The organism is Deltaproteobacteria bacterium (genome assembly GCA_029860075.1).
Taxonomy (GTDB): Bacteria; Desulfobacterota; JADFVX01; order JADFVX01; family JADFVX01; genus JAOUBX01.
Genome location: JAOUBX010000004.1, coordinates 1 through 57,671, shown reverse-complemented (window position 1 = coordinate 57,671; position 57,671 = coordinate 1). Strand labels below are relative to the sequence as shown.

At 43.7% G+C, this 57,671-nt stretch carries 54 protein-coding genes and 2 pseudogenes (1 of these 56 running past the window's edge); 48 read left to right on the top strand and 8 right to left on the bottom strand.

Translation table 11 applies throughout. The features are described 5' to 3' along the window. Window positions 1-73 carry the final stretch of a signal peptidase I gene (lepB, locus tag OEV42_02125; GenBank protein ID MDH3973052.1) on the top strand. The gene continues 542 nt to the left of window position 1, outside the view, so 73 of the gene's 615 nt are visible here — the last part of the coding sequence; its start codon lies beyond the left edge, outside the window; the stop codon is at window positions 71-73. 141 nt (window positions 74-214) lie between these two features. Here the strand turns inward: lepB and OEV42_02120 are convergent, their stop codons facing one another. Further along, entirely contained in the window at window positions 215-1,225 is a 1,011-nt protein-coding gene (locus tag OEV42_02120; protein ID MDH3973051.1) for a PQQ-binding-like beta-propeller repeat protein, read from the bottom strand. 343 nt (window positions 1,226-1,568) lie between these two features. Between OEV42_02120 and pyrR the strand changes: the two genes are divergently transcribed. From pyrR to OEV42_02005, 23 genes and pseudogenes are all read left to right on the top strand, one after another. Beyond that, entirely contained in the window at window positions 1,569-2,102 is a 534-nt protein-coding gene (gene pyrR, locus OEV42_02115; GenBank protein MDH3973050.1) for a bifunctional pyr operon transcriptional regulator/uracil phosphoribosyltransferase PyrR, read from the top strand. 4 nt (window positions 2,103-2,106) lie between these two features. Then, complete coding sequence (locus OEV42_02110; protein MDH3973049.1) at window positions 2,107-3,042, top strand: aspartate carbamoyltransferase catalytic subunit; 936 nt, start codon at window positions 2,107-2,109, stop codon at window positions 3,040-3,042. Further along, entirely contained in the window at window positions 3,039-4,328 is a 1,290-nt protein-coding gene (locus OEV42_02105; protein MDH3973048.1) for a dihydroorotase, read from the top strand. The genes OEV42_02110 and OEV42_02105 overlap by 4 nt, the downstream gene beginning before the upstream one ends. Next, window positions 4,321-5,436 (top strand): glutamine-hydrolyzing carbamoyl-phosphate synthase small subunit, encoded by a 1,116-nt coding sequence (gene carA / locus OEV42_02100; protein ID MDH3973047.1) that lies wholly within the window; start codon window positions 4,321-4,323, stop codon window positions 5,434-5,436. Before OEV42_02105 ends, carA begins: the two co-directional genes overlap by 8 nt. Continuing rightward, window positions 5,433-6,032 (top strand): hypothetical protein, encoded by a 600-nt coding sequence (locus OEV42_02095; GenBank protein ID MDH3973046.1) that lies wholly within the window; start codon window positions 5,433-5,435, stop codon window positions 6,030-6,032. Before carA ends, OEV42_02095 begins: the two co-directional genes overlap by 4 nt. Window positions 6,033-6,071: 39 nt before the next feature. Continuing rightward, window positions 6,072-9,314 carry a carbamoyl-phosphate synthase large subunit gene (carB, locus tag OEV42_02090; protein MDH3973045.1) on the top strand — a complete coding sequence of 1,081 codons (3,243 nt, stop codon included), beginning with the start codon at window positions 6,072-6,074 and terminating at the stop codon, window positions 9,312-9,314. Between the two features lie 2 nt (window positions 9,315-9,316). Continuing rightward, window positions 9,317-9,793 carry a transcription elongation factor GreA gene (gene greA, locus OEV42_02085; protein ID MDH3973044.1) on the top strand — a complete coding sequence of 159 codons (477 nt, stop codon included), beginning with the start codon at window positions 9,317-9,319 and terminating at the stop codon, window positions 9,791-9,793. Continuing rightward, the gene (locus OEV42_02080; protein MDH3973043.1) at window positions 9,774-11,267 is read left to right on the top strand and encodes a transglutaminase-like domain-containing protein; all 1,494 of its coding nucleotides are present in this window, start codon (window positions 9,774-9,776) and stop codon (window positions 11,265-11,267) included. Before greA ends, OEV42_02080 begins: the two co-directional genes overlap by 20 nt. Before the next feature lie 15 nt (window positions 11,268-11,282). After that, complete coding sequence (locus OEV42_02075; protein MDH3973042.1) at window positions 11,283-11,486, top strand: DUF1858 domain-containing protein; 204 nt, start codon at window positions 11,283-11,285, stop codon at window positions 11,484-11,486. Window positions 11,487-11,496: 10 nt separating this feature from the next. Continuing rightward, a complete protein-coding gene (gene recG, locus OEV42_02070) occupies window positions 11,497-13,941 on the top strand; it encodes an ATP-dependent DNA helicase RecG (protein ID MDH3973041.1) in 2,445 nt (814 codons plus the stop codon). A 543-nt stretch (window positions 13,942-14,484) separates the two neighbouring features. Further along, complete coding sequence (locus tag OEV42_02065; protein MDH3973040.1) at window positions 14,485-15,552, top strand: MBL fold metallo-hydrolase; 1,068 nt, start codon at window positions 14,485-14,487, stop codon at window positions 15,550-15,552. Window positions 15,553-15,690: 138 nt separating this feature from the next. After that, entirely contained in the window at window positions 15,691-16,578 is an 888-nt protein-coding gene (locus OEV42_02060; GenBank protein MDH3973039.1) for a YihY/virulence factor BrkB family protein, read from the top strand. Window positions 16,579-16,892: 314 nt separating this feature from the next. After that, the gene (locus OEV42_02055) at window positions 16,893-18,374 is read left to right on the top strand and encodes a radical SAM protein (GenBank protein MDH3973038.1); all 1,482 of its coding nucleotides are present in this window, start codon (window positions 16,893-16,895) and stop codon (window positions 18,372-18,374) included. A 171-nt stretch (window positions 18,375-18,545) separates the two neighbouring features. Beyond that, entirely contained in the window at window positions 18,546-19,706 is a 1,161-nt protein-coding gene (locus OEV42_02050; GenBank protein MDH3973037.1) for an iron-containing alcohol dehydrogenase, read from the top strand. Then, a complete protein-coding gene (locus OEV42_02045; GenBank protein MDH3973036.1) occupies window positions 19,703-21,142 on the top strand; it encodes a glycosyltransferase in 1,440 nt (479 codons plus the stop codon). The genes OEV42_02050 and OEV42_02045 overlap by 4 nt, the downstream gene beginning before the upstream one ends. Next, window positions 21,105-22,013: a radical SAM protein gene (locus tag OEV42_02040; GenBank protein ID MDH3973035.1), complete on the top strand. Its 909-nt coding sequence runs from the start codon at window positions 21,105-21,107 to the stop codon at window positions 22,011-22,013. The genes OEV42_02045 and OEV42_02040 overlap by 38 nt, the downstream gene beginning before the upstream one ends. Next, window positions 21,997-22,755 carry a GNAT family N-acetyltransferase gene (locus tag OEV42_02035; protein MDH3973034.1) on the top strand — a complete coding sequence of 253 codons (759 nt, stop codon included), beginning with the start codon at window positions 21,997-21,999 and terminating at the stop codon, window positions 22,753-22,755. Before OEV42_02040 ends, OEV42_02035 begins: the two co-directional genes overlap by 17 nt. Then, window positions 22,752-23,537, top strand: coding sequence for a 1-acyl-sn-glycerol-3-phosphate acyltransferase (locus OEV42_02030; protein MDH3973033.1), 786 nt, complete (start codon window positions 22,752-22,754; stop codon window positions 23,535-23,537). Before OEV42_02035 ends, OEV42_02030 begins: the two co-directional genes overlap by 4 nt. 16 nt (window positions 23,538-23,553) lie before the next feature. After that, window positions 23,554-25,275 (top strand): hypothetical protein, encoded by a 1,722-nt coding sequence (locus OEV42_02025; GenBank protein ID MDH3973032.1) that lies wholly within the window; start codon window positions 23,554-23,556, stop codon window positions 25,273-25,275. Window positions 25,276-25,460: 185 nt separating this feature from the next. Further along, window positions 25,461-25,778: pseudogene (locus OEV42_02020) on the top strand (type II toxin-antitoxin system RelE/ParE family toxin). Beyond that, window positions 25,772-26,095, top strand: a complete 324-nt coding sequence (locus OEV42_02015) for a helix-turn-helix domain-containing protein (GenBank protein ID MDH3973031.1) — start codon at window positions 25,772-25,774, stop codon at window positions 26,093-26,095. Before OEV42_02020 ends, OEV42_02015 begins: the two are co-directional and overlap by 7 nt. A 70-nt stretch (window positions 26,096-26,165) precedes the next feature. Beyond that, window positions 26,166-26,957 carry a hypothetical protein gene (locus OEV42_02010; GenBank protein MDH3973030.1) on the top strand — a complete coding sequence of 264 codons (792 nt, stop codon included), beginning with the start codon at window positions 26,166-26,168 and terminating at the stop codon, window positions 26,955-26,957. Window positions 26,958-27,436: 479 nt separating this feature from the next. Next, entirely contained in the window at window positions 27,437-28,090 is a 654-nt protein-coding gene (locus OEV42_02005) for a hypothetical protein (GenBank protein ID MDH3973029.1), read from the top strand. A gap of 228 nt (window positions 28,091-28,318) precedes the next feature. Here OEV42_02005 and OEV42_02000 read toward each other — a convergent pair whose 3' ends face one another. Together OEV42_02000 and OEV42_01995 are read right to left on the bottom strand one after the other, a co-directional pair. Further along, window positions 28,319-28,717, bottom strand: a complete 399-nt coding sequence (locus tag OEV42_02000) for a hypothetical protein (protein ID MDH3973028.1) — start codon at window positions 28,715-28,717, stop codon at window positions 28,319-28,321. A gap of 69 nt (window positions 28,718-28,786) precedes the next feature. After that, entirely contained in the window at window positions 28,787-29,098 is a 312-nt protein-coding gene (locus OEV42_01995) for a helix-turn-helix domain-containing protein (GenBank protein ID MDH3973027.1), read from the bottom strand. A 37-nt stretch (window positions 29,099-29,135) separates the two neighbouring features. Here OEV42_01995 and OEV42_01990 point away from each other — a divergent pair, with 37 nt between their 5' ends. Beyond that, on the top strand, window positions 29,136-29,282 hold the full coding sequence (locus OEV42_01990; protein MDH3973026.1) for a hypothetical protein: 147 nt from the start codon (window positions 29,136-29,138) through the stop codon (window positions 29,280-29,282). 41 nt (window positions 29,283-29,323) lie between these two features. On the opposite strand, the gene OEV42_01985 is transcribed toward OEV42_01990, so the two are convergent. Both OEV42_01985 and OEV42_01980 read right to left on the bottom strand, forming a co-directional pair. After that, window positions 29,324-29,734: a type II toxin-antitoxin system VapC family toxin gene (locus OEV42_01985; GenBank protein ID MDH3973025.1), complete on the bottom strand. Its 411-nt coding sequence runs from the start codon at window positions 29,732-29,734 to the stop codon at window positions 29,324-29,326. After that, window positions 29,731-29,973 carry an Arc family DNA-binding protein gene (locus OEV42_01980; protein MDH3973024.1) on the bottom strand — a complete coding sequence of 81 codons (243 nt, stop codon included), beginning with the start codon at window positions 29,971-29,973 and terminating at the stop codon, window positions 29,731-29,733. Before OEV42_01980 ends, OEV42_01985 begins: the two co-directional genes overlap by 4 nt. 485 nt (window positions 29,974-30,458) lie before the next feature. On the opposite strand from OEV42_01980, the gene OEV42_01975 reads away from it, so the two are divergent. From OEV42_01975 to OEV42_01950, 6 genes and pseudogenes are all read left to right on the top strand, one after another. Then, window positions 30,459-31,868, top strand: a complete 1,410-nt coding sequence (locus tag OEV42_01975) for an MFS transporter (GenBank protein ID MDH3973023.1) — start codon at window positions 30,459-30,461, stop codon at window positions 31,866-31,868. Between the two features lie 138 nt (window positions 31,869-32,006). Beyond that, window positions 32,007-32,291, top strand: coding sequence for a type II toxin-antitoxin system RelE/ParE family toxin (locus OEV42_01970; protein MDH3973022.1), 285 nt, complete (start codon window positions 32,007-32,009; stop codon window positions 32,289-32,291). 9 nt (window positions 32,292-32,300) lie between these two features. Then, window positions 32,301-32,594, top strand: coding sequence for a HigA family addiction module antitoxin (locus OEV42_01965; GenBank protein ID MDH3973021.1), 294 nt, complete (start codon window positions 32,301-32,303; stop codon window positions 32,592-32,594). A gap of 113 nt (window positions 32,595-32,707) precedes the next feature. Next, window positions 32,708-32,962 (top strand): type II toxin-antitoxin system prevent-host-death family antitoxin, encoded by a 255-nt coding sequence (locus OEV42_01960; protein ID MDH3973020.1) that lies wholly within the window; start codon window positions 32,708-32,710, stop codon window positions 32,960-32,962. A gap of 17 nt (window positions 32,963-32,979) precedes the next feature. Further along, window positions 32,980-33,171 (top strand): annotated as a pseudogene (locus OEV42_01955) (Txe/YoeB family addiction module toxin). A gap of 199 nt (window positions 33,172-33,370) precedes the next feature. Continuing rightward, window positions 33,371-35,614 (top strand): U32 family peptidase, encoded by a 2,244-nt coding sequence (locus OEV42_01950; protein ID MDH3973019.1) that lies wholly within the window; start codon window positions 33,371-33,373, stop codon window positions 35,612-35,614. Between the two features lie 132 nt (window positions 35,615-35,746). Here OEV42_01950 and leuA read toward each other — a convergent pair whose 3' ends face one another. Next, the gene (gene leuA, locus OEV42_01945) at window positions 35,747-37,411 is read right to left on the bottom strand and encodes a 2-isopropylmalate synthase (GenBank protein MDH3973018.1); all 1,665 of its coding nucleotides are present in this window, start codon (window positions 37,409-37,411) and stop codon (window positions 35,747-35,749) included. Window positions 37,412-37,824: 413 nt separating this feature from the next. Here leuA and OEV42_01940 point away from each other — a divergent pair, with 413 nt between their 5' ends. From OEV42_01940 to OEV42_01910, 7 genes are all read left to right on the top strand, one after another. After that, window positions 37,825-38,292, top strand: coding sequence for a hypothetical protein (locus OEV42_01940; GenBank protein MDH3973017.1), 468 nt, complete (start codon window positions 37,825-37,827; stop codon window positions 38,290-38,292). Between the two features lie 178 nt (window positions 38,293-38,470). After that, the gene (locus OEV42_01935; protein ID MDH3973016.1) at window positions 38,471-40,252 is read left to right on the top strand and encodes an ATP-binding cassette domain-containing protein; all 1,782 of its coding nucleotides are present in this window, start codon (window positions 38,471-38,473) and stop codon (window positions 40,250-40,252) included. Between the two features lie 192 nt (window positions 40,253-40,444). Further along, window positions 40,445-40,804: a phosphotyrosine protein phosphatase gene (locus OEV42_01930; protein MDH3973015.1), complete on the top strand. Its 360-nt coding sequence runs from the start codon at window positions 40,445-40,447 to the stop codon at window positions 40,802-40,804. Window positions 40,805-40,969: 165 nt separating this feature from the next. After that, window positions 40,970-42,361 (top strand): DUF2779 domain-containing protein, encoded by a 1,392-nt coding sequence (locus tag OEV42_01925; protein ID MDH3973014.1) that lies wholly within the window; start codon window positions 40,970-40,972, stop codon window positions 42,359-42,361. A gap of 142 nt (window positions 42,362-42,503) precedes the next feature. After that, window positions 42,504-44,492, top strand: a complete 1,989-nt coding sequence (locus tag OEV42_01920; protein ID MDH3973013.1) for a CBS domain-containing protein — start codon at window positions 42,504-42,506, stop codon at window positions 44,490-44,492. After that, window positions 44,492-45,124, top strand: coding sequence for a response regulator transcription factor (locus OEV42_01915; GenBank protein ID MDH3973012.1), 633 nt, complete (start codon window positions 44,492-44,494; stop codon window positions 45,122-45,124). The genes OEV42_01920 and OEV42_01915 overlap by 1 nt, the downstream gene beginning before the upstream one ends. Window positions 45,125-45,253: 129 nt before the next feature. Continuing rightward, window positions 45,254-45,640 (top strand): response regulator, encoded by a 387-nt coding sequence (locus OEV42_01910; protein ID MDH3973011.1) that lies wholly within the window; start codon window positions 45,254-45,256, stop codon window positions 45,638-45,640. Between the two features lie 50 nt (window positions 45,641-45,690). Here the strand turns inward: OEV42_01910 and OEV42_01905 are convergent, their stop codons facing one another. Beyond that, window positions 45,691-45,954, bottom strand: a complete 264-nt coding sequence (locus OEV42_01905) for a hypothetical protein (protein MDH3973010.1) — start codon at window positions 45,952-45,954, stop codon at window positions 45,691-45,693. A gap of 159 nt (window positions 45,955-46,113) precedes the next feature. Between OEV42_01905 and OEV42_01900 the strand changes: the two genes are divergently transcribed. From OEV42_01900 to OEV42_01890, 3 genes are all read left to right on the top strand, one after another. Continuing rightward, window positions 46,114-47,967 carry an ATP-binding cassette domain-containing protein gene (locus tag OEV42_01900; GenBank protein ID MDH3973009.1) on the top strand — a complete coding sequence of 618 codons (1,854 nt, stop codon included), beginning with the start codon at window positions 46,114-46,116 and terminating at the stop codon, window positions 47,965-47,967. Window positions 47,968-48,075: 108 nt separating this feature from the next. After that, window positions 48,076-49,446, top strand: coding sequence for an MATE family efflux transporter (locus OEV42_01895; GenBank protein MDH3973008.1), 1,371 nt, complete (start codon window positions 48,076-48,078; stop codon window positions 49,444-49,446). Window positions 49,447-49,583: 137 nt separating this feature from the next. Beyond that, complete coding sequence (locus OEV42_01890) at window positions 49,584-50,543, top strand: aldolase catalytic domain-containing protein (GenBank protein MDH3973007.1); 960 nt, start codon at window positions 49,584-49,586, stop codon at window positions 50,541-50,543. 174 nt (window positions 50,544-50,717) lie between these two features. Here the strand turns inward: OEV42_01890 and OEV42_01885 are convergent, their stop codons facing one another. After that, entirely contained in the window at window positions 50,718-52,193 is a 1,476-nt protein-coding gene (locus OEV42_01885; protein MDH3973006.1) for an HD domain-containing protein, read from the bottom strand. Window positions 52,194-52,381: 188 nt separating this feature from the next. Between OEV42_01885 and OEV42_01880 the strand changes: the two genes are divergently transcribed. The 7 genes from OEV42_01880 to OEV42_01850 all read left to right on the top strand — a co-directional run. Next, a complete protein-coding gene (locus OEV42_01880) occupies window positions 52,382-53,023 on the top strand; it encodes a DUF3047 domain-containing protein (protein MDH3973005.1) in 642 nt (213 codons plus the stop codon). A gap of 306 nt (window positions 53,024-53,329) precedes the next feature. Then, window positions 53,330-53,728 (top strand): secondary thiamine-phosphate synthase enzyme YjbQ, encoded by a 399-nt coding sequence (locus OEV42_01875; protein ID MDH3973004.1) that lies wholly within the window; start codon window positions 53,330-53,332, stop codon window positions 53,726-53,728. Between the two features lie 176 nt (window positions 53,729-53,904). Continuing rightward, on the top strand, window positions 53,905-54,204 hold the full coding sequence (locus tag OEV42_01870; protein ID MDH3973003.1) for a YggT family protein: 300 nt from the start codon (window positions 53,905-53,907) through the stop codon (window positions 54,202-54,204). A 179-nt stretch (window positions 54,205-54,383) separates the two neighbouring features. Further along, complete coding sequence (locus OEV42_01865) at window positions 54,384-55,226, top strand: M28 family peptidase (GenBank protein MDH3973002.1); 843 nt, start codon at window positions 54,384-54,386, stop codon at window positions 55,224-55,226. Window positions 55,227-55,337: 111 nt separating this feature from the next. Beyond that, window positions 55,338-55,811 carry a hypothetical protein gene (locus OEV42_01860; protein ID MDH3973001.1) on the top strand — a complete coding sequence of 158 codons (474 nt, stop codon included), beginning with the start codon at window positions 55,338-55,340 and terminating at the stop codon, window positions 55,809-55,811. A 373-nt stretch (window positions 55,812-56,184) separates the two neighbouring features. Next, a complete protein-coding gene (locus OEV42_01855; GenBank protein ID MDH3973000.1) occupies window positions 56,185-57,228 on the top strand; it encodes a substrate-binding domain-containing protein in 1,044 nt (347 codons plus the stop codon). Window positions 57,229-57,379: 151 nt separating this feature from the next. Beyond that, window positions 57,380-57,671, top strand: a 292-nt coding sequence (locus tag OEV42_01850; protein ID MDH3972999.1) for a hypothetical protein, incomplete at its 3' end; no start/stop codon positions are given.

Below are 57,671 nucleotides of genomic sequence, written 5' to 3'. Positions count from 1 at the left end.
TATTCTTTACTGGTCGTGGGATAGGGATAATAAGGGGATACGCTTTAGCAGGATTGGTAATTTGATTCGCTGATAACAAGATTTTTAGACAGAGGAACTGTCAAGAATCAAATCCCTCCTAACCTCCCTTTGCTAAAGGGAGGGACTATATTTCCCCCTTTGAAAAAGGGGGGGGGTAATGAACGTAAGCTTTTGGACTCACCATAATAATCTTTCACCCAAAAGCATGTATCTTCTCATCCCAACTTCCAAAATAAATCATCCCGTCGGCAATAACCGCTTCTGATTCGATCAGTTCTCCTACCTTGATTGTCCAGAGGGTTTCCCCATTTTCAATATTAAGGGCATATACAGTGCCGTTTTCACTCCCGATGTAAACCATTTTTCCTGCAATTGAAGCACAGGAGTAAAGGGTATGGCCTGACATAAATCTCCAGAGAGCTTCTCCAGTCTTTCCGTCAAGGCAGTGTATAATCCCGTCAACAGAACCGATGATGGCATAATCTTTATTTACAGCGGCAGAGGATATGATCTTGGCCCTGCAGTCGGACTTCCAGAACTCTTCTCCCGATGTACCATGAAGAGCATAAAATACAGCATCATTACTTCCAAAATAGACAATTCCTTCATAGACTGCCGGTGTGGACATAACGTATCCATCTGTCGGGAAACGCCATTTTTCTGTACCCTTATTGCAGTCGATGGCATAGAGATTCCCATCCCAACTGCCGAAGTACAATGTATGATTATCGAGAGCCGGCGATGAATCGATCTCTCCATTGCTCTCGAATCGCCACAGCTCACTTCCGTCATTGGCGTTAAGGGCGTAGAAATTACCGTCCAGGCTGCCGAAATAGACTTTCCCATCATGGACAAGAGGAGATGATTTAATCGCGCCGTCAGTCTTGAATTTCCACTTTTCAGAACCGTCCGCCAGATTAATGGCGTAAAGATATTCATCGAGGCTGCCCACAAAGAGAATGCCATCGCTGATTGCAGGAGTAGATTTAATCCTCTCCCCCGTTTCAAAAGCCCAGAGCTTTTCCCCCGTCTTACCGTTAAGGGCGTAAATATGGTAGTCATTGCTGCCGCAATAGACAATACCCTCTTTTACGATAGGAGATGTCTGTATGATGCCGTCAGCCGTAAAAGACCATTTTTCTTCAGGTGGCGCTGTGAGTGTTGAATCATATACTCCCGATCTCTTTAGGTTGTTTCTGAACATGTTTTATCCTCGTTTCTTTATTTGGGCAGCTTATTATAGCACATGATTCCCAATAGGGAAGGGGGATTGGTAATCGCAGGAAACCAATAATAATTCAAACGTAGGGGCAGACCCCCGTGTCTGCCCTTATTCAAAAAAGTACAAAACCAACGGGATTTACTATTGACTGGAAGCGCCTGCTCATATAGAATTAGTTCTCAAAAAAACAGAACATAAATGACGAACCTTTAAGTTAATCCAGAGAGATTAATAAGGTAAAAAAGATGGTATTTTTTCAAAAGAAAATTTCAGGGAACCTCTCTATCCAACCGATAGAGAGGTTTTTTTTAGGGGCTAATCTGTGATGACAAAACGATTGAACATTCAAGATAGTGCCGGTGTTAACAGGGCGATTACCAGAATATCTCACGAGATTATTGAGGCCAACAAAGGGGTTCATAATCTGGCTCTTGTCGGTATCAGGAGTGGAGGAGTGATTCTCTCTCAGCTTATCGCCGAAAAGATTAAAGAGATCGAAGGTATTGAAATACCGGTCGGAATTATCGATATAACGCTTTATCGTGATGATCTCTCCGTCGGTACACATCACCCTACTCTTAGAAGTACGGAAATCGACTTCTCCATTGATGACAGGATTATCGTTCTTGTTGATGATGTTTTGTATACGGGGAGAACGGTGAGGGCGGCCATGGATGAACTCATCGATTTCGGCAGACCCAAGATGATAAAGCTTGCCGTACTCGTCGACAGGGGGCACAGGGAGCTTCCTATTAAGGCTGATTTTGTAGGTAAGAATATTCCCACATCAAGAAACGACGTTATAAAAGCAAGGCTCGATGGTGAGCTGGCTGTAGACATTATTAAATCCATAGGGTGATTCTTTGCAACTGAAAAGAAAAGATATTCTCGCTATTAGCGATCTTGATAAGGAAGAAATCGAGTTTATTCTCGATACGGCCCAGTCACTGGTTGAGGTTTCTGAAAGGGATATCAAGAAAGTACCTGCTCTGAGAGGTAAAACGGTAATCAATCTCTTCTTTGAACCGAGTACGAGAACAAGAACCTCCTTTGAAATAGCCGGAAAGAGGATGAGCGCCGATGTTATCAATATTTCCGGTTCCACGAGCAGCACAACAAAGGGAGAGACACTCGTTGATACGGCCAAAAACCTGGAGTCCATGGCCCCCGATATTATTGTGGTCAGGCACGCTTCGTCAGGGGCTCCCGCCAAGATAGCAGAGGTAGTCAAATCATCGGTTATCAACGCAGGCGATGGCTGCCATGAGCATCCGAGCCAGTCTCTCCTGGATATGCTCACAATCAGGCAGAAGAAGGGAAAGATAGAAGGGCTTCGCGTTGCCATTATTGGTGATATATCGCACAGCAGGGTAGCGAGATCCAATATTTACGGTCTAAGGAAGATGGGTGCCAGTGTCGTTGTTGCAGGTTTTCCCACCATGATTCCCGTCGGTATTGAAAAGATGGGTGTTGATGTGGCTTATACCATTGAAGAGGCAATGGATGGTGCTGATGTTATCATGATGCTTAGAATTCAGAAAGAGAGAATGGATGGAGCCCTTTTTCCCACAGATCGGGAGTATTCCATTATGTTCGGGCTTAATCTCAAAAGGCTTGAAAGGGCGAAAAAGGACGTCCTAATCATGCATCCCGGCCCTATCAACCGGGGTGTTGAGATTGCACCTGAAGTGGCTGACGGCCCCTATTCGGTTATTCTTAATCAGGTTTCCAACGGCGTTGCCCTAAGGATGGCTCTTTTGTACCTTCTTTCAGGCTCTCAGCAGGGAGGGAACATATGAAGAGGCTCATACGCGGCGGCAGAGTGATCGATCCTTCGCAGAACCTGGATGGTGATTTTGATGTTCTTATTAAAGATGGAACGATTGAGGATATCGTCCCTGGCGGCTCGGTAAAAGATAATGCTTATGAAGTGATCGATGCTAAAGGCCTTACCGTCATCGCCGGCATTATCGATATACATACTCACCTGAGGGACCCGGGATACGAATATAAAGAGGACATTGAAAGCGGGACACTGGCTGCTGCTGCCGGTGGTGTAACGGCCATTGCCTGCATGGCGAATACTCTTCCCGTCAATGATAATGCCTCCGTCACGGAATCGATCATGAAGAAGGTAAAAGAGGTGGGTCATGTTAAAGTCTATCCCATCGGCGCTTTATCGAAGGGTCTCAAAGGGGAATCCCTTGCTGAGATTGCTTCCATGCAAAAAGCGGGCATTGTAGCTATCTCCGATGATGGACTGACGGTGCGCAATGCGGAGGTCATGCGAAATGGACTTGAGTATGCACGGGGGCTTGATCTGACCGTCATATCCCATGCCGAAGATCCTGATCTTGCCTGTCATGGTTCCATGAATGAAGGTTACACTTCGACTATAATGGGGCTTAAGGGAATACCCAATGCCTGTGAAGACGTTATCGTCATGCGTGATATTGCATTGGCCGAACTGACAGGGGCGAAGCTCCATATTGCCCATATCAGTACGGAAGGGGCCGTTTCTCTTGTCAGGGAGGCCCGGAAGCGGGGTGTCAAGGTAACGGCGGAAGCGGCGCCTCACCACTTCACATTAAATGAAGAGTCGGTAAAGGGATACAATACAGACGCTAAAATGAATCCACCGCTGAGAAACAGTAAAGATGTTGACGCCATCAGAAAGGGTCTGAAGGATGGCACTATCGATACAATAGCTACGGATCATGCGCCTCATTCGACGATAGAAAAGGATGTCGAGTTTGAGTATGCTGCTAACGGTATTATCGGTCTCGAAACGCTTCTGCCGCTCACACTGCGACTGGTTGATGAAGGGGTACTGACTCTTAGCGAAGCCGTGTGCAAGATGACAGTAAATCCTTCAAAGGTCATTGGCGTCGATGGGGGAACCCTGCAAAAGGGAGCTGCAGCCGATGTAACCATATTCGACCCTAATGTGGAATTTGAAGTAGAAAGAGAAAAAATGAAATCAAAAAGTAAGAATACGCCCTTTCATGGCTGGACCTTGAAAGGAAGGGCCGTATATACAATCGTTAACGGAAAAACTGTTTATAAAGGTGAAGGCTATGAATAAGGCCATATTGGCTCTTGCAGATGGAACGATTTTTAAGGGGGAATCCTTTGGTGCCGGCGGTGAGGCTGCCGGTGAAGTATGTTTTAATACATCCATGACGGGCTACCAGGAGATTATTACAGACCCCTCCTACCGGGGACAGCTTGTAAATATGACCTACACCCAGATGGGAAACTACGGCATAAATGAAGAGGATTATGAGTCTCGAAAACCCTATCTAAGCGGTTTTATTGTAAAGGAATATTTTGAGGTGCCCAGCAACTGGCGTTCGCAAAAAAGCCTCGGCCGGTTTCTTGCTGATCATAATATCGTGGCCATTGAAGGAATTGATACAAGGGCTCTTACAAGGCATATCAGGGATAAAGGGGCACAGCAGGGTATTATATCCACCGTCGATAGCGATATTGAAAGTCTCAAAAAGAAGGCTGCCGCACTTCCTTCCATCGTAGGCAAGGATCTGGTTAAAGAAGTAAGCTGCACTGAACCCTACAGCAGGGATGAAGGGGAGTGGAAGATAGCGACAGCTTACGACAAGGTGAGTGACTTCAAATATGATGTTGTCGCCTATGATTTTGGTATCAAGTTTAATATCATCCGATGCCTTACTGCCGCAGGCTGCCGCGTCAATGTTGTTCCTGCATCGACACCCTGGCAGGAAGTACTTGATATGAACCCTGACGGAATTTTTCTTTCCAACGGTCCCGGTGATCCCGAGCCAATTGGTTATGGAATCGAAAATGTTAAAAACCTGCTGGGCAAAAAGCCTATATTCGGTATCTGCCTGGGACATCAGATCCTTTCTCTTGCCCTTGGCGGTAAAACATATAAACTCAAGTTTGGTCACAGGGGCGGCAACCAGCCTGTTATGGACCTCTCAACAGGCAAGGTGGAAATCACATCCCAGAACCACGGCTTTGCTGTTGATTATGAGTCTCTGAAAGAAAAAGCCGAGCTTACTCATGTTAACCTTAATGATAAAACGGTAGAAGGAATTGCCTCAAAGGAGTTTCCTGCCTTTTCGGTGCAGTACCACCCCGAATCATCTCCCGGGCCCCATGATGCTTCTTATCTCTTCAAAAGGTTTACAAATATGATGGACAAAAAATGATTCAGGAACTTATAGATGAAGTTATAGACTATATCTCTGTCAGTGGCCGTGAAGAGGACGTAGCCGGCGCAAAGAAAGATTACTTCAGCCAGAGTGGAGGTATTTTCGGCGAAGAAGTAACCTATGACATGAGGATAGGTACTTTCCTCGAGTGGTATGCGCTTGACAGACGGAAGGGAGGCCAGTCGGTTGTTGATGAGTATGTGGAAAAAAATGATGATGCAGCGAAACGTGCAGAAATTATTAAGCTCAAAGAAGGTGTGAGGAGTATTTTTGAGATTTTGCGTGTATCAGGTGACAAGATCAGGCTTAAGGATTTATATAGCCGAAAGAAATATACCATCATGGTTCCCGAAGGGGGGAATCACTTCCAGGCTAAAAGCCTTCTTGAAACAAGGGTTTTTCCTAAAGACAAAAAGTATATAATATCACGATATTATATAATGCATCCGGCAAAAGTGAAAAAATTCATAATTTCAAAACTTAAGGAAGGCGCTGCAAAGGATGATCTTGAAAGCTCCATTAACATACTGGCAAATATGAGTCTCAGGTGGGAGAGATTTACTAAATATAGAATTGAAGAGATTTATAAATAAAACCTAAATTCTACTTTTAGGTTAAAAGGAGAACTGATCTTGCCGAAAAGGACTGATATAAAGAAAATTCTTATTATAGGAGCAGGCCCTATCGTTATCGGGCAGGCCTGTGAGTTTGATTATTCAGGGACACAGGCCTGTAAGGCCCTCAAAGAGGAGGGCTACGAGGTAATACTGCTCAACTCTAATCCGGCGACTATAATGACGGATCCTGATTTTGCCGACAGGACCTATATTGAGCCTGTTACGCCGGAAGTGGTGGAGATGATTATCGAAAGGGAGCGGCCTCATGCGCTTTTGCCGACTCTTGGAGGCCAGACGGCGCTTAATGTCTCCGTCAAGGTGGCTGAAAAAGGGGTTCTCGAAAAGTATGGTGTCGAACTGATCGGTGCAAGCCTCAAATCGATCAAGATGGCTGAGGACAGGGAAGAATTCAAGGAGGCCATGAAGAGAATCGGTCTTGAAATTCCCAAAAGCGGTTTTGCCCATTCCATTGATGAAGCCATGCTCATTGCAGCGGATATCGGATTTCCTGTTATTATCAGACCCTCTTTTACGCTCGGTGGAAGCGGTGGAAGTATTGCCTATAACAGCGAAGAGTATGAAGAGAAGGTGAAAGCCGGTCTTGAAGCAAGTCCTGTGACGGAAGTGCTGCTCGAAGAATCGATTATCGGTTGGAAAGAGTACGAACTGGAGGTCATGAGAGACAGTAAGGATAATGTTGTTATCATCTGTTCTATTGAAAACCTGGATCCAATGGGCGTTCATACCGGTGACAGTATTACCGTAGCGCCCGCCCAAACGCTGACCGATAAGGAGTATCAGGAACTAAGAGACGCCTCTATCAAGATCATCAGGGAAATCGGCGTTGCTACCGGTGGATCAAATGTTCAGTTTGCCGTCAATCCCGATAACGGCCGTATCTCCGTCATTGAAATGAATCCCAGGGTTTCGAGAAGTTCAGCGCTTGCCTCCAAGGCAACGGGCTTTCCTATTGCCAAGATAGCAGCAAAGCTTGCTGTCGGTTATACGCTCGATGAAATCCCCAACGATATTACGAAAGAAACACCGGCTTCATTCGAACCGACCATTGACTATGTGGTGGTTAAGTTCCCTCGTTTTGCCTTCGAAAAGTTCCCACAGGCAGACCAGACGCTCACCACACAGATGAAGTCTGTCGGTGAAGTCATGTCCATTGGAAGAACCTTCAAGGAGGCCCTGCAAAAATCATTGCGTTCCCTTGAAATAGATAGCTTTGGCTTTGAAAGCCAGCTCTTTTCGGAAGAAGAATTCAGGTCCGCTAATTTTAAGGTAAATAAGGAAATAATCACAAAAATCCGGGAAAAGCTCATCGTTCCCGGTTGTGAAAGGCTCTGGTTTGTGGCTGATGCCATGCGTGCCTGTATGGATATGGAAGAGATCTTTCATATGACGAAGATTGACCGCTGGTTTCTCTACAACATCAAGGAAATTGTCGATTTTGAAAGGGTGATCCTTGACAAGGGGCTCGAAACCGATATTCTTAAAAAAGGGAAGACTTTAGGCTTTTCCGATAAGAGGATAGGCTGGCTCACCAAAACCTGTGAAAAGGATGTGAGGGAGGCCAGGAAAAAGGCAGGCATCAGTGTTACCTATAAGACGGTCGATACCTGCGGCGCTGAATTCGAGGCCTACACGCCTTACCTTTATTCTACTTATGAGCAGGAAGATGAATCGAATGTAAGCGACAAAAAGAAGATCATCATCCTCGGTGGCGGACCCAACAGGATAGGGCAGGGGATAGAGTTTGATTACTGCTGTGTTCATGGTTCCTTTGCACTTGCCGAAGAAGGATTTGAGACCATTATGGTCAACTGTAATCCCGAAACAGTCAGTACCGACTATGATACATCGGACAGGCTCTATTTTGAGCCCCTCACTTATGAAGACGTCATGAATATAGTAGAGACGGAAAAGCCCGATGGTGTTATCGTTCAGTTTGGCGGACAGACACCTCTCAAACTGGCTCTGCCTTTATGGGAAAAGGGCGTACCTATTATAGGAACTTCACCCGATAGCATTGACAGGGCTGAAGACAGGGAGCGATTTAAGGACCTGCTCCATAAACTCGGTCTTAAGCAGCCTGATAACGGGACGGCGAGATCTGTTGCGGAAGCTGAAAAAATTGCCCGGGATATCGGTTATCCCGTAGTGGTAAGACCCTCTTACGTTCTTGGCGGCAGGGCTATGGAGATCGTTTATGACCTGGAGGGTTTGCAGAATTACATGCACACGGCCGTTATGGCCTCACCGGAGCACCCCGTACTGATAGACAAGTTCCTCAATGATGCAGTAGAGCTCGATGTTGATGCTCTTTGTGATGGCAGGGACGTTGTCATCGGAGGGATTATGGAGCATATTGAAGAAGCGGGCATTCATTCCGGTGACAGTGCCTGCTCTTTGCCTCCCTATACGGTTGATGATACAATTATTGATGAAATAAGGCGCCAGACAAAAGCGCTCGCCCTGGAACTTCAGGTTAAAGGACTCATGAATATCCAGTATGCCGTCAAGGAGTCCGATATTTACATTATTGAGGTTAATCCCAGGGCTTCCAGAACGGTTCCCTTTGTGAGTAAGGCCATCGGTGTGCCGCTTGCCAAGATCAGCGCCAAAGTTATGGCAGGAATGACACTCAAAGAACTGGGATTTACTGAAGAGGTGAAAACCGATTTTGTTTCTGTAAAAGAGGCCGTCTTCCCCTTTACAAAGTTCCCCGGTGTTGATACCATTTTAGGGCCGGAGATGCGTTCTACGGGTGAAGTAATGGGTATCGATAAGGAGTTCGGCAGGGCCTTTGCCAAGGCCCAAAAGGGAGCTGGTGTTCATCTGCCGACAAAAGGAAGGGTATTTGTCAGTGTAAAAAATAGTGATAAAGAATCCATTCTTGCCCTTGCTAAAGATCTTCATGAAAAAGATTTCGAAGTTGTTGCTACCAGGGGAACAGCCAGGTATCTTGAAAATGAAGGTATTCCCGTAACCTTCGTCAACAAGGTCAGTGAGGGGAGGCCTGACATTGTAGACAGGCTGAAAAGCTCTGAAATTGATATGGTTATTAATACGACTGTCGGCAAGGAATCGATTGCGGCGTCTTTTTCCATCAGGAGGACGGCGCTCTTAAAAAATATACCCTACTTTACGACTGTTGCCGGTGCAAAGTCGGCTGTTCGCGGCATTGTTGCCGCAGCTGAAGGGGGACTGGATGTTAAGACAATACAGGAATTTCACGAAAAGAGGAGTTAAACATGAGTGGCAGGGAGCCTATTACAGTAGAGGGGCATAAATCTCTACAGGAGGAACTCAAAAGATTAAAAAGTATCGAAAGACCCAAGGTAATTGAAGCTATTGCCGTTGCGAGAGAACATGGTGATCTTTCAGAAAATGCTGAGTATGATGCGGCTAAGGAAAAGCAGGGTTTTATTGAGGGAAGAATCAAGGAAATTGAAACCAAGCTACCGGCCTGTGATATTATCGATATCTCAAAACTGAGTGGCGACAAGGTCGTTTTCGGCGCGACCGTTACCCTTAGTGACGTTGATACCGATAAAGAGGTAACCTACAAGATTGTCGGGGTCGATGAAGCCGATGTAAAGACGGGAAAAATATCTATTCTATCGCCTATTGCAAGAGGGCTTATCGGTAAAAGCGTAGATGATGAAGTAAGTATTGCGACACCTTCGGGGAACAAAGAGTTTGAAATAATTGAAGTCTCCTTTATCTAGAAAGACTGCCCTTTTACTCTGCATTATAATCCTTCTCTCAGGGGCCTGCACAAAGAAAGAGCCTGAAAGGGCTCTGAGAGAAAAGAAGTTTATCTCTTCTGATAACATTTCCCATGAATGGCTGGGCGCATATTTCGAAGGTAAAAAAATCGGCCATGTACATACGGTGACCAGCGAGGGAAGCCTCGATGGAAGACCATCTGTTTCAGTAAAGAGCTACGCTGCCGTCGAAATTGATGTGGCAGGCGAAAAAAGCCGTACCGAGCTCGATCAGACAGGTTATGTCGATAATGAAGGACTGCTTGATTCTTTTGTTTACAGGCAGAACATCATGGGCCATGAGATGGTTATCAGGGGGGAGAGAGTAGATGATGAGCTTCTTGTAGAGATTGATTCGGGAAGTGAAAAGAGGAGAAAACGCTTTCCTTTCAGGGATGGGCTCTATACGGCGGGTCTTCTTAAAAGAGCCATACTTGAAAGGAAATTCGTAGAAGGGGACGAATTTGAGATAAAGGTCTTCCTTGAACCGCTTCTTTCAGTCCAGACCGTCAAGATAAAGGTCCTTTCTATAGAAAAGGGCTATGTTGGTGGTAAAGAGACGACTATTTACACCTTTGAAGAAAGTTTTAAGGGAATAAGAGGCAATATTACCCTCACTGCTGATGGCTTGACATTGGAAGAAGTTTCTCCAAACGGTTTCAAGCTTATCATGGAGGATGAAAAGGAGGCCAAAGCGGGAATTCAATCGCTTTCATTGACTGATCTCCTCCTGGCTTCAAGAATTGTAATCAAAAAACCTCTCAGTGATCCAAGGGGATTAAGAGCCATGTCCATCAGGCTTTCCAACATTCCTGAGAAGTTTCCCGTCATGAATGATGCTTATCAGGAGGTGAGCCTTTCAGGGAAGTCAGGTGACGGCCTTGAATACCTTTTTAAAATCAATGTAAAAGAGCCAAAAGATAAAGGTGTTGAGATTCCTGTCAAAGACAGACGATTTACTCTTTATCTCGCATCCGATCATGTAGTAAACTCTGACAATAAAAAAATTGCAAGAAAAGCTAAGGAGATTGTAGGGAAGGAAAAGTCAGCGCTGAGAGCGGGCAAACTCATCTATGACTGGGTTAATACTCATATAGACAAGAAGCTGATTGATACCGTTTCGGCCCTCGATACGCTTGAAAGCGGGGAAGGTGAGTGCCAGGCCCATTCCAATCTCTTTGCAGCCCTGGCGAGGGCCGCAGGTATACCGACAAGGATCATTTCAGGTCTCGTTTATTCAAAAGAGTTTGAAGGCTTCATGTATCATGCCTGGAATGAATTCTATGCAGGTGAGTGGATTGCCGTCGATACGACTCTTGGGGGCTTTCCTGCTGATGCAACGCATATTAAACTGGCCGAAGGAGGCCTGGAAGAGCAGTTAAAGATCATGGCACTGGTAGGTAAGGTGAGAGCAGAAGTTATAAATCAGAAATGAAGGTGATTAAGGATTATGGCTAAGATTACAGAAGCAACGAAAATCAATGAAATGATAAAGAAATACCCTGAAACGAGGGATGTCTTGAAGAAATATCAACTTGACTGTTTCGGTTGCATGGGTGCTGAACAGGAGAGTGTTAGAAATGCCGCCTGGTCTCATGGCCTTGATGTAGATGGTTTTGTTGAAGAACTTAATAAGGCTTTAGGCAAGAAATAAAGGTGCTTTTTTGGAGCAGGAGCTTTTAAATGGCCTACTGGCAATCGAAAAGCCTCTCCAGTATGCTGCAAAGCACGATTTTGCAAATCTTTCCAAAATAAAAGGTCTGGAAAGTCTGGTTCCACCGGCACTTTTGCAGATCACTCCCGGAGTACCCCCCTCTCTAAAGACACAACTGAAGGATCTTGCCGCCGCTTTCAGCGATTTTGATTCACTGGAAAGCCGTGAAAAAGAAAAGATCATCACTGAAGCACTTCAAATTATCAAAGGCCTCACCAATCCCCCGTCGGGGGAAAAGAAAAATGCTAACAAGTCAGCACAGGAAAACCACATTGACAGGGCCAAAGCAGAAAAATCACTTCATACCCCTATGCAGTTTATCAAGGGGGTGGGACCGAGAATATCATCACTTCTCTCCAAAAAGGGGATCAATACGGTAGAAGACGCCCTCTATCTCTTTCCCAATCGCTATGACGACAGGCGTCATTTGAAAAAAATTGCTCAGCTGAAAGCCGGCCAGGTCCAGCAGGCAGTGGGCGAGGTGCTTGCTTCCGGCGTGGTTCCTCTGGCGAGAGGGAGAAAGATCTTCGAAGTCGTTCTTGGTGACGGTACGGGTACGCTTACACTCAAGTGGTTTCACTACAGCAAGAAGTACATGAAGAAACTCTATGAAGAGGGAAATCGCTATCTTGCTTCGGGAGAAGTGAAGCTCTACGGCGGCGGCAGAGAGATTATTCATCCTGAAGTGGAAAGGATTGAGGCCGGTGAAGAGGAGGGGGAAGATTTTAAAAAAATCCTGCCTGTTTATCCCCTTACAGAGGGACTGGGACAGCGAAATATGAGGAAGATCATGGAGCGTGTCGTCCGGGAATATGCAAGTACTTTGATTGATGGAATCCCTCAACCTATAAGATCGAGGCGGGGTCTATTACCCCTTTCTGAGTCGCTTCATCACGTTCACCTGCCGGCAAATGATTCTGATATTAATAAATTAAACGAAAAAAGGACCCCTTTCCATAGAAGCCTTGTCTATGATGAGTTTTTCTTTTTACAGCTAGGTATTGCCATGCGAAGCCATGGTCTGGAGTTGGAAGAGGGGACTGTAATAAAATCGAAGGGTGCACTCAAGACTAAACTTATTGGTCATCTCCCTTTTGAACTGACAGGGGCACAAAAGAAAGTTTTGAAGGAAATTGAAGCCGATCTTCCGGCCAAACATCCCATGCACCGCCTTATCCAGGGAGATGTGGGTTGCGGAAAGACCATGGTTGCCCTCATATCTGCCCTTCATGCCGTCGAGGCCGGTTATCAGGCGGCTATCATGGCACCTACGGAAATTTTAGCCGAGCAGCATTACCTCAACATTCACAGGCTCTCAGAAAAGCTGGGCCTTTCGGTCCTCCTTATCAAGGGAAGTACCAAGGGGAAGGAAAAGCGGGAAATTATAGAACGAATAGCCGAAGGAGACGTGCATATTATTATCGGCACCCATGCTCTCATCCAGGAGGGGGTCTCTTTTCATAATCTCGGTCTCGGCATCATCGATGAACAGCATCGCTTCGGCGTTGTACAGCGGGGGAAGCTAAAAAGTATGGGACAGGCTGATATTACGCCCAATATCCTCGTCATGACGGCTACGCCCATACCACGTTCACTGGCTATGACCGTCTATGGTGATCTTGAACTCTCCGTCATTGATGAGCTCCCGCCGGGGCGGCAGAAGATTGATACGAAGGTTTACCACGAAAAGGAGAGGCTTAGAGTCTACGAAATTATAAGGAAAGAGCTTAAGAAGGGAAGACAAGCCTATGTTGTTTACCCTCTTGTTGAAGAGTCGGAAAAAATGGAACTTCTCGATGCGACGAAAATGGCTGATGAACTAAGCCTCCACTTTCCTGATTTCAAAGTAGGACTCATTCATGGCCGTATGAAGGTTGATGAAAAGGAAGCCGTCATGACCGCCTTTAAGGAAGGAAACATTCATCTGCTTGTCTCTACAACGGTCATCGAGGTCGGTATAGATGTCCCTAACGCCGCGATCATGGTTATCGAACATGCCGAAAGGTTCGGTCTATCACAACTTCACCAGTTAAGAGGCAGGGTAGGGCGGGGGAGTGAAAAGTCGCTTTGTATCCTTCTGGCTCAATACCAGAAATCGGATGAAGCAAGAGAGCGGCTCCATGTAATGGAGAAATCATCGAGCGGATTCGATATTTCCGAAGCGGACCTTAAAATAAGAGGCCCCGGTGACTTTCTCGGTACACGCCAGTCGGGAATGCCTGATTTTCGTATAGGCAATATCCTGAAAGACGAAAGGATTTTGAAAGAAGCAAGGGAAGATGCCTTTCAGATTATCAGCACTGATCCTGAACTGAAACTATCGGAGCATGAGTTTTTGAGGGATATTCTCAAGGAGAGGTGGCAGGGGCGGCTTGGGTTGGCGGGGATAGGGTAAGCTCCCAATATTTCCTCTCCCATCAGGGGGAGAGGATTAAGGTGAGGGGTGGTTTAAATATTTTTAAAATCACCCATACTTTTCTTTACCCTCAAGGGGCATAAATTCTGGCAAAGAAAAGTATGCAAAAGAAAGCCGCCCTACAACTTGGTCCCACCTTCGGCGGGACTACCCTCGCTCCCGCAATTGATTGTGGCGAGTATAAAAACTCGCTGCGCTCAGACAGTTTATACCCTTACTCCACAATCAATTGCTCCGCTCGGCTGCGTTTGACGGGATTTAAAAATCGAGCAAACCTTTTTTTCAAAAACCTTTAACTACTTCGACAAGCTCAGCACGACAGGATAGTTGTTAAATTTAGTAGAAATAAACCAGTCACCCTGAGCTTGTCGAAGGGTCTCTTTTGCTATAGTACCTATATTAAATAGGCTATAATATAATCAGCGGATAAAAGAAAACTTTTGCCTTTCCTCCATGGTCTCTGTGAACTTTTATGCCCTGAGGGTGCTGTGGTAAAAAAGTCTTTGATTTTGGTTCCAGACTATGAATATTTTATCTCTCAAATCTCTTCTTTTATGCATAATTTTTATTCTCCTCTCACCCTTAAATATCTACGCTGACAGGGACCATAAGAATGAAATGCCCATAGAAGAAATGGCAAAGAAAAAGCTTCATCACGGCAAGAACGGCAGGTTTGAAAATCCCTGGTGTGATGACTGCCGAAAGAGCTTTTTAGACTTCCTTAAATGGCAGTTTTCAAGTAATAAATACAGTGCCCAAAAAGATAAACACACTCATGTCCCTTTTGAAAAGCCTGATATAAAGGCTCTGGAGGCAACAGGCAAGGACTGGTTTGTCTGGCTGGGCCATTCTACTCTGCTTATGAGGGTTGGCGGCAAGTACCTTATAACGGACCCTATTTTTGAAGGCGCCACAATCTTTTTTGACAGGATGACACCCTTGTCGATTGATATTGATGATCTGCCAAAGATAGATTACATCCTTATTTCTCACGGTCATTACGACCATCTGGACACAGATACATTGCAATTGCTCAATAAGAAATTTAAACCTCAGGTCATTTCCGGGCCAGGGTACGAGGAATACTTCTCAGGTATTGATATCAAAAATACCATTCTCCTTGACTGGTGGGAGAGTTACAACGATGGAGAGCTTAAGATTACCTCTCTCCCTGCCCAGCACTGGTCAAAGCGGACCTTATTCGACTCCTACAGCATGCTCTGGTGCAGTTTTATTATTGAAAAAGAGGAAAAGCGCTACTACTGGCTGGGAGATGGCGGCTATTTTCGCGGCTTTGCCGAAATAGGTGAAAAGTTCGGGCCCTTTGACATTGCCTTTCTGCCCATCGGTGCCTATGAGCCGAGATGGTTCATGAAGAGTCATCATATGAATCCCGACGAGGCCCTCATGGCGGCATGGGAACTGAAAGCAAAGATGATGATACCGATCCATTGGGGAACCTTTGATCTGACTGATGAACCGCTTGATCTTCCGCCTGAACTGGTTGAACAAAAGCATTATGGCTTCAGGAAGGATTTTGAATTGAAAATGCTGCCTGTCGGGGGTTCTTATATGAATTCACGTGAGTAATCCTTATCCTGTAATTTCCGGATGAATACTATTTATCAATTATCGTCCCCCTTCCTTTTCCTTTAACCTTTCAGCGGTTATAATCTCATTATAAGTCTATGCACTATAAAAAGCTTTTAACTTAAATGGTGTGATCATATGACACCCTTTCGCACACCTAAGCCCTTTAAGCACCCATACCGCTTTATAAGACAGATTTTGAGTGATTTCCGCTCCAACCAGGGGATAGTTCTTTCGGGGGCCGTCGCCTACTATGTGCTCCTCTCCGTCATACCGCTCTTTACGCTGGTACTGGTTGTAAGCTCACGCTTCTTCCACGATGAAGAACTATTGGCGCTGCTGCGTGAAAACATGAACCTCGTCCTTGTCGTGCCGGGCCTGACCGAGACTTTGTTGGGTCAGGTTGTGAAATTCCTCCAACACCGCGAGGTGATAGGGTGGGTGGGCATCGTTGTTATGCTCTTTTTCAGTTCCATTGCCTTTACAGTCCTTGAAAACACAATGGTCATAATCTTCTATCACCGCGTTGCCATAAAGCGCCGCCACTTCCTCGTTTCGGCCATCCTCCCCTATATATTCGTCCTTTTTCTTGGTATGGGGCTTTTGGCCATAACCCTAACAGCCGGGGCTTTGCAGGCCATGGAGGGGAGTTCAATCACCCTCTTTACCTGGATGATCAAACTGGAAGGAATAACGGTCCTCATCATATACCTGCTTGGCGTTACCGGCCTGGTCATGCTCCTCACGGCAATCTACATGGTCATGCCCATAGGCAAAATTGCGGCCAGCCATGCCCTGCTTGGCGGCGTGGCGGCGGCTATCCTCTGGGAGATAGCCAGGCATGTGCTCATCTGGTATTTCGCCACCCTGTCGCTGGTGAACGTGGTCTACGGATCGCTGGCTACCTCTATTGTTACACTCATAACCCTCGAAGTCGCCGGCATGATCCTCCTCCTCGGCGCCCAGGTGATAGCCACCTACGAACGCCTTTTAGAAGAGACTGATGTCAAGGGCCCGCCGGGGTGAGGGAGATAATGTTTCTTCCCTGTTCCATTCTTTTAACTGCCTTTCTTATATGATTTTCATAAATTAAAAATCCATTATCAAAGGTTAGCAATGTTGAAAAAAAAGTTTTCATTGCCTTATAATGCAAAAAAAGTGTTTGAAAATGTAAAGAATGTGGGGTAGAGTTGACCTCGTAAAATGTAGTTCAATCTGCCGGGAGCCTGTCGGACTTAGACCGAATCTGCTGCGGGAATGCCTGACTCTAAAGGGGGAATTTTAAGGGTTATGATTAGGAAAAACAAAGGAGAAATGACTGTTAATGCAGGGGAAACCTTATGATTTTCCCTTCCATAGCAATTGATTCTCCTGTAAATAGCCTTTCTCCTCTTGAATCGTTACTCTCATTAGACAGGGCCTACCCCACACCTTCAATCATCGGTCTCCTGCAAAAATCTGAAAACGAAGACCTGCTCCAATATATCGTCGAAGATCCTTTTGGTTCCCATGTTTTTCCGGGCAACATTCGCTCTTACGAGGTTTCCCGGTTTCTGGAAGATGCCAATGAAGAGCTTAGTGAAAAAAAACCTTTTCATTTCTGGATCAATTTTCCTCTCTGTGAAAAACGTTGCGCTTTCTGCCAGTATGCCATTGTGGCAGGGGGGAGTAAAAGCGAGAGAATCAAATCCCTTTCAAAGCAGTGGATTGAGGCCATCATGAGGGAAGCTGAATTGTGGCTTGCCGCTTTGCCCAATCTCAACGACGCCCCCGTTGGTGAGTTTAACCTCTTTGGCGGCACACCCTCCTTGATTCCCCGGGAGGAGATGGGACGGCTCATGGATTTCCTTTACAAGCACTTCAACTTTACCGGTGACTCCACCCTGCGGATCGAAGGGAATGCCGACAGCTTTTCCAGGGAGCGTTTACTTTTCCTTAAAAAAATGGGTTTTAGCAAGGTTTCTATCGGTATCCAATCTTTCGATGATGAGGTTCTCAAGTTGTGTAATGTGAGCCACACAGGAGAACAGGCGATAGACTTCATCAAGATGGCCCAGGACCTCGGTTTCGACCGGATAAACGGAGATTTGATTTACGGTCTGCTCAACCAGACTGTGGCCAGTGTGGAAAAGGATATGGAGCTTACCGTTGATCTCAGGCTCTACAGCCTGGACTGTTCCAAGCTTCATCTGAAAGATTACAAAGAGACAGGCACAGGGATTGCGGGAAATATTCCCGCTGCCTGGCAAAAAGAAGGGTGGCGTTTTAAGGAAGAGAAAAAAGGCCGCCACTGGCCTGCCCTTGGTGAACAGTTGCAAATGCGGGAGATAATCAACGATACTCTCACGGCGAATGGCTACAGGGAGCATCCCACCATGTACTTTTCAAAAGAAGGGTATGGTCCTGAACGATGGAAGTCCATGATGGTGGACCAGGATAAACAGTGTGTGGAGATCGCCATGGGCTTGGGAGGCAGTTCCAGTTGTGAGAAGAGCGAGGCCCATGTGACGGTAGAGCCGGATAGCTATCTAAAGCAGGTGGAGAAGGGGCAGTTGCCTCTCCATTCGGCCAGAGGGTTCAATCAGCAGGGCAAGCTTGTCCGGGCCATCAGAATGGCGCTCTCAACCTGTCAAGCTCTTTCCGACAAGGTCCACCGCGAGAGGTGGACCACGAGCTCGCTTTTTGATTCTTACTGGTTGCCCAAATTCGAAAGCCTCAGGGAAAGGGGTTTTGTTAAGATCGACAAAAAAGAGAAAACCATTGAATTGACCCATGAAGGTAAAATCATTGTGGAAGCGATTATGCACAGGGAGATCTATTAACCTGGAAACTGCTGTTGGATCATGGTTTCTAGCGCAACCTCTTGATTCCACAGCACTTTCAAAAAATGCCCGCTTAACCTATGGGTGAAACTCAGATTTTTTAAAAATACTGTGAAACCAATATGTTACACTATAAATCCACGCCCAACAGCCGTTTCCAGGATTAGAGCCATGTTGAACTTCCATTTTCATAATCCTGTTAAGATTTTTTTCGGAAAGGGTGAAGTTTCACGGATTGCCGAAGAGATCGGGAAAGAAATACGGGTGCTTGTTCTTTCAGGGAATGGCAGCGCGGAGAGGAATGGTGCCCTTCCTTCGGTACGCAGGGTACTGGCTGGTCACTCTTATTTTGAATTTTCAGGCATTGAGCCCAATCCCCGCTATGAGACCCTCATGAAAGCGCTGCCTCTTATTAAAGAGAAAGAAATCGATTACCTTCTTGCTGTGGGAGGAGGTTCTGTTATTGACGGCGCTAAATTTATTGCCGCTGCCGCTTGTTATGAAGGAGAGGGGACGCCCTGGGAGCTGGTGGCAAAGAAGAGGCCCTTCCAGAAAGCCTTGCCCCTGGCAACCCTGCTTACCTTGCCTGCCGCAGGTTCGGAGATGAACTGTTACGCAGTTATTTCCAATGAAGAGAGGAAGGAGAAGACCTCTTTTGACTCGCCCCTGCTCTATCCCCGATTTTCAGTGCTTGACCCTACATTCTCTTTAACTCTTCCTCCTATTCAAACGGCTTATGGCATCATCGACACCTTTTCCCATGTGTTGGAACAGTATCTTACCTATCCCGTAGATTCACCGGTGCAGGACCGTTTTGCCGAGGGATTACTGCTTACCCTTCTGGAAGAGGCGCCGCGGGTCTTCCAATTACCGGAAGAATACGATAGCCGCGCCAATCTGATGCTCTGCTCCATGCTGGCCCTCAATGATCTTATCTCAATAGGGACGCCCAGTGATTGGACAGCCCACGAGATTGGCCACTTTCTCACCGAACTCTATGGCATGGATCACGCCTCGACGCTGGCCGTTCTCTTTCCCGCCCTGTTGGAAGTTAAAAAAGATGAGAAGGCATCTAAACTTCTCCAGTACGGTGAGCGGGTTTGGAATATTAAGGAGAAGAGTCAAAAGGTGAAAATCGATAGGGCTATCGAAAAGACAGAGGCTTTTTTTCAATCTTTGGGAGTTAAAACGAAATTGAGAGATTACGGACTGAAGGAGAGAGATATTTCTATCCTTGTGGAGAGGATTGAGGAAAGAGAGATCACCCCTCTTGGAGAAGGGGGAGATATTCACCTGGAGACTGTCCGGCAGATCCTGGAGCGGAGTTTATGAAAATGAACGCTGAAAAAAGAGTTCTTTTCGGAATCTCTTTCGACGGTGTTCCCATGTCGGGCCTTACAGTGGAGTTTATGAAGGTGGCCCATATTTTCCACCAAAAGGGGTACCAGGTCTATTTTGATCTTGGTTACGATATTAAAGCCGACAAAAACAACTATCATAAAGACTTACCTTCCTGGGACGCCCACTGGATGACCTTGAAAAGAATTTGTGATTTGAGGGATCTAAGCGACTATAATCGGGCTTTTGTTGAAGAGGTGCTTGAGACCATTGTTCGTCATGAGGATAATGGCTCCAAAGGACGGCATATGCGGGACCGTGTCGACAGGGTGGCAGCCATCATCTCTGACCGTATTCTTAAGGTATGGAGAGAGCTGGAGGTTTCATTTGTTATCGTTGAAAATGGAACGCTGCCTGAAAATATTATTTTTACCCGCGCTCTTTATGAAGCGATCAGGATTTACGGAAAAGAGCGGAACCTTGGCAAATTCGTCATGTGGCGTGATCATGATCTTATGTGGTGGAGCGAACCGGGAAAATACGGTTCATTCCCCTATGAGGGAACACCCAAACCACAACCTTTACCTTATATTCAGCATGTCGTTATTCAGGGTTTGGCCCGTGACAGACTTTCCCGGTGGGCCCCCGGCTTGCATGTTGAGGTATTGACCAACTGTTTTAGCTTTGAACGCGCCGGGATTAATGATAATAACCGATATTTCCGCCGGGACTTTTCCATTCCCGAGAAGGCTGTTCTCATAGCACGATGCACCCGCATAATCCCGCAAAAGCGGATTGACCGTGATATCCATCTACTCTCCCAATTGACAGCCATGGCAAAGATAGGGGGTGTAAACCGGGAGTTCTGCCTTTTCATTGCCGGTGACATTAACGAAGACCGGGCCGAGTTTGAAAAACTATGCCGCCTTGCTTCACAGCTGGGTGTTGCCTCACAGGTAATCTTCGGTAAGGAACTGGGGCCTTTTGAAGAGAGGTTTCCCTCCCGCCGCAGCAGGGGCCGATATTCAGTGAAGGACTTACTTGCTCACTGTCAGATCAACTCTTTCCTTACCTCTTATGATTATGAAGGTTTCGGTAATCCCATAGGTGAGTCCATCGCTTCGGGAATACCTTATATGAGTACCTCTTATGAGCTTTATGGCAGCATCTACGGTCATATAGGATTCAAGGCTCCACTTCTCCCTATTTGCAAAAAAAGAGATGACTTTGCAGATGAAGATTTTGTGGGGAAACTCTTTTCCTTTTTAATGGATGATAAAAGTCTCAGGGAAACAGTGGATTACAATTATAGTCTGGGAGAGCAATACTTTTCCCTTGATCAGTTGGAGCAGAGAATAGTCAATATCTTTAAATTATCCGGTTTTGGAGATTATGAAGGGTGTAACCGTCAGGAACGGACGTATCCATAGCAGGACCCTGGAGATCAATGTGGTTGATCACTGCAACCTCTCCTGCCGGGGTTGCGCCCATTTCTCCCCGTTGGCTCAAAAAAAAACTTTGCCACCTGAAAGACTTTACGAGGCGCTGGCAAAGCTGGCCCAAAGTTTTTATGTGGAATATGTGGAACTCATGGGAGGTGAGCCTCTGCTCCATCCCCGACTGGTAGATCTGGCCCGAATGGTGCGCTCTTCCCGTATTACGGAAAAAATCAAGGTCTGTACCAACGGTATTTTGCTTTCCTCTATGGATGACTCTTTCTGGCAGAGTATCGATGCCCTTTCTATTTCTGAATACCCCGGTCACAAGTTGGAGGGAGAGCGCCTGGAACACTGCCTCAAGATGGCCCGCTTACATAAGGTATCATTGGAGATTCTTCATCACAGCCATTTTCGTGAAATATATTCTCATATCGGAACAGAAAATAGAAAACTTGTAGAACGCATCTATAAAAGCTGTCAGATCGCCCACCGCTGGAACTGTTATACGATCCGGCAAAACTATTTTTTCAAATGTCCGCAAACCCTTTTTACCCAGCTTCAATTCAATCCTGAAGTTCCCCTTGCCGACGGCATCGAGATAAGTGATGACTCTCAATTTCTCGACCGTCTTCTCCAATATCTCCGTTCGCCCCATCCTCTTGCCTACTGTGAATATTGCCTTGGCAGTGTAGGGCGTCTTTTCCCCTGCCAGTCTGTTCTGAGTCGAAAGCGTTGGCAGGAACAGCAGGAATATGGCGTGGAGGAACTCATTGATATGGACCACCTTCATCTTCTGGAGACAAAAAACCGGGACGAGCCAAGCTACTGTTTTACAAGGACACTTTATGAGCCTCATTGCTGATCCTGTTACCCAATTGGAGATTTCAACTAACCGTTACCTTGTGCGACTGGCCCGTAACGAGAAGGAGGTGGATGAGGCGCTCAAACTACGTTTTGAAATTTTCGGGAAGGAGTTGGGCCTGGAGCACGCCTATATCGAGGGACGTGACAGAGATATTTATGATTCACAATTTGACCATCTATTGGTCTTCGATAAAAGGTCGAACCTTGTCATCGGCACTTACCGGGCCCAAACGAGGGCCATGGCGGAAGAGGGATGTGGCTTCGCTTCGGCAACAGAGTTCGATATTTCCCGTTTTCCGGAAGCCTTTCTCGATGAGGCCATTGAGGTGGGGCGAAGTTGTATCGCCATGAAGTACCGTAAAGGATCTGTTCTCTATCTTCTATGGAAAGCGCTGGCCCGCTATTTGACTCTTCGTGGAAAACGTTATCTTTTTGGTTGCTGCTCACTAAAAAGCCAGGATGTTCATGAGGGTATGGCCATTCAACGTTACCTGGAAGCGAGGGGGCACATACACCCTACGCTTAACATACCGCCCCTCCCGGAATTTAACTGTTACCCGGAGGAGGGTGAGCTAAAACATGAGAAGGTGAAGATCCCTGAACTTATGAGGCTCTACCTTCAACTGGGTGCCAGGGTTTGCGGGGCTCCCGCCATTGATCGTTCCTATAAAACCATCGATTTTATGGTTGTTCTCGATAGGAACAAAGTGGACAAAAAGAGATATGGGGATTTCAAGTGAAAGGTGTGATGGCCGCTCTCCGCGTAGCTCTCAGGCTATTTCTCATCTGTGGCTGGACCCTTCTCTTTCTTTCCACCGCTCTTCCTGCGGCCCTTGTAGCAATGTTGAAAAGAGATAAGGGCGGCCCAACTGATCTATCGGGCAACACTCCTTTGGCCCGCATATGGGCTACGGGAATTGGCAAGATCATCGGTCTTACCATAGAGGTGAGGGGCCAAATTCCCCGCTCTCCCTTTTTTCTTGTTTCCAACCATCTTGGATACGTCGACACTATTCTGCTCATGAGCCTGGTACCTTCCGTTTTTATTTCAACAACAGAGGTGCGCTCCTGGCCGGTGATCGGTTTTTTGGCCCAACTTTCAGGCGCTCTTTTTCTTAACCGTGACTCTCCCGGTCACGTGAGGGCCATCAACAGCCAGATCAAGACTGCCCTGGAGAGAGGAAGGGGCATTACCCTTTTTCCCGAAGGAACATCGACAAGAGGCGATCGTATCCTCCCTTTTCACTCTTCCCTTTTGGAACCTGCCCTTGCCGGCTCCCGTAAGATTAGCTGGGCCTGTCTTACTTATGAAACCCCTCCCGGGGAAGGGCCTCCCGGTGATGTGGTCTGCTGGTGGGATAAAGAGCAGACTTTTGAAAATCATCTCTTTCGCCTGCTCTCTCTTCCCTCATTTAAGGGGCATGTTGTTTTCGGCGCTTTCCATCCCTGTGGATTGAATCGAAAAGAGGTGGCCCGTCAACTTACGGAAGAGGTGCGAAAGCATTTTGTTCCTTTAACCTAAAAACAACAGTTGGAATATGAAAAATTATATCGGTTTGGGAACGAGTCCTCACGATTCCAGCATTGCCATCGTTAATCAAGAGGGGGAACTGGTTTATGCTGAAGGGCTGGAGCGGCCTTTTCAGTCAAAACGGGCCTGGGGCATTGTCCCTGATCACTGCATGGTCATCGATTCCATAGTCGACAAGTACGTTGATAAGGAGATCGATACGGTAGCTTCCATAAGCTGGTCCAGACATATCGATTTATACCACCGTTTTCTCATTCCCTTTTTCCATATCCTTTTAAAAACAGGATTTGAAACCCATAGAAAATCGACCCTGTTCATCAAGTATACCCTGCTTAACCATAGCTCCCTCTTGCGGCAGGTAACCACCGGTCTTGAAAGAGCGCTTTCCGGCAGCGGTTCGAAACTATCACGAAGATACTATAACCACCATCTTTCCCACGTGGCTGCCGCCGCTTACGGGAGTCCTTATGAAGAGGCCCTATGCGCTGTTATGGACGGTTTTGGAGAAGGGGGAGCCATGAGCGCCTTCCACTACTGCCATGGTCAATTGAAGCCTCTGGAACATTCCAAAGGCAGGGCGAGCCTTGGACTTTTTTACTCCTGGATGTGTGAGATATGCGGTTTTAGTCCCATGAAAGGGGAGGAGTGGAAGGTGATGGGCCTGGCGGCCTACGGCCGGTTTGACGAAGAGCTTTACGACCTTATGCGTCCTATGATTGTTCTTGAGGGCTTGAAACTACGCCTTGGAAAAGATCCTGTAAGAGAAAGAAAACTGAATGGTATGGTGAGAAAGAGGGAAATACCGGCCCTGGAGTATGCTAATTTCGCCTGCACCGCTCAACAGGTTTTCAATGAAATCTATCTTGAATATTGCCGTCAGTTATACGATCTGGGGCTTTCCAATAATCTCGCTCTTGGTGGAGGCTGTGCCCTCAATTCTTCGGCCAATGGTCTCCTTATCGATAATACTCCCTTTGAAAATCTCTATATCAACTCAGCACCGGGAGATGACGGTGCTGCCGTTGGCGCGGCCTACCTGGCCTATTATGAAGATCATCGTCAGGCCTGGCGACCCAAGGACATTCAATCTCCCTACCTGGGATCGGAGATCTCCCGGGAGTCGGTGGAGAGATTGGCTCAATTCAGCGGATTAAGCTCAACGTTTCTTGATGATGATACCCTCTATGAAACGGTGGCGAAGAAATTATCTGAAGGAGCCATTATCGGTTGGATTCAGGGGAGGGCCGAGTTTGGGCCTCGTGCTTTGGGCAACCGATCGATTCTTGCCGATCCTCGCCGAAGGGACATTAAAGAGGTGATCAACGAGCGGATTAAATTCCGGGAGGAGTTTCGGCCTTTCGCCCCTGCCATACTCGATGAAGAAGGGCACAGCTATTTTGAGAATTATCAGACCAGTCCTTATATGGAGCGTACCTTGAAGTTCAGGGAGTCGGTGAAAAATAAAGTTCCCGGCGTGGTCCATGAAGATGGTACAGGCAGGCTGCAAAGTGTGACAAAATCCCTCAATCCCTCTTTCTATGACTTAATTCAAAGTTTTAAGAAACTGACCGGAATTCCTCTGCTCCTCAATACAAGTTTCAATGTGATGGGTAAACCGATGGCCCACAGTGCGGAAGATGCCGTGGCCCTTTTCATGACCACCGGTCTCGACTACCTCGTTATAGGGAAGAGGATTTTTGCCAAAGGGAAGGGGAAGTTAATAGATTGATGCCTGCCCCGTCAGAGATTGCTTTAATCTCAATCGGGGCGGTTAAAAAGGTCTTTCTCCTGTTATTGAAGGGCAAAAAATGTTTGAAAAATATAGAGGATGTGGGGTAGAGTTCTTTATCTCCTTTATAGAGGGCTCAAGCATCAATCACTTTTTTCTTTGCTAATATACGCTATTAGGGTATAATTTAAATGGTATTTATAGAATCTAAGATATTTACTCGGCTTCTGCATAATTATCTTACAGATGAAGAGTATAGAATATTTCAAGGCCATCTTTCTGTTGCTCCTGAATCAGGTGACATTATTAGAGGGACAGGAGGGATACGCAAACTGAGATGGGGCAGAGGAGGCAAAGGCAAACGTGGAGGAGTCAGGATCATATATTATTAGCAGACTTCAGAAAGTGAGATTTATCTGCTTACCCTTTATTCCAAGGGCGAAATGAGTGATCTGACGGCGGAAGAGAAGAAAATACTGAAAAGGATGGTGGAATCATGGTAAAAAAAAGAAACCTCTTCGAGGAACTCTCCGGAGCCATAGAGGACGTTAAGGCTCACAAGAATAAAAAGATAACCCTCAGACAGTATGAGGTAAAAAAGACTGAAAGTATTAAGGTGACCCCGGAAATTATAAGAGAGACAAGGGAAAACCTTAATCTGAGCCGTGCCGTCTTTGCCCATGAACTCCACATATCTCCACGGACTCTGGAAAAGTGGGAACAGGGCCGTGCAAAGCCGAATGAGCAGGCAGCAACGCTGATTCTGCTCGTGAGAAAATACCCCGACACCCTGAAAAGGCTCAGGACTCTTGCGGCATAGGTTAAAAGTAGCCTGCCCCCTTTTTTTCTGTAATAATTAATACTAAGAATGGGAATACACCTGGAATAAAATGAACATAATTACCGATGAAGAGAAGGAGGCTTTTGCAGAATTTTGTGATTTAGAGGGCTCAATTACCCCAGCCATGTTTTATTCACCAGATCCTCCAGACTTTGCAAAAAAAGATGGCACCATAGTTGTCGAAGTTACAGAATATCACCGTGATAAACACTATAAAAAAGGGGAAAATACAAAAAGGAAGACAGAAGCAAAAGTTGATGAATTCTTGTCACTAGCAAAGAAAAAGTTTGGTGATAAGTCTTCTGCCAGGATGAATGCTTATGTTCACATAAGAAATGAAGAATGGCTACATGATAAAGTAAAGTTAGAACAAAACAGTACCAGATTGGCAGAGTTGATTATTAAAAACCAAAACATGCGTATTGATTTGGACGTGTGGCGTGATCTACCAGATATAAAAGAGTATTTTAATTATATCACTATATATCCAACACCGGACTATGAACAAGAAATGCTGTGGCAAGCACCTGAGGCGACAATAATTGAGACGATACCTGAGGCTGTTGGGTCTTCGATTTGTAGCAAAGAGCCAAATATCAATGAGTATCGGAAGTTTGGAGAAAAAGTATATCTTCTGATTTACTCATCTCATTTGCCTTGTATTGGTCTTCCAAGGATAGGGAGAGCTTCTACCACAGGAATTATAACAAATGAGTTACGCAATTATGAATTTGAGTCTTCATTTGATGGCGTATTTTTTATGGATAGGTCACGTAAAGAGCTTTGTAAATTAAAGATTAGGCGTGTCGCCTGTTGGGATCGTACCAAGTCAACTACCTAATATCAAAGAATAAAACCTCAAAAAAGCCTCTTTTTTGCCTTAGAAGCCCCTTTTTAGGGTCCACTTTATTACCCGCTCAAGCCAGATAAGGTTAGATCTACAAAACCTTAATAATTAACCAATAATACCAGAACTAACCCTGTAACGTAATTAAATTTCAAATCAGCAATAAATGCCGCATATTAAGCAAAATATGTCGTGATATTTACAGATAAAGCATGTTATAAAATGACATATATATAAATTCCATCCTGTTGGAGCATAAGTTTGTCTGAAAAAAATATCATTATTTTAAGCAATATTTCAGCTTATTGTAAATACAGCATTTTCAATTTCCAATTGAGACGAAAAAAACAAATACCTAAACTCTTATCAGGTAGAAGTCCGCCAGACTACTCTCAAAGCGTCGATTAGGCAACATTTCTTTAATCGATTGTCATAATTTATTTCAACTTTAATTATCAAGAAAGGAATTATCAATGAAATTTTTTAATTTAATAATCTCTTTTATCGCTATTAGCCTTTTATCAACAAGTGCATGGGCGCTGGAATCCACTCAAACTATAAATGAGAAGGGACAAGTTGTTGAAACTTTCTACGCAAGTGCTGATCCTCATCTCATTGCATTAACAGGTGGCCCAACAGCTTTATTGGCGCCCTTTCCATCATCAGTTCAATATCTGATAGAACCGAATGTTGTTGATGGCCTCGCCGTTCTTGTGAAGGTTACTGATAGCAGTGGAGAAGTTGTTGGTTTTGCGGCAGAATTGGAACACTTCACAGTAGATGCGACAGGTAATCTAACAGCTGCAGTAGACTGGATATTTAAAGTGCCTGGAAGAGGAACTCTGATGGTAAAGGAAACTGAATCACATGCAATGTTAGTTTCAATTGTTGAAGATATGGTTGCAAATGGAGAGACTGAAAGATATATCGATCCTCCTATTAAAGTTCAAACAACGGTTCCCGGAACAGGAAAAATAGTTGGTGGTGTTGGTGATTTCGAAGGTTTAACGGGTACCTTTAAAGAATATAATGAGTTTACTTATATGAATATTGCTAATGGAACGATAGGTGTTAATCTTACACTTGAAGTAACATATGATGACAATCAGGACAATAACCAACAATAAAAACTTTCCTGTGATATTTTTACAAATTAAGGGAGAAAGCGCTTAGCTCTTTCTCCTTTTTATTAATTTCTTAAATTGTTTTTGTAATTATTGCTGATGGGGAAAATTTCCTTCCCTGTCAAGAGGAGGCTGGATAAATTATTTAAGATTACAAATAGCATTAACAAGTGCTTTGACAGTAGCCATTTCAATATTTTCATCTATGGCCGCTCCAAAAAAGGTTCGACCTTATTTATAAGTAATTCCCATATAAGCTATGGCCTTTGCTCCCGAACCTGGTGACAATTCATGTTCTTCATAGGTGGTTATGGTAAATGAAAGACCAAATTTCTCCTTTATTCCTTTTGCAAAAGCATCGATGGGGCCTTTGTCTTCTGAATCTATGGAATTATCCACACCTTCATGGCTAATTACCGCCTTGATATGAGAAACCTCACCGGTGGCGTTATGGCTCATAAATGATTTGAAACGGTAGAGACCAGCTTCTTTCATGTAGTTTTCATGAAAGGCCCTGCCTATTTCATCGGCCGTCAGTTCCGAGCCCTGAAGTTCAGTCTCTTTCTGTACCACCTTACCGAAATGTGGCTGCATATCCCGTGGCAGGCGATAGCCGAACTCGCTTTCCATGATGTAGGCTACACCTCCCTTGCCCGACTGGCTGTTGATTCGGATAATGGCCTCGTAGTTTCTAATTTTTTAAGCCGCAATGCACCTCCCCACTGTTTTCCTGGTGGAACCCAGTGTGATTAATCCTTTAATTAAAAGTTCCAGAGAGACGGACGGATCACCGGCTTCCATTTTTGCGACCTTCGATTGGCTGGTGTGAAGCAATTTTGCAACCTGCACTTGAGTCATTTTTTTTGACTTTCTAAGTTCCTGAAACTTCTTTGCCAGGGCAATTTTCATCTCAATGATAGCCATTTCTTCAGGGCTAAGCCCTAAAAGATCTGAAGCATCCCCTGAAGACCAGCCTGGTTTTTCCAGTTTTTTCTTTTTTGCACTTTTCATTTTATCCTCCATTATACCGAGTCATATTCTTTAAGTCGTGATATGCATAGGTCTACGATATATCAAATCTGATAGTCTTGGAGCCGGTGGCTACTTATGGGGATTTGCTGAAATAGGTGAAAAGTTTGGTCCCTTTGATATTGCCTTTCTACCCATCGGCGCCTATGAGCCGAGATGGTATTAATGGTCATCGAAAAATGTAGAGAAAGGCAAAGCAATTTAGGATTAATACATATTTTCTAAAAATACTTCAAGGCTCTGAGCATCATCGGGAAATTCGCGGAGAATTTTTTTATCCGCTGTGATGAGGGGGACGTTCAGGTGACGGGCGAGTGCGACAAATTCACAATCGTAGGCAGAGCAATCACTTTTGTTAACTAATTGCATTACCTGTCTGGAAGAGAGTTCGTATTCTTTGCCGGACATGAGGGCCTCTGCCTCTTCAAGAATTGTCATAACGTCATCCAGATTCAAAAGCTTTTTGCGCAGATAATGGGCTAGTACGTTTCTAAATTCACTCCGCCAGAGAATTGGAGCAGACCAGTCCGGCTCATTTAAGAGTAGTTCTTCAGCTTGTTTGGAGTGCCCACTTGAAAGATAGAGGTAGGCAATCATGTTTGTATCGACGACGATCATGGACGGCCTTTGTCTTTAGCCTTGTTTAATTCATCGTCCGTAAGGAGGTATGGAGAGGTTTTTTCTCTAAACTTTCTGGCATTTTTAATAACGCCGGGAATATCGATTTTGTTAGTACCTATGGTTTGTTCTATGCAGTAGAGAATTTCACTGTTCAAACTGCGGTGGTGAAGCCGTGCCGTTTCTTTTAACTGCTCGTAGAGATCATGAGGGATATTTTTTATTGTTAATGCAGGCATCCTTAACTCTCCTTTCTTGAAACCATTATGGTATTATTATGGTGTCTGGTGTGAGTTAAGTCAAGAAGAGTTTGGATAGCCTCCCATGGAAAAGGGGGCAATGCTTTGACCTCCCCTTACTAAGGGGCGCCCAGTCGGGGGCAGTCGGGATCGAACCGAGTCAACCTATTGATTCTAAAGAATAAATCCCTCAAAAAGTCCCCTTTTTTCGCCTTAAAACCCTCTTTTCAGAGGTGAAATGAGGGTTTTAAGGAAATTTTAACATGTCGCAATAAATAAAAATGGTATGCTCCCCCTCCCAACCTTCAACGAATACCTTTTACAATGCTTCCCATAATCCCCCTAAACATTCCTCATCATAACAGTGCGTTCGTTCGCAGCTGGTGGACAAAGGCAATAAAAAGGTTTAAGGTGCTTATGTTCAACTACTCCTTATTTTTCAAAGGGGCATTGAAAAAAACAGCTTATTGGGATTAAAAATATATATGACAAAGAATAAACCATCCATTCCACCACTGGTTTACGTTCTGGCCCTGGCCCAATTTGCGGCGCCCTTTATGTTCTCAGGCGTTGGCGTTTCCCTGCCTGCAATGGGAAAAGAACTGCACGCCGGTGCTGTTGAACTCGGCTTGATTGAAACCATCTATCTCGGGGCAGCCAGCGCTTTTTTGTTGCCTGTGGGGCGTTTTGCAGACCTGACTGATAAGAATTTTATCTTAAAGGTGGGGATATTCACCTATGCTCTTTCTACCTTGATCATAGGCCTCCTCTCTTCCATACCGGCCATCATCGTTTTTAGATTTATTCAAGGCCTCTCGGGAGCGCTGGTAATGGCAACAAACATGGCTATTATCACCGACATTACACCGGGGGAGAAATTGGGAAAGGCCATAGGAATGAATATCGGTGCCGTATATATGGGGCTTTCGGCCGGCCCTTTTGTCTCGGGATGGCTGACAACGAACTATGGCTGGCGCTGGGTTTACCATGGAGCCTTCATACCTCTCATATTGTCTTATATACTTATTCAAGTAAGTCTCAAATCAAAATGGAAGGCCCCCGACCGTCCATTTGACTGGCCCGGAACCGTGATGATAGTTACCTCCCTATTCCTCTTGATTTTCGGCGGCGCCATGCTGGGAGAATCTAAGCTGGGCTATCTTCTTTGTACCGCAGGTATAGTCATGGTGGGACTATTTTTTATCATAGAAAAACGCCTGTCTCATTCTCTGTTAAAATTTAGTGAAATTAAAAATAACTCAACACTTTCAATCGCGCTGGTGATCCAGTTATTTATGTATGCCGGGGCCTTTGGCATAACCTTCCTTTTTAGTCTCTATTTGCAGACAGTTAAAGGTTTTTCACCTCAGTCAGCGGGACAGATCCTTGTGGTTTCTCCCATTATTATGGCCATATTCGCCCCCATCTGCGGACGCCTTGCAGATAATTTTCCGCCGAAAATACTGACATCTTTAGGGTTGGGCTCTAATCTGGTCTGTGCATTACTGGCATCTCAAGTGTCTGACCATACGGGACTTACTTACATTGTGGGAGTCCTGGTTTTTCAGGGACTTGGATTTGCCATGTTTTCTTCTCCGAATATGACTATTATTATGAACAGCGTCACACCCAAGGAGTATGGCCTTGCTTCAGCGCTGTCTGCCAAGATGCGATCCCTGGGCATGGTATTGAGCATGATGGTAATTACCGTCTTCATCTCCATCTATATGGGTAAACATATGATTGATACTCACTCCGCTGAATACCTGAGCGTCATGCGTTCTTCCTTTATTATCTTTGCCATCTTTGCAGGGGGAGGGACCTGGCTTTCACTGATGAGATCGGGAGGCCACAGTGGGCTTGGCCTAAGTCAACGACCTAATATCAAGGAATAAAACCTCAAAAATGACCTCTTTATTTGCCCTTAGAAGGCCCTTTTTAGGGGTGAAAAGAGTATCCAGGAAAAAACTTTACCTACAAAAACTATAAACATCACTTGCACCGCTATAATGACTTCCGTTATAATGGTTGTCATGATAAAAACATTTTCCTGTAAAAAAACGCAGAAATTGTTTGAAACAGGTCGGGCAACAGGATTTCTAACCGCTATTGAAGTACAGGCAAAGCGAAAGCTTGCCATGCTGCATCTGGCCATTGCAATTGAGGATTTAAGGGTGCCGCCGGGCAACAGGCTGGAGGTGCTTAAAGGGGAAAGAAAAGGTCAGTTTAGTATTCGCATCAATGACCAGTACAGGTTATGTTTCAGGTTTGAAGACGGAAATGCGGAAGATGTTGAAATTGTAGATTATCACAGGTGAGGTGAGAATATGACAAAGATAGGCTATGAAGTTGAGCATCCCGGAGTTGTATTGTGGGAGGAATATCTGAAACCGATGGAGATCACCCAGACAAGGCTTGCGCGGGATATCGACATCAGCTACCAACGGGTTAATGAGCTTATAAACGGGAAAAGGGGAGTAACGCCTGATACGGCCCTGAGGTTATCACACTACCTCGGAACGACTGCTGAATTCTGGCTCAATTGGCAGGCCCTTTTCGATCTGCAGCAGATGGAAAAAGAGCATAAGGATGAATATGACAGGATCAGGAAGGTTGCTTGAGCTTAAGCGGAATAGGCCCGAACCTTTCCTCAACAAACTGTGAAAATCCTTCTTGCGTACAATTAATAGTACAAGTGTAATAGGGGTATATTTACTCAAAGGAGGCATTAATAATGGATTCTATTAGCTACTCTGAATTTCGAAGTCATTTGGCCGGCACACTAGACAAAGTTAACGATGATCATGTGCCTATACTGATTACCCGCAGGAATGGTAAGCCTGCCGTTGTCATTTCTTTGGAGGATTTCAAATCCTATGAAGAAACGGCCTACTTAATGGCGAGTCCTAAAAATGCGGAGCGTCTCAACGAGGCCATTGCTGAAGTTGAGGCAGGCAAAGCTATCACTAAAGATCTTATTGAAGAATGATCTTGTCTTGGGCCGAAAAGGTACTAAAACGGATCAACAGACTCATTAAAGAGATTAAAAGAAATCCATTTGAAGGGATTGGAGATCCGGAGCCTTTAAAACACAACTGGTCCGGATACTGGTCGCGCAGGATAGACCGTGAACATCGGCTTGTTTATAAAGTCAATGATGCTAACCTTATAGTCGTGCAGTGCAGATATCATTATTGACGGCTAAATTATTACCTCTTTTAACTCCATTTAAATATTCTCGCTCTCCATTTTCTGGGTCGCAAGCTAACCGTTTGGAATCACAGCCACTTAAATCCCCCTCTTTCCCCCTTTGCAAAAGGGGGAGGGTTATGAGGGTATCCATCCTTACAACAGATTATTTCATGTCACCGACTTCAATTAAGTTACAATGAACCCCATGAAGAGAAAAATTGAATTACTGGCGCCAGGCGGAGATATTGATTCCATAAAAGCTGCAATTGTTGCAGGAGCGGATGCTATCTACTGTGGTTTGGATAAATTTAATGCCAGAAACCGGGCAGAAAATATAACATTTGAAGATTTGAATGGGATTTTAAGGCTTGCTCATAAAAATAATTGCGAAGTTTTTCTCACCCTTAATATCATTATCACGGAAAGTGAAATCCCGGCCCTTATCAGGTTACTGAATAAATTAGTTAATACGTCTATCGATGGAGTCATTGTGCAGGATTTAGGGATGTTTTATCTCTTATCCAACTATTTTAAGGGGCTTAAAATTCATGCCTCTACTCAGCTTACTACCCATAATGAAGGTCAGATACATTTTTTACATAAACTCAATGCTACCCGGGTTAATCTATCAAGAGAGTTGAATATTAATGAAGTAAAAGCATTAGCGGTGGTTGGGCATAAAAGTAATATCCTGACCGAAATATTTGTCCACGGTTCCTACTGTATCTCTTTTTCAGGCCTTTGTTATATCAGTTCTCTTCATGGGGGGAATTCAGGAAATCGCGGCAGATGCAGCCAACCCTGCAGAGATGAATATATAACGACGCCACAAGGTAAAAACTTCCCTCTTAATCTTAAAGATAATTCAGCCTGGTTTGATCTAAGGGAAATATATGATGCCCGCGTTGACTCAATAAAGATTGAAGGAAGAATAAAGAGCTTTGATTACGTCTATACGGTGGTAAACAGCTGGAGAAAGCAAATCGCTAGTTTTTATAATCAATACAGACTAAAGAGCGACAATAGCGATCTTTATAAGGTCTTTAACCGGGATTTTTCAAATGCCTTTATGAAGGGAGATATTAATAAAGATATGTTTATTGATTATCCCAGGGACCATTCAATAAAGCAGTATTCTGAGCTTAATATTGATTCTTCAAATGATAAATTGATAAAAGAGAAAAAGGAATTTTATGACAAAAAAGAAGAAATTATATGGACTGTTAAAGGTAAAATTAAAGACTTAAGTATAGAAAAATCGCCTTTAATAATAAATATTTCAGGGAAAGAAGATAGGCCTTTAAAAGTCTCTGTAAAAACAACGGACAGTACCTTTGATGTGCTTTCAGAGACTCATCTTAAAAAAGCCGCTCATGAGACCTTAAATAAGGATTTTTTATTACAACGGCTTAAAGCTGTAAATGATAGCTCATATTACATTAAGGCGCTGGAATTAGAGGCACTTGAAGATGATCTTTTTATCCCTTTTAAAGAACTTACTTTAATAAAAAAAAGAATATTATACATCTTGAATGGCTCAAGAGAATTTGTTGACCCTATTGAAGTTCCCCTCATAAAAAAGCAGAATAACGTAAAGATAAAACCCACGCTTTCTGTATTAATCTCCTCCCAAAAGGATCTATATCTTTGTAATGCAAGCTCTGCAAACATCTATTTTCAACTTCCTGATTGCATTGAAAATGAAGTGCCTGAGTTTATAGAACTTTTTAGAAAAAATAAGAAATTAATTCCCTGGTTCCCCTCTGTTTTAATCGGAGAAAGCTATGCTGCTGCAGTGGAGTTTCTTAGGCAGCTGCAACCCAAACTTATTGTAACTAACAATACGGGAATTGCTTATGAAGCGGGTAAAAATGGAATCCCCTGGATAGCAGGCCCCTATCTTAATATTGTTAATTCCTTTAGCCTTTTATGTTTGAAGGAAAAATTTAACTGTCATGGTTCATTCATTTCAAATGAGCTTAAAAAAATTCAGATAAAGAACATTAAAAGGCCTGACGATTTCGAACTTTATTACAGTATCTATCACCCCATTGTATTAATGACCAGCAGGCAATGTTTTTTTCATCAGGTGACGGGATGTGAAAAAGATAGAATTGATGATAACTGTATTCCAGAGTGTAATAAATCTGCATTAATTACAAATGTAAAAAAGGTCTCTTTTCTCATTGAAAAAAGATCAGGGAGCTATAATTGTCTCTACAATGAGAAAAATTATCTCAATACGGATATTATTTCAGATTTGCCGGATCTCTTTTCCGGCTTTTTCATTGATTTACGGGATATAAAAACGGGTACTGAAATAGATATGGATAAAAGGGGAATAATAAAGCTTTTTGAAAATTGCCTGAATGGAAATTCTGAATCAATTAAGGAACTTAATCAAATTATTCACCCCACAACTAAGGCCCAATATAAAAAAGGAATCTAAGAAGAATAAATTCCTTTAGTGCCTAATGACAGTACTCAAATCCCCCTCTTTCCCCCTTTGCAAAAGGGGGAGGCCTTTGCTGCTTATGAGGGAAAAAATCCTCCCCTTTGTTAGAGGGGAGGAGCAGTTGTCTTACATGCGCATACGACAAACAGCACAAACGAGCGCCTTTACAGTCGCCATTTCAATATTCTCATCAATTGCCGCCCCGAAAAAGGTTTGGCCTCTTTTATCAGTAATTCCCATATAGGCTATAGCTTTTGCTTCCGAGCCTGGCGACAATTCATGTTCCTCGTAGATCGTTATGGTAAAAGAGAGAGCAAATTCCTCCTTCATCCCTTTTGCAAAAGCATCAATGGGGCCTTTCCCTTCCGATTTGATGGAGAAATGGACACCTTCATGGCTTATTACCGCCTCAATATGAGAAACCTCACCGGTGGCATTATGGCTCTCAAATGATTTGAGACAGTAGGGGCCACTATCCGGCATGTAGGTGTCATGAAAAGCGTTACCTATCTCCTTAGCCGCTAATTCCGATCCCTTAATTTCAGTTTCCTTTTGTACGATCTTACCGAAATGTGGCTGCATATCTCTCGGAAGGCGATAGCCGAACTCACTTTCCATGATGTAGGCGACTCCGCCTTTTCCCGACTGGCTGTTGATCCTGATGACGGCTTCGTAGTTTCTTCCCACATCTTTCGGGTCAATAGGGAGGTAGGGTACATCCCATCGTTCACTTTCAGATGCCTCATTGGCTTTGAGCCCCTTGTTGATTGCATCCTGATGTGAGCCGGAAAAAGCTGTGTAGACGAGTTCTCCTGCATAAGGGTGGCGGGGATGAATATCCATAGCCGTGCACTCTCTATAGATTTTCCTTACATGGTCAATGTCTGAAAAATCGAGTCCCGTTTCTATCCCCTGGGTATAGAGATTAAGGGCCATAGTGACTATATCCATATTTCCCGAGCGCTCACCGTTGCCGAAAAGAGCGCCTTCCACGCGGTCGGCACCTGCCATGATCGCCATTTCTGCCGCCGCTACGGCTGTTCCCCTGTCATTATGGGTATGGACGCTTAAAATGACAGATTCCCGGTATTTAATATGACGGTGAAACCATTCGATCCTGTCGGCATAGATGTTGGGTGTAAACATCTCTACCGTTGCAGGGAGATTGATAATCATCCTGTCGAGACGGGTCGGTTTCCACACATCCATAACGGCATGACAGATATGAAGGGCAAAGCTGTCCTCTGTTCCCGTATAACTTTCGGGAGAGTACTCAAATCTGATTCCGCTGTTGCCGGACTCATCTCTCAATTGCTTCATAGTAGCGGCACCCTTGACGGCAATGGCAGTTATCTCATTCTGACTCTTTTTAAAGACCGCTTCCCGCTGTACTCTCGATGTAGAGTTGTAAAGATGAACGATGGCCTTATTAACTCCCTTGATGGCCTCAAAGGTTCTCTTAATATGCTCTTCACGGGCAGTAGTGAGCACCTGTAAGGTTACATCACAGGGAATATGATCTTTCTCGATCAGTTTCCGCAGGAAATTAAATTCCACCTCCGAAGCCGCAGGAAAACCAACCTCTATCTCCTTAAAACCGATTCTTACAAGGAGGTCGAACATGGCCATCTTCTGGTCAATTCCCATAGGTGAGGCAAGGGCCTGGTTGCCGTCTCTAAGATCGACGCTACACCAAAGGGGCGCCTTTGTAATGACCTTGTCAGGCCAGCTTCTGTCTGAAAGGGCCATAGCAGGGTAGGGTTGGTACTTGTTTTTTCTTTGTTCCTTCATATCTATCCTCCTCTTGTTTGATCTCTTCAAGGACGGAGTTAATAATACCCTCCGGGTATAAGTGCCTTCACGAAATAATTTCTACAGAAAAAAATTATTTCTAAGGCACTAAAAAAGCCACCGACCTCGAAGAGGTGGTGGCTTTTAGAATGCCTGTTTAATTTTTCAGTTATTCACTAACCCTTAAATGCACCTCTTCCTGTAACCTTGCCTCAAAAGAGACAGGTTTGGTAGTAGAAGGTTGCTTAGGATTGTTGAATTAACGTTCATAATGGATACTATTATAGTCTTTTTTATGGGATTCATGTCAAGCAGAAGTTTTGGCCACAGAATTTACAGAAAAGAGTGAGAGAAAAAACACCAGGGGGCATTTCGAAGGAAGAGAGAAATCTTTCTTTCAATTCATTGAATAGATGATTAAGATTTCTCTCTTTGGTCGAAATGACATTTGCTTGCAAGGGACACTCTTTTGCGATATAAGGTTAATCATGAAGAACCTCGTCGTTGCTCATTTTGTAGATGGCAGAAGGGTTAAGGGTGAAACCAGCAGCTTTTCGCCGGAAAAGGAGTCCTTTTTTATCGATAATGATGAAATAGGTTTCTTCCATAAAGAGGTCCATATATCAGAACTCAAGGCTGTTTACTTTGTTAAAAGTTTGAAAGGAAACCCTCGTTACAGGAAGGTAGTCGATACGGGAAAAAAAGGTTTCGGCAAAAAGGTAAGGATTCATTTTCATGATGGTGAAACATTGGTAGGTTATACGGCAACCTTTTCTCTCAATAAAACCGGCTTTTTTGTAACCCCCACCGATCCCAAAAGCAATAATGAGAGGATCTTTATCGTAAGTAAGGCAAGCGACAGGATTGAGACCATTGACTAGTGAATCCTCTTTATATTCTTTTCTGTATTCCCCGCCTTCATTGAGTGGAATCATTACTTAATAATTCAAGAAAATGCTATAATGCCGGCTAGGAGTCTGTCTGACTTAGGAATTTGTAGCGAGAAAAAGCCCTAAGTCCGACAGGCTCCTGTATATTAAATGACGGAGAATAATCTTTATGGCTCTTCTGAGTATGAATGATGTCAAACTAAGTTTCGGAGGACCGCCTCTTTTTGATGGCGTTAACCTGCAGATAGAAGAAAATGAAAGGGTCTGTCTGCTCGGTAGAAATGGTGCAGGCAAATCGACACTGATGAAAGTGATCAGAGGGGATATTGCCGTTGACAGTGGAAAGATTGCCCGGCAGCAGTCGCTCCGTGTTGCCTATTTGACACAAGAGGTGCCTAACCGTCTTGATGATACCGTGTCTGACGTAGTGGAAGAAGCTCTTAGTGATGGTGCGGGCTGGGAAGGACAGCAGCAGGTAGAAAGGCTTCTCTCGCAGATGAAACTTAACGGCGCATCTCTTTTTAAAAATCTTTCAGCAGGCATGAAGCGAAGGGTACTTCTTGCAAGAGGAATTGCCACAGATCCTCATATACTCCTTCTTGATGAGCCGACTAACCATCTTGATATTGACTCTATTGCCTGGCTGGAAGATTTCCTTCTTAGATACAAAGGGAGCATTTTCTTTGTTACCCATGACCGCACTTTCCTGCAAAAGCTTGCTACACGCATAGTCGAACTTGATAGAGGCTGCCTTGGCAGCTGGAATTGCGACTACAATACTTATCTCGAAAGAAAGGAGTCGCTTTTAGAGGAGGAAGCGGCCCAAAGAGCAAAGTTTGATAAAAAACTTTCTGACGAGGAAGTATGGATCAGGAAGGGGATCAAGGCAAGGCGGACCCGTAATGAGGGGAGGGTGAGGGCGCTTGTAAAAATGCGCAGGGAGCTTCAGGATAGGCGACAGCACATGGGTGAGGTAAAGATGAGTCTGCAGCAAGGTAAACTGTCGGGAAAGCTTGTCATAGAGGCCGAAAACCTTAGCTGCGGTTATGACGGTAATGTTGTTGTAAAAGATTTCTCCACCATCATCATGCGCGGTGATAAGGTGGGCATAATCGGTCCCAATGGCGCCGGTAAAACGACACTTCTCAAGACGCTTCTTCATAAAATGGAGCCTCTTTCCGGTACTCTAAAGCTGGGAACAAAGCTGGAGGTAGCCTACTTCGACCAGTTAAGATCTCAACTCGAAGAAGAAAAAAGTGTCCAGGATAATGTGGGTGAAGGGAATGACCATGTCATTCTTAACGGTAAATCAAGACATATTATCGGATATTTGCAGGATTTTCTTTTTACGCCCGACAGGGCGAGGAGCCCCGTAAAAATTCTTTCCGGCGGTGAGAGAAATCGCCTCTTGCTGGCAAAACTTTTTACCAAGCCGTCAAACGTTATCGTCATGGATGAGCCCACAAATGATCTTGATATGGAAACCCTTGATCTTCTTGAAGAGGTCCTTTCAGAATATAAGGGCACGCTCCTTCTCGTTAGTCACGACCGCTCTTTTATAAATAACATTGTAACGAGCACTATTGTTTTTGAAGGGGTGGGAAGAGTCGAAGAGTATGTCGGTGGTTATGATGACTGGCTAAGGCAGCGTAAGGTTGAAATAAAGGAAAATCAAAAAAAAACCGGAGCAAAGCAAAAGCAGGAACGCCCCCGTAAGTTGAGTTTCAGGGAAAATAAGGAGCTGCAAGAGCTTCCTGAGAAAATAGAGAAGCTGGAAGAAAAAAAAGAGGAACTTTACCAGTTTATGACTGACCCTGAAATATACCGTAATAGTGACAGGATTTCTGAGATAAAAGCAGACATTGAAAATATAGAAAAAAGCCTGGAAGAGGATTATAAACGTTGGGAAGAACTGGAAGAACTGAGAGTTTCAATCGAGGGAGGGGCTTGAGGTACGCTCTAATAGCCAGTCGGACTTAGGGGGTAGCGAAGAAAAGTCACCTTCTGCCTTATAATTTTTTATCAATAAAATCATTATGAAATTGCCGCTTTTTTGGTATAAATGTTTGCAATTGTTCTTTTTCTATGATTAATTTAACTATATTCTTACCATAATCTATAGCGATTCAATAGTCCCTAATGTATGAAAAAGCTACTCTTTGTTTGCAGTGAAAACAGACTCCGCAGTCCCACTGCAGAGGCTGTGTTTTCCAGATTTGAAGGTGTTCAGGCTATCGGTGCCGGTACCAATGCTGATGCCTCTACACCGGTAAGTGGTGATCTGATTGAATGGGCGGACCTGATCTTTGTCATGGAAGAGAGACATAGAAGTAAAATAAGCAGGCGATATAGTAAACTGCTTAAGAACAAAAGAATGATCGTTCTCGATGTTCCTGACAGATATGGATATATGCAGCCTGAGCTTGTTGAAATTTTGAAAGCAAGAGTTCTCAATATTATTCAGATTTCAAGTATGAGAAGAAATTTACAGAGCGCCATGTAGAGTAGAGCCCTGATCAGAACCAGAGCCAGAACCGGGTATATCCGGGATTTTCCTGCAACCCTTCCAAAACACCATTGATTCATGACCCCTTTCCTCTCTAAATCACAATTTATCCGTGGTCTCCAGTGCCATAAATCACTCTGGTTATATAAAAACAGACCCCACTTGAGGGTAGAACCTTCTGCCGGTCTGCAAGCTCTTTTTGATGAAGGAAAGGCGGTGGGCAAGCTGGCCAGGGAACTCTTTCCCGGCGGGGAAGAAATCCTTTATGAAGAAGGGACACTTAAGAAAAAGATTATTCATACAAAAGACCTTATTCATAAGGGAGTTGAAACTATCTATGAGGCAAGTTTCAGCCATGATAATGTGATGGCTATTGTCGATATCCTTCATAAAGGTGATGATGGTTGGGAGCTTTATGAAGTAAAGAGTTCAACAGGAGTCAAAGATCTTCATATTTATGATATAGCCATCCAGTGCCGTGTCTTAAAGGGTTGTGGTATCAATCTTTCAAAGGCCTGCCTTGTCCATATTAATAGTGATTATGTGAGGCAGGGTGATATTGATGTTCACCAACTCTTCAGGATTGCAGACCTGACAGAGAATATTGCCTCAGCCATGGAGGTTGTTGAAAGTGAGCTGGCCCGCCAGAGAGAGATGCTTGCCTCAGGATTGACGACCTTAATCGATATCGGCCCCCATTGCAATGAACCTTATGAATGTGAATTTATCCCTCACTGCTGGGCTCACATTCCTGAAAACTCCATCTTTCAATTAAGGGGCAGGGGAATTGATAAGTTTGCTTATTACAGGCTCGGTGTTATCCGCTTTGAAGATATCGATTTAAAGGGCCTTAACAAAGATCAGCGCATGCAGGTAGAGGCGGAGCTTTACGACCGGGAATACATAGACAGGGACAGCATAAAAGCCTTTCTCCATAAGCTTTATTACCCTTTAGCCTTTCTCGACTTTGAAACCCTTTACAATGAGGCCATCCCCCCTTTTGATAATACAAGTCCCTATTGCAGGATTCCCTTTCAATTTTCAATCTATGCTCTTAATTCCCCTCATGATGACCTTGATCACAATGAATTCCTTGCAGAGTCAGGGCATGACGGCAGGGAGGAACTGGCACGAATGCTGGTAGAGCTTATTCCTGAAAATGCCTGTGTCATTACCTATAATATGCAATTTGAAAAAGGAATAATTAAAGATCTTGCCGCCCTTTTTCCTCAATATAGTGAAAAATTGATGGCCATCTATGATAACGTTGCAGACCTGATGGAGCCTTTTAAAAACAGGTTCTATTATTCAAAGGCACTTAAAGGGAGCTACTCTCTCAAATACGTTCTTCCGGCGCTCGTGCCGGACCTCGGTTATTCAGGCATGGCTGTTGCCAATGGTGAAGATGCCGTTATTGCCTATAAGGGACTTGCCGGGAAAGAAGATAAAGAAGAAAGAGCATTGATTATTAAAGATCTGCTTGAATATTGCAAGCTCGATACGCTGGCCATGGTAAAGATTCTGGAAAAATTAAGATCCCTTACGAAGACTTAGTAATAAATCTCTCTTGTGGCATAAGATCAATTGTTATAAAATTAATTTTTCCTGCTGTGAGTTCCTGAGTCCTTCAGGCTCCTTGATTTAAATTAATTCAAGGTCTAGACTGATCACATATTTTTACTTTCTGCGGAGATAGATGTTAAAAAAATCAATTAAAGACATTATGTCCTCAAATGTCGTTACCATTATGGCTGATAAGCCTCTCGGTCATGCTCTGACTATGATGGTTGAAAAAAGAATCAGCTTCCTTGTTATTCTATCGGCTGAAAAAAGTCTTGCCGGAGTTATTACCGAAAGAGACATTGTCAATCTCATGTGCGGGAGTGGACTCAAGGGAAAGCTTGTGGAGAATGTCATGACTTCTCCTGTTATTACCGTAAATATCAAAGAAGATGCTTTTTCAGCAGTGAATAAGTTTGTTTCCAGAGGGATTCGACACCTTGTTGTAGTTAATGATGCCGGTAAAGTTAAGGGTGTTATTACACTGACAAATCTTATGCAGCTCCTGGGATTTGAATATTTTGTCGACTTAAAGGAAGTCTCTGAAATCATGACAAGAAATGCCGTATCTATAGACAGGAAGGCATTGTTGAAGGATGCAATACAATTGATGGCAAGGTCAGGGGTAAGCTGCATTATAGCTACAAAAGAGGGCGAACCCGTCGGTATCTTGACTGAGCGTGATTTCGTAAAAATAGGGAACAGGGAAAACACGCTGGAGACTGCAACGGTAGAGAATGTCATGTCTTCTCCCCTTGTGACTACTCCCGAAAATTCTAATGTACTCGATACCTTGAGCATAATGCTTAAGAAAAACATTCGCCATATGCCTGTTGTCTCGGAGAAGGGCAAAATTTCGGGATTTGTTACACAGTTTGATGTGACTAAAGGAATAGAACTTAAATATACGGCTTATCTGAAAGAGATAATTGATGATCAGAAAAAGGCCTTGAAGCATGCAAATGAGCAGCTTGAAGAACGGGTAAAAGAGAGTACAAAAGATCTGGTTCAGATTAACAGGCAACTGCAACAGGAAATAGAGAATCGCAAAGCAATTGAAGCTGCTTTGAGGGAGAGTGAGGAACGATATTCGCTTGCCCAGAAACTGGCTAATGTGGGAAGCTGGGACTGGAATATAGAAACGGGGAGCTTGGAATGGTCCGAACAAATTGAGCCTCTTTTCGGTTTTAAAAAGGGAGAATTTAAAAGAACTTTTGAAGCATTTCTCGACTGCCTTCACCCTGATGACCGGCAATTTGTCACGGACTCCGTCAATGCTTCAGTAAATGAGGGGAAGAATTATCTCGTAGAACACAGGATCATCTGGCCTGATGGCTCCGTAAAATGGATGCTCGAATCGGGTGATGTTATGAGGGATAAAAAAAAGAGACCCATCAGGATGCTTGGTATTGTGGAAGATATTACCGATAGAAAGGTGGCCGAAGAAAAACTGGAGGAATCGAGGCAGCAACTGCATAATCTCGCTTTACACCTCCAGAATGTTCGGGAAGAAGAGAGACAGGGTGTGGCCCGTGATATTCATGATGAATTAGGACAAATCCTGTCTGTGATTAATCTCGATCTTTTCTGGGTTAAAAAAAGATTGGGAGATGATCAGGGGAGCTTAATAAAAAAGATTGAAGGGGTTTCCTGTCTTGTTGATAATGCAATCGACTCGGTGCAAAAAATTTCCTCACAGTTAAGAACCACTGTTCTCGATGATTTGGGGCTTATATCCGCCGTTGAATGGCTTGTTCAAAGCTTTGAAGAAAGGTCGGAAATCAAATATAATGTTATACTTGAGCCAAAAGAGATTGATCTTTGTGATAAACTCTCTCTTGCTCTCTTTCGTATTGTACAGGAAGCGATGACCAATATTGTTCGACATGCAGAGGCTTCACAGGTGGATCTTAATTTGTCCGTTGGTGATGACAAGATAGAACTGATTGTCAGAGATGACGGGACAGGGATTGAAAAAAGGCATATTCATGATCCTATGTCCATTGGTCTCATAGGCATGAGGGAGAGAATTTCGCCATGGAAGGGGGAGTTGATTATTTCAGGAGAAAAAGGCAAAGGAACTGAGGTTTTTGTTTCTATTCCATATAAAGGCAGGGTGAACTAATGATAAAGATGCTTATAGCTGATGATCATCCCATATTCAGAAGAGGTCTTAAAGAGCTGCTCTATGATTCCTTCGACGATGTTACAGTCGATGAAGCTTCTAATTCAAGTCAGGCACTTAGTTGCATAAATAGCAGTGACTACCAGATAGTCCTTCTCGATATTGCCATGCCGGGCAGGAGCGGTCTCGATATTATTAAAGATATAAAAAAGGCCAGTCCCAAAGTACCTGTTCTTATGCTTAGCGCTTATCCTGAAGATCAATATGCCATCAGGGCGTTAAAGTCGGGCGCTTCTGCATATCTGACAAAAAAGAGTATTGCCGATGAACTTATTGAGGCCATAAAAAAGGTCCTCCATGGTGGGAAGTACCTCACTTCATCGCTGGCGGAAAGGCTTGCCTTTGCCATAGAAGAAAACAATGAAATAATTCCTCATGAAAAGCTTTCTAACCGGGAATACCAGATTATGTGTATGATTGCCTCGGGAAAGACGGTAAAAGCAATTGCAGATGAACTCAGACTGAGCGAAAATACGGTTAGCACTTACAGGATAAGGACGCTCGAAAAAATGAATTTGAAGAACAATGCCGAGCTTACCTATTATGCTGTGAAACATGGTTTGATTGAATAGAGATTCCTTTTTTTGTAGATGAAAAACCTTTTTGTAGTGCAAATGACGACATAAAAAAGGTTATCCCCTCTATATTTCCTGCCTCAATTCTTTGATATTATAATGAGAAAAAACACCGTAGGTTAGTCAATGGATTACCATATTCTGGTTGTTGATGACGATGAAACAACCCGTTCTTTATATCTTCATTTATTCAATGCTGATGGATACAGGGTAAGTAGCGCTTCAGGCGGGAAAGGTGCCCTGTCTGTAATTAGTGAGGCCGATGATATTGATCTCATTATATCGGACATTGAAATGCCTCATTTTTCAGGAATAGATTTTGTCAGATCACTGAAAGAAAAAAAGAGCAATATTCCCGTACTGCTTATTTCCGGCAACAGGGATGAAGAAACCTTATTTGAACTTGATAACCTGGGCTATAAGGACTATTTACATAAACCTGTCAGGGTTGCAATGCTTAGAGAAAGTGTGAAAAGTTTACTTGAAAAAGACGCTAAAAAGAATATAACGTGAACAATGAGTTCTATTAATTAGCCTTCTTTTCCTTACTGCCCTTTCCGGGATTAATTCAGATATGGTCTGATAAAGTCCAATATCTGATCACCGTAGAACCTGTATAAGATTCCCAAAGCAGCAATAAAAAGCAGAAAAAAGATGAATTTGACAATGGTATTTATGAAAGAAGACTCTTGAGATTTTTTGTATCTCTCAATAGATAACTGTTGCTCATCGGCCGTTTTAAGTATTTTGCCGCATGCCATGCATCGCATGGCCCCTTTCATGATTTTCTTGCCGCAATAGGGGCAGGCCTCAAAATTATTGTTCATATATGAAATACCTCCTTTTTTAAATTATCTATCTTAAGTGACTGAGAAAGATAAGGAAGACCTCCGTACAAAATAATGAGTACGTACTAAATTGCACCTTTCTATGTTATCATACCCTATTCATTTAAAATATCTACATAAATAAGGACATAGGCAATAATGATTTCAGTTCAGAATTTAAGTAAACAATATGGAGAACAGGTTCTCTTTAAGGATGCCTCTTTCAGCATAGGAGACCGTGAAAGAGCAGGCCTTGTCGGTAGAAATGGCCACGGCAAATCGACACTCTTTAAAATCCTGACAGGGCAGGAGCCTTATGATGAAGGGAATATTATTACACCCCAGAACTACCGCATCGGTTACCTGAACCAGCATATTAACTTTACCAGAGACACGGTCATAGAAGAGGCTTGCCTTGGACTCCGGGAGGAACAGATAAATGATGAATGGCGTGTAGAGAAGGTCCTGTCAGGTCTCGGTTTTTCGGAAGATGATTTTTTACGCCATCCCCATGAGTTTTCAGGGGGCTACCAAATCAGGATTAATCTTGCCAAGGTGCTCGTTTCAGAGCCTAATCTCCTTCTCCTTGATGAACCGACGAACTTTCTGGACATTCTCTCTATTCGCTGGCTTACAGGCTTTTTAAAATTATGGCCCAATGAACTGCTTATTATCTGCCATGACAGGGGTTTTATGGATGCCGTAACGACGCATACCATGGGAATTCATCGTGGTGGAATAAGAAAATTGAAAGGAACCACTTCTGCCTATTACGGGAAAATTGCTCAGGAAGAGGAGCTTCAGGAAAAGCAACGTCTTGGTGAAGAAAAGAAGCGGCAAGAGGCTGAGCAGTTTATTAACCGTTTCAGGGCAAAGGCGACAAAAGCCAAACAGGTCCAGTCACGCATCAAGGCGCTCGAAAAGATGGGGGAGACGGAGAAACTTGGTAATATAGCAAACCTGGCATTCTCCTTCAGCCATGCGCCTTTCCAGGCAAAAAGGATGATGGAAGTAAAGGGCCTGACATTTAACTACGGACCGGGACAGCCGGACCTTATCAGCAATCTGGATTTTTCTATCTGCCCCCATGACAAGATCTGTATCATCGGTAAAAACGGAAAGGGAAAGACAACGCTGCTAAAACTCCTTGCCGGCCAGTTAAGGCCAATTTCCGGCGAAATAAAGGTGCATGAAAAGGTTGAAAAAGCTTATTTTGAACAAAGCCATACGGCATCGCTTCATGATCATATGACAGTTGAAGAAGAGATCATGTCTAATCACCCTGATAAGGACAGGGGGGCTTCCAGGAAAATATGCGGCGCTATGATGTTCTCAGGTGATTTTGCACTTAAGAAGATCAGCGTTCTTTCAGGAGGAGAAAAGTGCCGTGTTCTTCTGGGAAATCTTCTTGTGAGACCGACAAATCTTTTGCTCCTCGATGAACCGAGCAACCACCTCGATATGGAATCTACCGATGCACTCATGGATGCAAGCGATGCTTTCAAAGGGGCCGTTGTTATGATTACCCATAATGAGGCCATTCTTCACAGGATTGCCACAAAGCTTATCGTATTTCATAATGATGAAGTCTTTTTTTTCGACGGCAGCTATGCCGACTTCCTCAGCCAGGTCGGGTGGGGCGATGATGAAGCGCCCGGTGTTAAGGCCGCCGGAGGGAAAGGCGAAGATGATAAGGCCAAAGTAAGTAAAAAGGAGCTTAGAAAGGCAAGGGCGGAACTTACGGCAAAACGTTCCACCATTTTAACCCCCCTCAGGAAAGAGATGGATACCCTTGAAATGAAGATCATGGAGCTGGAAGAAAGGCTTGAAGAGGAAAATGAAGCACTTGTCAAGGCATCCCAGGAATCTGATAGTGATCTTATTGTCGAGTTATCAAAGTCAACGGGAGAGCTGAGAGATAGTCTTGATATGGCCTATTCAGATCTTGACAGAGTGACCTATGATTATGAGCGATTTGAAGAGAAGTTTGAAGAGGAGGCTAAGAATATCTGAAGTAGCCCTGTTTCGGAATCCTTGCAACCGGAATATACCCTTTATCTCCAATTATTTGAATTCTTCTTTTTTATGTCCTGCTTTAAAAGAATTAGTTTTATTTAAATTATGAGAAGTGAAAAAAGAAAAGCCCACCTTGTTGACGGTCCTGTTCATAAGCTGCTCATCAATATGACCATTCCCATGATTTTCGGGATGCTCTCCATTATCGCTTTTAATCTTATCGATACTTACTTTGTCAGCAAGCTTGGAACGAAGGAACTTGCGGCAATGAGCTTTACTTTTCCCATTGTCATGATCGTAGCAAGTATTTCCCTGGGGCTCGGTATAGGCGCCTCGGCGACAATCTCCCGTGCCATCGGTGAAGGCAATCGTAATAAAGTGGTCAGACTAACAACAGACAGCCTGATTCTTTCTTTCTTGATTGTAGTTGTATTTGTTGCTTTGGGTCTTGCTCTTATGGAACCGACGTTCAGGTTGCTGGGTGCCCCCTCTCACATATATCCCCTCATAAAAGAATATATGGTTATATGGTATGCCAGTGTTCTTTTCCTGGTCATTCCAATGGTAGGAAATAATGCCATTCGGGCAACGGGAGATACGAAAACGGCAAGTGTCATCATGCTTCTGGCTATGCTAATGAACCTCATCCTCGATCCCTTACTCATATTCGGCATAGGGCCTTTTCCCCGTCTTGAACTGGCTGGTGCAGCTATTGCAACGGTAATTTCGAGAATATTTTCATTTCTTTTGTCAATGTATGTTCTCTACAAACGTGAAAAGATGATTGAATTTTCATATCCGGGCATTCAGAAAATGGTGGATTCCTGGAAGCAGGTACTTTATATCAGTCTCTCTACTGCGGGAGCAAATTTAATAATTCCCATCTCTACAGGTATTATTATAAGAATCGTTGCCGACTATGGTCCTGAAGCTGTGGCGGCTTTTGGCGTGGCATCACGCATCGACATGATTGCTCTTATCATCGTTATGGCGCTCCATGCTGTTATCGGCCCTTTTGTTGGACAAAATATTGGGGCCCGAAAGTTCGACAGACTACGCCTGGGAATACGATACTCTCAGCAATTTGCTATAGGGTGGGGATTATTGATGGGGCTTATCCTTGCACTCTCAGGTCGCTTCATTGGCTCACTTTTCAGTGACAACGAACTTGTTATTTCCATCATTGCTGATTATCTCTGGATTGTCCCTGCCGGTTACAGTTTGCAGGGCGTTTTAAGATTGTCATGCCAGGCACTGAATGTTCTTAAAAAGCCGCTTCATTCTGCAGTGCTTAGTTCTGTGCAGGCCTTTGTTATTTATATACCACTGGCCTGGGCAGGTTCTGAACTTATTGGTCTGAAAGGGATATTCGGTGCTGCGGCAATTTCTTACATCTTGTCTGGAATTGCTGCATATAGTGTACTTAAAAAAATGATTTCTCTTGTTGAATCATCTATGCATACCGCCCCTGATTGATATTTTATGAGGGCCATTGCCTGTAAGGATAATTTAAAAAAGAGTATATATCCCTTAAAAGCCTTGTTTTTCGAGCTTTTTTAAGCTAATATGCTCAATTTTCTTAAACTTTAAAAAAGTAGCCCGGAGTTATTAAGATGTATAGAAAAGAGTTAAAAGTTCTCGACTGCACAATCCGCGATGGCGGTCTTATCAATAATTATCATTTTACTGATGATTTTGTGAAGGCTATTTATCAGGCCACCTGCAAGGCAGGCGTCGATATTATGGAAATAGGAAAGAAGCTCTGTGAGAGTGATGAATATACCCGTGAAAAATATGGTAAATGGAATTTTTGCGACGAAGATGACATCAAGGCTGTTGTTGATTCTTATGACGGTGAAACAAGACCTTTGCTGGCAGTAATGTATGATGTGGGAAGAGTAGACGTCTCCTCCATGCTTGCTGCTGATCAATCAGTTATAGATATGGTGCGTACGGCATGTTATGTTCCGGACATCGATAAGGGCCTTGACCTCGTTAAGCGAACCAAGGATCTCGGTTATATGACAGCTATCAATATTATGGCATGTTCAGCGGCAATCAAGACCGAGCTTATTGAAGGACTTCAGCAGATAAATGAAACACCGGAGGTAGATTACCTTTACCTTGTCGACAGTTACGGCGCTTTCTATTCTGAGCAGGTAACCAGTTATATCAAGTTGTATAAGGAACATGCGCCCAAGAAGGAGCTTGGTTTCCATGCTCATAATAACCAGCAGCTTGCTTTTTCAAATACACAGCAGGCCATCATTGATGGTGTAAACATGCTCGACGCCACTGTAAATGGAATGGGCCGGGGCGCCGGCAATTGCAACCTGGAACTTCTTCTTAATTTCCTTAAAAATCCCAAATTTACTTCAAGGCCTCTTTACAAGGTGATTCAGGAGCATGTAGTTGCACTAAGAAAAGAGATAGAATGGGGCTTTAATGATATTTACGGCATTAGCGGACACCTCAACAGGCATCCAAGAAATGCAATGAGGCAGCGAGCCAATTCAAAGATCAAAGATAACTGCTATGATTTTCTATTAGAAGCTACCTCTGAGATGGCTTAACAGTATTACAAATTAATAATAAAAGTTGATTAAAGGGAGACATTGCAATGAGAATGTCTCCCTTTTTATTTTTACTTGATAGTCATGGGACTATTAGTTTTTTTTCTGAATACATGTTGCTAGCCATGCAGGTATTTCATTTGTCTACCGGCCACTGTATTTATTACTCTCACGTTAAATTTCATAAATCAGTTCACCTGTCTTCTTATTCAATTTGTGGAGCAAGTGTCTGGGCTCCTCGAAATTTATGTTGTATTTTTTACCTATCTCCTTGAATTCATCAAGATTATTAAAGAGAATTGCCACCAGGACAGGGTCAAAATGACTTCCACTGGAATCCTCTATATGTTTTAAAATCTTTTCTGTTGTCCAGGGTTCCTTATAGGGACGCTTCATGGAAAGTGCATCAAAAACATCGGCAAGGGCTGCAATTCTACCATAAATATGGATATTTTCCCCCTTAAGTCCCTGGGGATAGCCTGAACCATCCCATTTTTCATGATGCTGGTGAGAGATGATTGCCGCTGCCTTAAGAATACTTCTTGTTGAATGGATAAGCATAGAATAGCCCATTAGAGTATGGCTCTTCATGATTTCCTGTTCTTCCAGAGTGAGAGGGCCTGTTTTCAACAAGATATAGTCGGATATGCCGATTTTACCGATATCATGAAGTGGCGCAGCAGAACCCACAATCTCAACTTCTTCATGAGATAAACCATATTTCTTAGCAAGAAGTTTGCAATATTCACTGACTCTTCTCGTGTGGTTTTTTGTTTCCTTTGATTTCTGTTCTTCAATGATACCCATTGTGAAAATTGTTTCTTTTAGTGTTTCCTCTATTTCATCGTTAAGTTGAGACAGCTCTTTATTTTTCTCTTCCAGAAGAATGTGACTTTTTACAATGTCATCGTTAAAGAGATTAATTTCTTTGGCGACATTTTCAAATTCAAGGCTTTCAAAAAGCTCTTCTTCAACGGGCTTATGCCTGTTATAGGCTTCTCTTGCCTTTTCTATTAAATGTTCCAGAGGATCCTTGACGTGTTGCTGAACCGTTTTGAAGGTATTGATGATGATCATGACAACAAACATGACAGAAAGGCCTAAAATAGCTCCTATAATCCACATGGCATCGTTTCTATATTCAGAAAGATCGAGACTGATATCCACGGCGCCAAGAACGGTACCTTCTTTCACTTTATGACAATCAAGGCAGCTTAATGCCCCTTCTTTTGAGGCTATGAAAGGGATGACAGATCGAATTGATGGGTAGAATACAAATTCTTCGACGACGAACTGAGCCTCTTTTGATGTTAAGGCGAGATTGATCAGTTCATCCCTGTCGCTTTCACCTTTAAAACCGGGCCCAAACTGGTTAATGACGTATTGCGAACGGACAACCTTCATACCTTCAATCTTTTTTAAAGATCTTATTTCACTGAGAAAGTAATCCCTTTTATCCATAATACCGGCTTTCATATGCGACGTAATGCCGGCTTTCACCAGTTCAGATATGGCTATTGCCTGGTTCTTAACAATCTTGTGAGAAAGCGTTCTGAAACTAAATCCGATAATAATCGTCATACTAAGAGCTGCAAGGAGTATAACGGTAAGAAGCATTTTCACGGTAATTGTTTTGACGCTTGGTTTCATAGAGTGTCCTTTATTGAGTTGAACAATATTACTATAGAATAGTGTAAATGTTCAATCTATATGTAAGTCTCAAGCAAAGTATATCAGAAATATGATGAAACAATTATTGAAGAAGAGCTCCATATTTATTATACTTTTGCTAGTACTCCTTCAATGTAATAAATTGAATGAGTACCAGGATAAAGACTATGAAAAACACTTTTTTCTTAACATTTGCTTTTTTTCTTTTTATTAATACTGCTTCAGGAGAATCTGTAAGCATTGGTAATTTTGACAGGGGTGACCTGTCCGGCTGGGAAGAGAAGGAATTTGCCGGCAAGACGGATTACAGGATCGTATATATTGAGGCGAGGAAGGTGCTGGAAGCAAAAAGTAATGATGCGGCATCGGGCATGTTCAAAGAGCTTGAAGTGGATCTTGAAAAAACACCTTATCTCAACTGGACCTGGCGTGTGGAAAATATCTTCGACGGACTTGATGAAAAAAGTAAAGCCGGTGATGATTACCCGGCAAGGGTTTATGTTGTTTTTTCAGGAGGTCTCTTTTTCTGGAAAACAAAGGCCCTCAATTATGTCTGGTCCAGTTCACAAACTCTTAACAGTAATTGGCCCAATGCATTTACGTCAAACGCCATGATGATCGCCGTTGAATCGGGCCCTGATAACCTGGGTAAGTGGTTGACTTACAAACGCAATATTCGTGAAGATTACAGAAAACTCTTTGGAGATGATGTAAAAAATGTTGATGCCGTCGCCATTATGACCGATACGGACAATGCTCATGGCAAGGCAAAAGCTTATTATGGGGAGATCTATTTTTCTTCGGAATAGTAGTACTCATTCAAGGTGATAAATTAGAGTTCAGACAGCCAGAAAGCGGTTAGCTGCTAGGCGCACGACCGCCGGACTAGTCATAGCTAATTCAAGAGAGTGCGCCCCGAAGGAAGTGCCCTTGGGGTGCAACAACGCAGATGACTACTTCCTGGCTGGCCCGAAGGGCGCTTCACAAATCGGCCAATGCCGCGTTACAGTCCTTGAAAAGGGGGCAGGCCATTCTCTTCGGACTGCGCCTTGCCTTGACCAATTTGTGAAGCTCTGAACCCCAATTTATCACCTTGAAGGAGTACTGGATAATTAATGTTAATAACTGTAAATATTAGTACTTCAAAGCGGGAAGAGTTTGTCGATATAACGGCACAGGTAAAACAGGCAGTTTCTGAAAGTGGTGTTTCAAGTGGAATCTGCACACTCTTTGTTTCTCATACAACGGCCGCCATCACCATTAACGAAGGTGCAGACCCCTCGGTTAAGCGTGATATGCTGGTTTACCTGAACAAGCTTGTACCATTAAGGGGCGATTACAGGCATATGGAGGGGAATTCCGATGCCCATATCAAAACCTCGCTTATGGGATGCTCCGAGTCTGTCATCATTGAAAAAGGAAAGCTTTTGCTGGGAACATGGCAGGCAATTTATTTTTGTGAATTTGATGGACCGCGAAGCAGGCAGTTTCAGATAAAGATTATAGGTGAGTAATCCTGAAATAAATTGACAGAGATTTTCACTGATTTATTATGATACTTTAATGATGATTAAGGTTTTTTATCAGTGTTAATCAAAACTTATTTGTGTTAATCTGTCTTCCGCTGATTTTTATATCAGCTGATTAAGATTGACAAGAGAGGGGCCTTTAGGCTATTTAGTTACACATTATGTTTGTTATTGGAAATTTTTTAGAGGCACTCGCAGCGATACTCAATATTGTTCTCACACTATATATGTATATAGTTCTTGCCAGAGTAATATTGTCATGGGTTAATCCCGACCCTTATAATCCTATTGTTCAGTTCTTACATAGGGCGACAGATCCCGTCCTTGATAGAGTAAGAAGACTTCTTCCGCTCCATGCGGGGGGAATAGATTTCTCACCGATTATTGTTTTTCTTGCTATTATCTTTCTGCAAACATTCCTTGTTCAGACGCTTCAGCGGATAGCTTTTTCTTTAAAGTAGATTAAACCGCCGAGGGCAGTCTTCCCCGGTCCTCCATAAACCAACAAAATATAGATTGCTTCGCTTCGCTCGCAAAGACAATAGAAAAGTACTTTTCAATTATATATGGTAGAAAACTTAAAGGGCCTCTTATATGAGGCCTTTTTTTGTTGTATAGTAATACAATGCAAAAGCAAATAATGGAAATTGTAAAGACCCTGGAAGGCGCAAGAGATGGTGTTTATGACCGTGATGCACTGGAGTGTGCTGCTCAATATATTGAAAATGAGTTCAAAAAGCTGGGTTTTCATATCGATTATGACGAGTTTGATTTTCAGGGGAAGGTTTATAGAAATCTTATCGCCACCTCTTCCGGGATCGATGCTGAGAGGGAATGGTATGCTGTTTGTGCACATTATGATACTGTGGCAGGCAGTCCGGGAGCCGATGACAATGCATCAGGCGTTGCCGTCATGCTGGAGACAGCAAGAGCACTGGGGCCGCAAAAGGGATTGCAATTCATCGCCTTTACATTGGAAGAACCGCAAATGACGGGTGCTACCTTTCTCTATGGCAGCAGGAACTTTGTAAAAGTCATGAAGGGGAGGGGGCATAGTTACAAAGGACTCTATAACCTTGAATCCGTTGGATATGTAAGCAGTGAACCGGGAAGTCAGCAGGTTCCACCTCTTTTAAATGCTCCACATATTGGTGACTTTATCGCCCTTGTTGGAAACAGCGGATCGGAAAAATTAATGTCTCTTTATGAGGACATTGCCCTTAATAAGGTTCCTGATCTGAAGGTCTTTACTCACAAGGTGATGATGAATGGTTATCTCCTTCTTCCTTCAAGATTCAGTGATCACGCCCCTTTCTGGGATGCCGGTTTTCCAGCAGTCATGATTACTGACACAGCCATGATGCGGAACCCCAATTATCATACAAGGTATGACACGTCAGATAGTATTTCACCTGAATTTATGGAGCAGGTTGCAAAAGCGCTTATTTTTACCCTTGAAGAGATGTTGTATCTAAAAGAATGAACCGCTGTAACAGCAGAGCAAATTGACATTTCAGCGTTTATCGATTATTTTATGAAAAACTCAAGCTTACCCTGATTATCTTTAAATTTAAATTCAAGATAAGGTCTGTTTATGAAAAAAGTTCTTTTTATTTTAATGCTTTTATTTCCCTTCCAATCTTTTGCTGCGGATCCGGTAAGCATTACTGAAGTCATGCCATATGATCAGTTTAAGAAATCAGGGCTTGAAAAACTGTCTCCTCAGGAGATTAAGGCCATTAGCTCATGGCTTGATGAATATGTGGAGAGTAAAGTTAAAGATTGCATCAAGGCAGAAGATACTGATGAAAAGAAAAAGGAAAGTGGAGGACTTTCAAGTATCTTCAGTGATGATAAGAATGAACTCTACAGAATTCAAGACGTTTCTCATGCAAGCTCTTTCGAGATAAACAATCATAACTTTGAAGCTACAGAAAAGTGCCCCGCTTTTAAAAGAGGTGATAAAGTGGTATTTCTCGAAGGAAGCGCCTATGGAATATGTACAAAAGCTGTTTTTGCCAGGCCCGACGGCAGCCAAAAATGCACTGTCTGGTGTGAAGATGACTGATATTGTTATTTTCTGCCCCCTCATACATTTCACAAGACTGTAATAATTCTCACCCTGATCCTCTACCCTCAAGGGCATAAATCCTTGAAAGGGAAGGATTTTTACTTCTCCTCCCTTCAAGGGGGAGATTGAGAGGGGAATGGGGTGTGTATCAGTGAGATCGTAACCTAACCTTAACCTTCCTGTAACAAAACTGTAATAATTCTCTGCCATAATGTGACAAATTCAAAATGCAGTTTATTTTGATGCCGCCCTTTAGCAAAGGGGGGTGAGGGGGGATTTTAGAAGTCAGAGAACCGAGAAATCCCCCTTAATCCCCCTTTTTCAAAGGGGGAGACAAAAAATGAACGCAAAATTTAATAGGAGAAAATTAATGAAAAAAACATTTAAATTAATTTCATTAGCTGCACTGCTTGTTGCTTATAGTGCAGGTTCAGCCCAGGCCGCTCGTGATTACATCAGCGTTGTCGGTTCATCGACGGTTTATCCTTTCGCTACTGTCGTAGCCGAGCAGTTTGGAAAAACGACAAAGTTCAAGACCCCTAAAATTGAGTCAACCGGTTCAGGTGGTGGATTTAAGCTCTTTTGTGCTGGTATAGGTGCATCTCACCCCGACATAATCAATTCTTCCCGTGCTATCAAGAAATCAGAAATAGAAATGTGCCGTAAAAAGGGCATTAAAGAGATTATTGAAGTTAAGATCGGTTATGATGGTATTGTCCTTGCCAATTCAAGGGCAGCCAAAACAATGAATATTAGCCGTAAAGACCTGTTTCTTGCGCTAGCCAAGGAAGTCCCCACAGGAAAAGCCGGTGAGCTTATCCCTAATCCCTACAAAACATGGAAGGACGTTAATCCTTCACTCCCTTCAAGCAAGATCAAGGTTCTCGGTCCACCGCCCACTTCCGGTACCCGTGATGCTTTCGTCGAACTTGCCATGGAAGGTGGATGCAAATCTTTCGATTGGATCAAGGGAATGAAGAAAAAGGATAAGAAGAAATATAAAGCCATTTGTCACGCCATCCGTGAAGACGGCGCTTTTGTCGATGCCGGAGAAAACGACGTTCTCATCATAAAGAAGCTTGAAGTCGATGCCGAAACCTTCGGTATCTTCGGTTTCTCTTTCCTTGACCAGAACAGTGACAAGATCCAGGGGAGCCTCATTGACGGCAAGGAACCGACCTTCGATAACATCGCCGAAGGGGAATATCCCGTATCGAGGCCTCTTTATTTCTACGCAAAAAAGGCCCACATTGGTACTATCCCCGGCATCGAAGGTTTCCTCAAAGAGTTTACCAGTGACAAGGCCTGGGGGGAAGACGGGTATCTTATCGATAAAGGACTTATTCCAATGCCTGAAGATGAGCAGGATGAGGTAAGAAAGAGGGTAACAAAGTTGATTCCTCTTGCCAAATAATCAAGGGAATAACTTTATATAGAATGCCATTGCAGGTGTTATGCCTGACAATGGCATTTTTTTATGTGAGTGATGTTTCTCATTAATCCCTTTAACAATGAGACCCGCTTTAGTATAATTACAATTATTTTATAGATAGCACTATAAATATATGACTAAAAAAACATCCATCGCCAAGATTGCAGCCCCTGTTCCTGGTGATATACTTGAAAGAGAACGATTATATTCTCTCCTGGATAAGAGGCCTCCTGTTTCCTGGATAAGCAGTCCCGGAGGTTCCGGTAAAACCACACTCACTGCAAGCTACCTTCGCTCACGAAATATCCCGCATATCTGGTACCGTCTCGATGGCGGCGACGGGGATATTGCCACATTCTTTCACTACCTGGGACTAGCTGCAAAAAAAGCGGCGCCACGTCGAAAAACACCGCTACCCCATTTGA

Coding starts and splice junctions, on each gene's coding strand:
- OEV42_02120 (MDH3973051.1), bottom strand. CDS start 1,225: ATGTTCAGAAACAACCTAAAGAGATCGGGAGTATATGATTCAACACTC.
- pyrR (MDH3973050.1), top strand. CDS start 1,569: ATGACAAAACGATTGAACATTCAAGATAGTGCCGGTGTTAACAGGGCG.
- OEV42_02105 (MDH3973048.1), top strand. CDS start 3,039: ATGAAGAGGCTCATACGCGGCGGCAGAGTGATCGATCCTTCGCAGAAC.
- carA (MDH3973047.1), top strand. CDS start 4,321: ATGAATAAGGCCATATTGGCTCTTGCAGATGGAACGATTTTTAAGGGG.
- OEV42_02095 (MDH3973046.1), top strand. CDS start 5,433: ATGATTCAGGAACTTATAGATGAAGTTATAGACTATATCTCTGTCAGT.
- greA (MDH3973044.1), top strand. CDS start 9,317: ATGAGTGGCAGGGAGCCTATTACAGTAGAGGGGCATAAATCTCTACAG.
- OEV42_02075 (MDH3973042.1), top strand. CDS start 11,283: ATGGCTAAGATTACAGAAGCAACGAAAATCAATGAAATGATAAAGAAA.
- OEV42_02065 (MDH3973040.1), top strand. CDS start 14,485: ATGAATATTTTATCTCTCAAATCTCTTCTTTTATGCATAATTTTTATT.
- OEV42_02060 (MDH3973039.1), top strand. CDS start 15,691: ATGACACCCTTTCGCACACCTAAGCCCTTTAAGCACCCATACCGCTTT.
- OEV42_02055 (MDH3973038.1), top strand. CDS start 16,893: ATGATTTTCCCTTCCATAGCAATTGATTCTCCTGTAAATAGCCTTTCT.
- OEV42_02050 (MDH3973037.1), top strand. CDS start 18,546: ATGTTGAACTTCCATTTTCATAATCCTGTTAAGATTTTTTTCGGAAAG.
- OEV42_02045 (MDH3973036.1), top strand. CDS start 19,703: ATGAAAATGAACGCTGAAAAAAGAGTTCTTTTCGGAATCTCTTTCGAC.
- OEV42_02040 (MDH3973035.1), top strand. CDS start 21,105: ATGAAGGGTGTAACCGTCAGGAACGGACGTATCCATAGCAGGACCCTG.
- OEV42_02035 (MDH3973034.1), top strand. CDS start 21,997: ATGAGCCTCATTGCTGATCCTGTTACCCAATTGGAGATTTCAACTAAC.
- OEV42_02025 (MDH3973032.1), top strand. CDS start 23,554: ATGAAAAATTATATCGGTTTGGGAACGAGTCCTCACGATTCCAGCATT.
- OEV42_02015 (MDH3973031.1), top strand. CDS start 25,772: ATGGTAAAAAAAAGAAACCTCTTCGAGGAACTCTCCGGAGCCATAGAG.
- OEV42_02010 (MDH3973030.1), top strand. CDS start 26,166: ATGAACATAATTACCGATGAAGAGAAGGAGGCTTTTGCAGAATTTTGT.
- OEV42_02005 (MDH3973029.1), top strand. CDS start 27,437: ATGAAATTTTTTAATTTAATAATCTCTTTTATCGCTATTAGCCTTTTA.
- OEV42_02000 (MDH3973028.1), bottom strand. CDS start 28,717: ATGGAAAGCGAGTTCGGCTATCGCCTGCCACGGGATATGCAGCCACAT.
- OEV42_01995 (MDH3973027.1), bottom strand. CDS start 29,098: ATGAAAAGTGCAAAAAAGAAAAAACTGGAAAAACCAGGCTGGTCTTCA.
- OEV42_01985 (MDH3973025.1), bottom strand. CDS start 29,734: ATGATCGTCGTCGATACAAACATGATTGCCTACCTCTATCTTTCAAGT.
- OEV42_01980 (MDH3973024.1), bottom strand. CDS start 29,973: ATGCCTGCATTAACAATAAAAAATATCCCTCATGATCTCTACGAGCAG.
- OEV42_01975 (MDH3973023.1), top strand. CDS start 30,459: ATGACAAAGAATAAACCATCCATTCCACCACTGGTTTACGTTCTGGCC.
- OEV42_01970 (MDH3973022.1), top strand. CDS start 32,007: ATGATAAAAACATTTTCCTGTAAAAAAACGCAGAAATTGTTTGAAACA.
- OEV42_01965 (MDH3973021.1), top strand. CDS start 32,301: ATGACAAAGATAGGCTATGAAGTTGAGCATCCCGGAGTTGTATTGTGG.
- OEV42_01960 (MDH3973020.1), top strand. CDS start 32,708: ATGGATTCTATTAGCTACTCTGAATTTCGAAGTCATTTGGCCGGCACA.
- OEV42_01950 (MDH3973019.1), top strand. CDS start 33,371: ATGAAGAGAAAAATTGAATTACTGGCGCCAGGCGGAGATATTGATTCC.
- leuA (MDH3973018.1), bottom strand. CDS start 37,411: ATGAAGGAACAAAGAAAAAACAAGTACCAACCCTACCCTGCTATGGCC.
- OEV42_01940 (MDH3973017.1), top strand. CDS start 37,825: ATGATTAAGATTTCTCTCTTTGGTCGAAATGACATTTGCTTGCAAGGG.
- OEV42_01935 (MDH3973016.1), top strand. CDS start 38,471: ATGGCTCTTCTGAGTATGAATGATGTCAAACTAAGTTTCGGAGGACCG.
- OEV42_01930 (MDH3973015.1), top strand. CDS start 40,445: ATGAAAAAGCTACTCTTTGTTTGCAGTGAAAACAGACTCCGCAGTCCC.
- OEV42_01920 (MDH3973013.1), top strand. CDS start 42,504: ATGTTAAAAAAATCAATTAAAGACATTATGTCCTCAAATGTCGTTACC.
- OEV42_01915 (MDH3973012.1), top strand. CDS start 44,492: ATGATAAAGATGCTTATAGCTGATGATCATCCCATATTCAGAAGAGGT.
- OEV42_01910 (MDH3973011.1), top strand. CDS start 45,254: ATGGATTACCATATTCTGGTTGTTGATGACGATGAAACAACCCGTTCT.
- OEV42_01905 (MDH3973010.1), bottom strand. CDS start 45,954: ATGAACAATAATTTTGAGGCCTGCCCCTATTGCGGCAAGAAAATCATG.
- OEV42_01900 (MDH3973009.1), top strand. CDS start 46,114: ATGATTTCAGTTCAGAATTTAAGTAAACAATATGGAGAACAGGTTCTC.
- OEV42_01895 (MDH3973008.1), top strand. CDS start 48,076: ATGAGAAGTGAAAAAAGAAAAGCCCACCTTGTTGACGGTCCTGTTCAT.
- OEV42_01890 (MDH3973007.1), top strand. CDS start 49,584: ATGTATAGAAAAGAGTTAAAAGTTCTCGACTGCACAATCCGCGATGGC.
- OEV42_01885 (MDH3973006.1), bottom strand. CDS start 52,193: ATGAAACCAAGCGTCAAAACAATTACCGTGAAAATGCTTCTTACCGTT.
- OEV42_01880 (MDH3973005.1), top strand. CDS start 52,382: ATGAAAAACACTTTTTTCTTAACATTTGCTTTTTTTCTTTTTATTAAT.
- OEV42_01875 (MDH3973004.1), top strand. CDS start 53,330: ATGTTAATAACTGTAAATATTAGTACTTCAAAGCGGGAAGAGTTTGTC.
- OEV42_01870 (MDH3973003.1), top strand. CDS start 53,905: ATGTTTGTTATTGGAAATTTTTTAGAGGCACTCGCAGCGATACTCAAT.
- OEV42_01865 (MDH3973002.1), top strand. CDS start 54,384: ATGGAAATTGTAAAGACCCTGGAAGGCGCAAGAGATGGTGTTTATGAC.
- OEV42_01860 (MDH3973001.1), top strand. CDS start 55,338: ATGAAAAAAGTTCTTTTTATTTTAATGCTTTTATTTCCCTTCCAATCT.
- OEV42_01855 (MDH3973000.1), top strand. CDS start 56,185: ATGAAAAAAACATTTAAATTAATTTCATTAGCTGCACTGCTTGTTGCT.